The sequence below is a fragment of the Streptomyces sp. NPDC026538 genome (assembly GCF_055567535.1).
The window spans coordinates 171206-227489 of sequence record NZ_JBVHQG010000011.1 but is presented as its reverse complement, the minus strand read 5'-3'; the positions used below and the strand labels follow the sequence as shown (position 1 = coordinate 227489).

General features: G+C 70.4%; 52 protein-coding genes and 5 tRNA genes (2 of these 57 cut by a window edge). 35 read left to right on the top strand and 22 right to left on the bottom strand.

The genetic code is table 11. From position 1 onward, the window contains the following. On the bottom strand, nucleotides 1-1118 hold the 5' portion of the coding sequence (locus ACZ4N4_RS36190; protein ID WP_467596838.1) for a purple acid phosphatase family protein. 475 nt of this gene lie to the left of the window's left edge; only the first 1118 of its 1593 coding nucleotides appear in the window; its start codon is at nucleotides 1116-1118; its stop codon lies beyond the left edge, outside the window. Between the two features lie 132 nt (nucleotides 1119-1250). Here ACZ4N4_RS36190 and ACZ4N4_RS36185 point away from each other — a divergent pair, with 132 nt between their 5' ends. The 4 genes from ACZ4N4_RS36185 to ACZ4N4_RS36170 all read left to right on the top strand — a co-directional run bounded on the left by ACZ4N4_RS36185 (nucleotide 1251) and on the right by ACZ4N4_RS36170 (nucleotide 6144). Continuing rightward, nucleotides 1251-2294 (top strand): 3-isopropylmalate dehydrogenase, encoded by a 1044-nt coding sequence (locus ACZ4N4_RS36185; RefSeq protein WP_467596836.1) that lies wholly within the window; start codon nucleotides 1251-1253, stop codon nucleotides 2292-2294. Between the two features lie 290 nt (nucleotides 2295-2584). Continuing rightward, the gene (locus tag ACZ4N4_RS36180) at nucleotides 2585-3673 is read left to right on the top strand and encodes a branched-chain amino acid aminotransferase (RefSeq protein ID WP_467596833.1); all 1089 of its coding nucleotides are present in this window, start codon (nucleotides 2585-2587) and stop codon (nucleotides 3671-3673) included. A gap of 80 nt (nucleotides 3674-3753) precedes the next feature. After that, a complete protein-coding gene (locus ACZ4N4_RS36175; protein WP_467596831.1) occupies nucleotides 3754-4827 on the top strand; it encodes a hypothetical protein in 1074 nt (357 codons plus the stop codon). A gap of 15 nt (nucleotides 4828-4842) precedes the next feature. Beyond that, the gene (locus ACZ4N4_RS36170) at nucleotides 4843-6144 is read left to right on the top strand and encodes a KamA family radical SAM protein (protein ID WP_467596828.1); all 1302 of its coding nucleotides are present in this window, start codon (nucleotides 4843-4845) and stop codon (nucleotides 6142-6144) included. Here ACZ4N4_RS36170 and ACZ4N4_RS36165 read toward each other — a convergent pair. Beyond that, nucleotides 6092-7534 (bottom strand): cytosine permease, encoded by a 1443-nt coding sequence (locus ACZ4N4_RS36165; RefSeq protein WP_467596826.1) that lies wholly within the window; start codon nucleotides 7532-7534, stop codon nucleotides 6092-6094. The two genes, ACZ4N4_RS36170 and ACZ4N4_RS36165, sit on opposite strands and share 53 nt — an antisense overlap. 156 nt (nucleotides 7535-7690) lie before the next feature. Here ACZ4N4_RS36165 and ureA point away from each other — a divergent pair, with 156 nt between their 5' ends. From ureA to cimA, 5 genes are all read left to right on the top strand, one after another. Beyond that, nucleotides 7691-8389, top strand: a complete 699-nt coding sequence (gene ureA / locus ACZ4N4_RS36160; RefSeq protein WP_467596823.1) for an urease subunit gamma — start codon at nucleotides 7691-7693, stop codon at nucleotides 8387-8389. Continuing rightward, the gene (locus ACZ4N4_RS36155; protein WP_467596820.1) at nucleotides 8386-10098 is read left to right on the top strand and encodes an urease subunit alpha; all 1713 of its coding nucleotides are present in this window, start codon (nucleotides 8386-8388) and stop codon (nucleotides 10096-10098) included. The genes ureA and ACZ4N4_RS36155 overlap by 4 nt, the downstream gene beginning before the upstream one ends. A gap of 51 nt (nucleotides 10099-10149) precedes the next feature. Then, nucleotides 10150-11187 (top strand): agmatine deiminase family protein, encoded by a 1038-nt coding sequence (locus ACZ4N4_RS36150; protein WP_467597063.1) that lies wholly within the window; start codon nucleotides 10150-10152, stop codon nucleotides 11185-11187. Nucleotides 11188-11205: 18 nt separating this feature from the next. Continuing rightward, nucleotides 11206-11805, top strand: a complete 600-nt coding sequence (locus tag ACZ4N4_RS36145) for a TetR/AcrR family transcriptional regulator (RefSeq protein ID WP_453573434.1) — start codon at nucleotides 11206-11208, stop codon at nucleotides 11803-11805. 357 nt (nucleotides 11806-12162) lie between these two features. Further along, nucleotides 12163-13773, top strand: a complete 1611-nt coding sequence (cimA, locus tag ACZ4N4_RS36140; protein ID WP_453573436.1) for a citramalate synthase — start codon at nucleotides 12163-12165, stop codon at nucleotides 13771-13773. A 56-nt stretch (nucleotides 13774-13829) separates the two neighbouring features. On the opposite strand, the gene ACZ4N4_RS36135 is transcribed toward cimA, so the two are convergent. Next, nucleotides 13830-15695: a ricin-type beta-trefoil lectin domain protein gene (locus ACZ4N4_RS36135; RefSeq protein ID WP_467596817.1), complete on the bottom strand. Its 1866-nt coding sequence runs from the start codon at nucleotides 15693-15695 to the stop codon at nucleotides 13830-13832. A 126-nt stretch (nucleotides 15696-15821) separates the two neighbouring features. Between ACZ4N4_RS36135 and ACZ4N4_RS36130 the strand changes: the two genes are divergently transcribed. Both ACZ4N4_RS36130 and ACZ4N4_RS36125 read left to right on the top strand, forming a co-directional pair. After that, nucleotides 15822-18836 (top strand): glycoside hydrolase family 3 protein, encoded by a 3015-nt coding sequence (locus ACZ4N4_RS36130; protein ID WP_467596815.1) that lies wholly within the window; start codon nucleotides 15822-15824, stop codon nucleotides 18834-18836. Nucleotides 18837-18877: 41 nt separating this feature from the next. Then, a complete protein-coding gene (locus ACZ4N4_RS36125) occupies nucleotides 18878-20239 on the top strand; it encodes a hypothetical protein (protein WP_467596813.1) in 1362 nt (453 codons plus the stop codon). A gap of 1 nt (nucleotide 20240) precedes the next feature. Here the strand turns inward: ACZ4N4_RS36125 and ACZ4N4_RS36120 are convergent, their stop codons facing one another. Continuing rightward, on the bottom strand, nucleotides 20241-20663 hold the full coding sequence (locus tag ACZ4N4_RS36120) for a MarR family winged helix-turn-helix transcriptional regulator (protein ID WP_453573447.1): 423 nt from the start codon (nucleotides 20661-20663) through the stop codon (nucleotides 20241-20243). Between the two features lie 62 nt (nucleotides 20664-20725). Between ACZ4N4_RS36120 and ACZ4N4_RS36115 the strand changes: the two genes are divergently transcribed. Next, nucleotides 20726-21787, top strand: a complete 1062-nt coding sequence (locus ACZ4N4_RS36115; protein ID WP_467596811.1) for an FUSC family protein — start codon at nucleotides 20726-20728, stop codon at nucleotides 21785-21787. A gap of 10 nt (nucleotides 21788-21797) precedes the next feature. Here ACZ4N4_RS36115 and ACZ4N4_RS36110 read toward each other — a convergent pair whose 3' ends face one another. After that, a complete protein-coding gene (locus ACZ4N4_RS36110; RefSeq protein WP_467596810.1) occupies nucleotides 21798-21980 on the bottom strand; it encodes a DUF397 domain-containing protein in 183 nt (60 codons plus the stop codon). Between the two features lie 434 nt (nucleotides 21981-22414). Between ACZ4N4_RS36110 and ACZ4N4_RS36105 the strand changes: the two genes are divergently transcribed. Next, a complete protein-coding gene (locus tag ACZ4N4_RS36105) occupies nucleotides 22415-23098 on the top strand; it encodes a DUF899 family protein (RefSeq protein ID WP_467596808.1) in 684 nt (227 codons plus the stop codon). Between the two features lie 104 nt (nucleotides 23099-23202). On the opposite strand, the gene ACZ4N4_RS36100 is transcribed toward ACZ4N4_RS36105, so the two are convergent. Next, entirely contained in the window at nucleotides 23203-23796 is a 594-nt protein-coding gene (locus ACZ4N4_RS36100) for a YceI family protein (RefSeq protein WP_467596806.1), read from the bottom strand. A gap of 481 nt (nucleotides 23797-24277) precedes the next feature. Between ACZ4N4_RS36100 and ACZ4N4_RS36095 the strand changes: the two genes are divergently transcribed. Together ACZ4N4_RS36095 and ACZ4N4_RS36090 are read left to right on the top strand one after the other, a co-directional pair. Then, complete coding sequence (locus ACZ4N4_RS36095; protein WP_467596804.1) at nucleotides 24278-25873, top strand: acyl-CoA carboxylase subunit beta; 1596 nt, start codon at nucleotides 24278-24280, stop codon at nucleotides 25871-25873. A 34-nt stretch (nucleotides 25874-25907) separates the two neighbouring features. Then, nucleotides 25908-26105, top strand: coding sequence for an acyl-CoA carboxylase subunit epsilon (locus ACZ4N4_RS36090; RefSeq protein WP_089098553.1), 198 nt, complete (start codon nucleotides 25908-25910; stop codon nucleotides 26103-26105). A gap of 386 nt (nucleotides 26106-26491) precedes the next feature. On the opposite strand, the gene ACZ4N4_RS36085 is transcribed toward ACZ4N4_RS36090, so the two are convergent. The 8 genes from ACZ4N4_RS36085 to ACZ4N4_RS36050 form a co-directional block, all read right to left on the bottom strand. Further along, entirely contained in the window at nucleotides 26492-27073 is a 582-nt protein-coding gene (locus tag ACZ4N4_RS36085; RefSeq protein WP_046729246.1) for a GTP-binding protein, read from the bottom strand. Next, entirely contained in the window at nucleotides 27054-27623 is a 570-nt protein-coding gene (locus ACZ4N4_RS36080) for a DUF742 domain-containing protein (protein ID WP_384488791.1), read from the bottom strand. Before ACZ4N4_RS36080 ends, ACZ4N4_RS36085 begins: the two co-directional genes overlap by 20 nt. A 96-nt stretch (nucleotides 27624-27719) precedes the next feature. Then, a complete protein-coding gene (locus ACZ4N4_RS36075) occupies nucleotides 27720-28133 on the bottom strand; it encodes a roadblock/LC7 domain-containing protein (RefSeq protein ID WP_005479603.1) in 414 nt (137 codons plus the stop codon). A 10-nt stretch (nucleotides 28134-28143) separates the two neighbouring features. Beyond that, nucleotides 28144-31422, bottom strand: a complete 3279-nt coding sequence (locus ACZ4N4_RS36070; RefSeq protein ID WP_467596799.1) for a nitrate- and nitrite sensing domain-containing protein — start codon at nucleotides 31420-31422, stop codon at nucleotides 28144-28146. Between the two features lie 381 nt (nucleotides 31423-31803). Further along, nucleotides 31804-32379 carry a GTP-binding protein gene (locus tag ACZ4N4_RS36065; RefSeq protein WP_046729249.1) on the bottom strand — a complete coding sequence of 192 codons (576 nt, stop codon included), beginning with the start codon at nucleotides 32377-32379 and terminating at the stop codon, nucleotides 31804-31806. Then, on the bottom strand, nucleotides 32360-32758 hold the full coding sequence (locus ACZ4N4_RS36060; protein WP_019058642.1) for a DUF742 domain-containing protein: 399 nt from the start codon (nucleotides 32756-32758) through the stop codon (nucleotides 32360-32362). Before ACZ4N4_RS36060 ends, ACZ4N4_RS36065 begins: the two co-directional genes overlap by 20 nt. Nucleotides 32759-32868: 110 nt before the next feature. Further along, entirely contained in the window at nucleotides 32869-33282 is a 414-nt protein-coding gene (locus ACZ4N4_RS36055; RefSeq protein WP_005479910.1) for a roadblock/LC7 domain-containing protein, read from the bottom strand. A 9-nt stretch (nucleotides 33283-33291) separates the two neighbouring features. Then, nucleotides 33292-37233 (bottom strand): sensor histidine kinase, encoded by a 3942-nt coding sequence (locus ACZ4N4_RS36050; protein WP_467596796.1) that lies wholly within the window; start codon nucleotides 37231-37233, stop codon nucleotides 33292-33294. Nucleotides 37234-37805: 572 nt separating this feature from the next. On the opposite strand from ACZ4N4_RS36050, the gene ACZ4N4_RS36045 reads away from it, so the two are divergent. The 9 genes from ACZ4N4_RS36045 (at nucleotide 37806) to ACZ4N4_RS36005 (ending at nucleotide 41835) form a co-directional block, all read left to right on the top strand. Next, nucleotides 37806-37994, top strand: a complete 189-nt coding sequence (locus tag ACZ4N4_RS36045) for a hypothetical protein (protein ID WP_453573664.1) — start codon at nucleotides 37806-37808, stop codon at nucleotides 37992-37994. A gap of 132 nt (nucleotides 37995-38126) precedes the next feature. After that, nucleotides 38127-38912, top strand: coding sequence for a fumarylacetoacetate hydrolase family protein (locus ACZ4N4_RS36040; RefSeq protein ID WP_453573469.1), 786 nt, complete (start codon nucleotides 38127-38129; stop codon nucleotides 38910-38912). Beyond that, a complete protein-coding gene (gltX, locus tag ACZ4N4_RS36035) occupies nucleotides 38905-40389 on the top strand; it encodes a glutamate--tRNA ligase (RefSeq protein ID WP_467596793.1) in 1485 nt (494 codons plus the stop codon). The genes ACZ4N4_RS36040 and gltX overlap by 8 nt, the downstream gene beginning before the upstream one ends. A gap of 143 nt (nucleotides 40390-40532) precedes the next feature. Beyond that, on the top strand, nucleotides 40533-41255 hold the full coding sequence (locus ACZ4N4_RS36030) for an HAD family hydrolase (protein ID WP_467596791.1): 723 nt from the start codon (nucleotides 40533-40535) through the stop codon (nucleotides 41253-41255). A gap of 91 nt (nucleotides 41256-41346) precedes the next feature. Then, nucleotides 41347-41418 (top strand) — tRNA-Gln (locus ACZ4N4_RS36025). Between the two features lie 40 nt (nucleotides 41419-41458). Continuing rightward, nucleotides 41459-41531, top strand: a tRNA-Glu gene (locus ACZ4N4_RS36020). A 22-nt stretch (nucleotides 41532-41553) separates the two neighbouring features. Continuing rightward, nucleotides 41554-41626 (top strand) — tRNA-Glu (locus ACZ4N4_RS36015). 21 nt (nucleotides 41627-41647) lie between these two features. Next, nucleotides 41648-41719, top strand: a tRNA-Gln gene (locus tag ACZ4N4_RS36010). 43 nt (nucleotides 41720-41762) lie between these two features. Then, nucleotides 41763-41835 (top strand) — tRNA-Glu (locus ACZ4N4_RS36005). A 68-nt stretch (nucleotides 41836-41903) separates the two neighbouring features. On the opposite strand, the gene ACZ4N4_RS36000 is transcribed toward ACZ4N4_RS36005, so the two are convergent. Then, a complete protein-coding gene (locus ACZ4N4_RS36000; protein WP_453573477.1) occupies nucleotides 41904-42548 on the bottom strand; it encodes a MerR family transcriptional regulator in 645 nt (214 codons plus the stop codon). A 91-nt stretch (nucleotides 42549-42639) separates the two neighbouring features. Between ACZ4N4_RS36000 and ACZ4N4_RS35995 the strand changes: the two genes are divergently transcribed. Beyond that, entirely contained in the window at nucleotides 42640-43140 is a 501-nt protein-coding gene (locus ACZ4N4_RS35995; protein ID WP_467597059.1) for a DUF4188 domain-containing protein, read from the top strand. Between the two features lie 212 nt (nucleotides 43141-43352). Here the strand turns inward: ACZ4N4_RS35995 and ndgR are convergent, their stop codons facing one another. Next, entirely contained in the window at nucleotides 43353-44069 is a 717-nt protein-coding gene (ndgR, locus tag ACZ4N4_RS35990) for an IclR family transcriptional regulator NdgR (protein ID WP_003993203.1), read from the bottom strand. A gap of 205 nt (nucleotides 44070-44274) precedes the next feature. Between ndgR and leuC the strand changes: the two genes are divergently transcribed. From leuC to ACZ4N4_RS35970, 4 genes are all read left to right on the top strand, one after another. After that, nucleotides 44275-45705: a 3-isopropylmalate dehydratase large subunit gene (leuC, locus tag ACZ4N4_RS35985; protein WP_453573480.1), complete on the top strand. Its 1431-nt coding sequence runs from the start codon at nucleotides 44275-44277 to the stop codon at nucleotides 45703-45705. Between the two features lie 6 nt (nucleotides 45706-45711). Continuing rightward, nucleotides 45712-46305, top strand: coding sequence for a 3-isopropylmalate dehydratase small subunit (gene leuD / locus ACZ4N4_RS35980; RefSeq protein WP_450765964.1), 594 nt, complete (start codon nucleotides 45712-45714; stop codon nucleotides 46303-46305). A gap of 288 nt (nucleotides 46306-46593) precedes the next feature. After that, nucleotides 46594-46827 (top strand): SCO5555 family protein, encoded by a 234-nt coding sequence (locus ACZ4N4_RS35975; RefSeq protein ID WP_453573483.1) that lies wholly within the window; start codon nucleotides 46594-46596, stop codon nucleotides 46825-46827. Nucleotides 46828-46963: 136 nt separating this feature from the next. Next, a complete protein-coding gene (locus tag ACZ4N4_RS35970) occupies nucleotides 46964-47581 on the top strand; it encodes an HU family DNA-binding protein (protein ID WP_467596785.1) in 618 nt (205 codons plus the stop codon). A gap of 93 nt (nucleotides 47582-47674) precedes the next feature. Here the strand turns inward: ACZ4N4_RS35970 and ACZ4N4_RS35965 are convergent, their stop codons facing one another. Both ACZ4N4_RS35965 and cofC read right to left on the bottom strand, forming a co-directional pair. Further along, nucleotides 47675-47878 (bottom strand): hypothetical protein, encoded by a 204-nt coding sequence (locus ACZ4N4_RS35965; protein ID WP_450765968.1) that lies wholly within the window; start codon nucleotides 47876-47878, stop codon nucleotides 47675-47677. A gap of 9 nt (nucleotides 47879-47887) precedes the next feature. After that, on the bottom strand, nucleotides 47888-48526 hold the full coding sequence (gene cofC, locus ACZ4N4_RS35960) for a 2-phospho-L-lactate guanylyltransferase (protein WP_453573489.1): 639 nt from the start codon (nucleotides 48524-48526) through the stop codon (nucleotides 47888-47890). A 177-nt stretch (nucleotides 48527-48703) separates the two neighbouring features. On the opposite strand from cofC, the gene ACZ4N4_RS35955 reads away from it, so the two are divergent. Genes ACZ4N4_RS35955 through ACZ4N4_RS35945 form a run of 3 tightly spaced genes read left to right on the top strand, consistent with a single transcriptional unit; the run spans nucleotide 48704 to nucleotide 51692 of the window. Then, complete coding sequence (locus ACZ4N4_RS35955) at nucleotides 48704-49468, top strand: lysophospholipid acyltransferase family protein (RefSeq protein WP_467596782.1); 765 nt, start codon at nucleotides 48704-48706, stop codon at nucleotides 49466-49468. Beyond that, nucleotides 49465-50475 carry an NAD(P)H-dependent glycerol-3-phosphate dehydrogenase gene (locus tag ACZ4N4_RS35950; RefSeq protein ID WP_450765974.1) on the top strand — a complete coding sequence of 337 codons (1011 nt, stop codon included), beginning with the start codon at nucleotides 49465-49467 and terminating at the stop codon, nucleotides 50473-50475. Before ACZ4N4_RS35955 ends, ACZ4N4_RS35950 begins: the two co-directional genes overlap by 4 nt. Before the next feature lie 59 nt (nucleotides 50476-50534). Further along, nucleotides 50535-51692, top strand: a complete 1158-nt coding sequence (locus tag ACZ4N4_RS35945) for a D-alanine--D-alanine ligase family protein (RefSeq protein WP_467596779.1) — start codon at nucleotides 50535-50537, stop codon at nucleotides 51690-51692. Between the two features lie 103 nt (nucleotides 51693-51795). Here the strand turns inward: ACZ4N4_RS35945 and ACZ4N4_RS35940 are convergent, their stop codons facing one another. Both ACZ4N4_RS35940 and ACZ4N4_RS35935 read right to left on the bottom strand, forming a co-directional pair. Next, nucleotides 51796-52281, bottom strand: coding sequence for a DUF3515 domain-containing protein (locus ACZ4N4_RS35940; protein ID WP_467596776.1), 486 nt, complete (start codon nucleotides 52279-52281; stop codon nucleotides 51796-51798). A 20-nt stretch (nucleotides 52282-52301) separates the two neighbouring features. Next, entirely contained in the window at nucleotides 52302-52535 is a 234-nt protein-coding gene (locus tag ACZ4N4_RS35935) for an Lrp/AsnC family transcriptional regulator (protein ID WP_352219363.1), read from the bottom strand. 206 nt (nucleotides 52536-52741) lie between these two features. On the opposite strand from ACZ4N4_RS35935, the gene ACZ4N4_RS35930 reads away from it, so the two are divergent. After that, nucleotides 52742-53707 carry a thiamine-phosphate kinase gene (locus tag ACZ4N4_RS35930; RefSeq protein ID WP_467596773.1) on the top strand — a complete coding sequence of 322 codons (966 nt, stop codon included), beginning with the start codon at nucleotides 52742-52744 and terminating at the stop codon, nucleotides 53705-53707. After that, entirely contained in the window at nucleotides 53704-54501 is a 798-nt protein-coding gene (gene thiD / locus ACZ4N4_RS35925; protein ID WP_453573501.1) for a bifunctional hydroxymethylpyrimidine kinase/phosphomethylpyrimidine kinase, read from the top strand. The genes ACZ4N4_RS35930 and thiD overlap by 4 nt, the downstream gene beginning before the upstream one ends. On the opposite strand, the gene ACZ4N4_RS35920 is transcribed toward thiD, so the two are convergent. Next, complete coding sequence (locus tag ACZ4N4_RS35920; protein ID WP_467596770.1) at nucleotides 54495-54767, bottom strand: hypothetical protein; 273 nt, start codon at nucleotides 54765-54767, stop codon at nucleotides 54495-54497. The genes thiD and ACZ4N4_RS35920 overlap by 7 nt on opposite strands. Before the next feature lie 242 nt (nucleotides 54768-55009). Next, entirely contained in the window at nucleotides 55010-55195 is a 186-nt protein-coding gene (gene rpmB, locus ACZ4N4_RS35915; protein ID WP_003993230.1) for a 50S ribosomal protein L28, read from the bottom strand. Nucleotides 55196-55454: 259 nt separating this feature from the next. Between rpmB and ACZ4N4_RS35910 the strand changes: the two genes are divergently transcribed. After that, nucleotides 55455-56284, top strand: the start of a protein-coding gene (locus ACZ4N4_RS35910; RefSeq protein WP_467596767.1) for a DAK2 domain-containing protein. It continues 844 nt past the right edge of the window; 830 of the gene's 1674 nt are visible here — the first part of the coding sequence; its start codon is at nucleotides 55455-55457; the stop codon falls past the right edge of the window.

The window sequence follows — 56284 nt, the reverse complement described above, 5'->3', positions numbered from 1 at the left end:
GAGTACGCGCAGTGGTGGAAGAAGACGACCACGAAGTCCACGCCCGGCGCGGCCCGCAGCTCCTTCAGCTTCTTCTCCAGCCACTTCGTCTGCCGGCCGCCGCTGTAGCCGAGGTTGGCGGGGATCTCGTACGACACGTCGTTGGCGTCCAGCGCCACGAAGCCGACGTTGCCGTAGGTGAAGGAGTACACGCCCGGCGCCCCGTGCGGGTCGAAGCCGTTGTCGGGGAGGGCGAAGCGGGCGTACTGGCCGCCGTAGCCGTCGGGGGAGTACCAGGCCTCCATGTCGTGGTTGCCGGTCGTCACCATCCAGGGGACCGACCGCGCCACCGGGTCGTTCTGCCGCAGGAACCGGTCCCACTCGCGGGCGTCATAGCCGTCCGAGGTGCGGCCGGAGCCGTTGCCGTCCGCGTAGCAGATGTCGCCCGCGTGCAGGTGGAAGGCCGGGTTCTGCTTCAGCAGCGCGTTGTCGGCCGCCTTTCCGGCCCGGCTGACGCCCTGGTCGCCGAAGGCCGTGAACACGAACTTCTCCGGACTCGCGGGCGCGGTACGGAAGGGGGTGATGGTGGCGCGGTGGTCGGGGGCGGCCGGGTCCCAGCCGTCGTGGCCGACGCCGTAGTAGTACGTCGTACCGGGGGTGAGGCCGTCCAGGGCCGCATGGACGTAGTACTGCTCGACCACCGGGCGCACCCCCTGCACCCCGGGCGTGTGCAGATGCCGGATCTCCGCGGCGACGCGCCGGCCCAGGTCGTCCGGGCGCGTCCCGATCCGCACGAACGGCTTCTGCACCGCGAACGGCACCTGCCAGGAGATCCGCATCGCCGTCCTCGGGTCGGCGCCGAAGGCGAGATGGCGGCCGAACGGCACGACGGCCGCGCCGCGGATCGCCGAGGTGGCCGGCGCCGGGTTCGCCGTCTTCTTCGCGCAGCCCGCCAGCAGGCCGCTGCCCGCCGTCATGCCCGCCACCGCGCCCGCCGTCACCAGCGCCCGGCGGCTCACCAGCCGGCTGCGCAGGTACTCGTACTGCTCGGCCATGCTCATCCGGGCGGCGAGCCGAGGCGGGATGCCGAAGTCGGGGACGGGGGGTCCGGGGGGTGTCCCCCTGGAAGGCACAGTCATACGGGGAAACCTGCCCAGCGCAGGCCAACACCGGTCACACATACGGGTGAACGCAGGGCGACGGAACGACGCGCGGCGTCCGTATGGCAGACAGATCGTGTCATCCCATGGGACGAGGAGTAGGGTGCCGACATGTCTCGCAGCATCGATCTCGCAGTGATCCCCGGTGACGGCATCGGGCAGGAAGTCGTGGCCGAAGGCCTCAAGGTCCTCTCCGCCGTCCTCCCGGAGGACGTGAAGCTGGAGACCAAGGAGTACGACTTCGGTGCCCAGCGTTACCACGCCACCGGTGAGACCCTCACCGACGCCGACCTCGACGCGCTGAAGCAGCACGACGTCATCCTGCTGGGCGCCATCGGCGACCCCAGCGTCCCCTCCGGTGTCCTGGAGCGCGGCTTCCTGCTGAAGCTCCGCTTCGCCTTCGACCACCACGTCAACCTGCGTCCGTCGAAGCTGCTCCCGGGTGTCGCCACCCCGCTGGCGGGCGAGCCGCAGATCGACTTCGTCGTGGTCCGCGAGGGCACCGAGGGCCCGTACACCGGCAACGGCGGCACCATCCGCAAGGGCACCGAGCACGAGGTCGCCACCGAGGTGTCCGTCAACACGGCGTTCGGTGTCGAGCGGGTCGTCCGGGACGCCTTCGCCCGCGCCCAGGCCCGCCCGCGCAAGAAGCTCACGCTGGTCCACAAGAACAACGTGCTGACCTTCGCCGGGCACCTGTGGACGAACATCTTCAACAAGGTGGCCGAGGAGTTCCCCGAGGTCGCCACGGACTACATCCACGTGGACGCGGCCACCATCTTCCTGGTGACCGACCCGGGCCGGTTCGATGTCATCGTCACCGACAACCTCTTCGGCGACATCATCACCGACCTCGCCGCGGCCGTCTCCGGCGGCATCGGCGTCGCCGCGAGCGGGAACATCAACCCGTCCGGCGAGTTCCCCTCGATGTTCGAGCCGGTCCACGGCTCCGCGCCCGACATCGCCGGCCAGGGCAAGGCCGACCCCACCGCCACGGTCCTGTCCGTCGCCCTGCTGCTGCGCCACCTCGGCTACGAGGCGGAGGCCGCCCGGATCGAGGAGGCCGTCACCGCCGACCTCACCGAGCGCCAGGGCAAGCCGGCCCGCTCCACTTCGGAGATCGGCGACGCGCTCGCCGTACGAGTAGCCGGCTGACCCGCCGCGCTGCCGATCGACTTCGAAGCCGCCGGGTCGCCCACGCGCCCGGCGGCTTCCCCATGCCTGCCGCCGGGTGCCACCATCAACCCCGGGTCCGCATTCACCCCGATTCCGTTCATCCCGGCCCCCGCGCGATAATCGAACGCGGAGCCGCGCTATGAGGGAATGCTCGGACGTCCTACGACGGGCCAGCCGTCCTACGGCAGGACAGCTGGTCCTACGACTGGACACCGGCCGTACGGGTGTGAGCGCGGCCCATCACTACAACCGGTGAAGGACTACCACTGATGACGACGCCCACGATCGAGCTCAAGCCGTCCGCGCACCCGCTCGCCGCCGCCGAGCGCGAGGCGATCCTGGCCAGCCCCGGATTCGGCCGCCACTTCACCGACCACATGGTGACGATCAAGTGGACCGAAGGCCGTGGCTGGCACGACGGCCAGCTCGTTCCGTACGCGCCGATCCCCCTCGACCCGGCGACCAACGTCCTGCACTACGCCCAGGAGATCTTCGAGGGCCTGAAGGCCTACCGCCAGCCGGACGGCTCGGTCGCCACCTTCCGCCCCGACCAGAACGCCAAGCGCTTCCAGCGCTCCGCCCGCCGGCTCGCCATGCCCGAGCTGCCGGTGGAGACCTTCATCGAGGCCTGTGACCTGCTCGTCCAGCAGGACAAGGACTGGGTCCCGGCCCACGGCGGCGAGGAATCCCTCTACCTGCGCCCCTTCATGATCGCCACCGAGGTCGGCCTGGGCGTCAAGCCGGCCAACGAGTACCTCTTCCTGGTCATCGCCTCCCCGGCCGGCGCCTACTTCCCCGGCGGGGTCAAGCCGGTCTCCATCTGGGCCTCCGAGGACCGGGTCCGCGCCGTTCCCGGCGGCATGGGGGACGCCAAGACCGGCGGCAACTACGCGGCCTCCCTGCTCGCCCAGGCCGAGGCCGCCGCCCAGGGCTGCGACCAGGTCTGCTACCTCGACGCGGTCGAGCACAAGTGGGTCGAGGAACTCGGCGGCATGAACCTGTACTTCGTCTACGGAGACAAGATCGTCACGCCGACCCTCAGCGGTTCGATCCTGGAAGGCGTCACGCGTGACTCCCTTCTCACCGTCGCCCGTGACCTCGGCTACGAGTCCGAGGAGGCCCGGGTCTCCATCGAGCAGTGGCAGCGCGACTCGGAGAACGGCACCCTCACCGAGGTCTTCGCCTGCGGTACGGCGGCCGTGATCACCCCGGTCGGCACGGTCAAGCGCAGCGGCGCCGAGTGGCGGCAGTCGGACGGCGAGCCGGGCGAGGTGACCATGAAGCTGCGCGAGGCCCTTCTCGACATCCAGCGCGGCAAGACGGCGGACAAGCACGGCTGGATGCACCAGCTCGGCTGACCGGTCTCCGACCGTCCGTTCGACGCGTATCGCCTCCCCCGTACGGGTATCTCCTCAGTCCACACGGGGGAGGAGCACGCGTGAGCGGACGGTCGCCGATGCCACGGCTGCGCTGGCTGATGCGGACCTTACGGACACCGCGCCGTCCGCAGAGCCTCACCGTGCTCGGACTGCTCACCGCCGTCGCGGCCGCGCTGCTGTGGCGGGCCTCGACGATGGACAACTACGGGCAGAACCTCGCCCTCAACCTCGGTACCGACATCGTCGGCGTGGTCGTCACCGTCTTCGTCATCGGCCCGCTGATATCCCGGGCCCAGGAGGGCCGCGTCCGCGAGCACACCCGCCTCGACTACGAGTGGTTCGCCGCCCAGGTGTACGGCTCGACGTCCAACGTGAAGGTGCTCGACACCTTCTCCAACCTGTTCGGCCCGCAGTTCTCCGAGCGTCTCTTCCGCGGCGTCAGATCCGCCACCGCGAGCGGCGCCCGCGTGCAGATCCTGCTGCTCGACCCCGACTCCCTCGCCGTCATCCTGCGCGGCCGCGAACTGGGCGAGCAGAGCGCCGACATCCGCCGCGACATCATGCGCAACCTGCGCACCCTGGACGCCTTCGCACGGCGCCTGGACGAGACCTCCCGGCACCTGCTGGAGGTACGGCTGTGCTCGACCTCCCCCGGCGTCACCCTCTACCGCTGGGACGAGCGCTGCCTGGTCTCCTTCCTCACCGTCGGCCGGCTCTCCGGCGAGGGCGTCCAGCTGGAGGTCGCGGTCCGCTCCCCGCTCGGCACCTTCGTGGAGCAGCGCTTCGACGAGCTGTGGCAGCAGGGCAAGCCGATGGAACGGTTCACCAGGCTCCCCGTCACCCTCGTCGACGCCACCGACGGGAGACGGGAGTTCGTCTGCCGCTTCGTCTTCCTCGACGACCGCCTGTACGTCGCCGCGCCCGACCTCGTCACCTATCTGGCCCGCCGCCGACTGGACCAACTCAGCGCGTACAGCGACGCGCTGACCGGGACCGGGCCGCACGAGGTGATCGTCGTGGACGACGAGAGCGAGCTGCACCGGCGGCTCATCCACCACTTCGGGGAGAAGTACGATGCGCACGCGGCCGCCTTCGTGGAGTTGCGGCCGTCCACGGTCCTGGTCACGGAATAGAGGGCCCCGCCACACATGTGTTCAGCGCACCACCCCCGTTTCCGCGCCTTCACGCCTCGCGACCTGGACGGTCTGCTGCGGCGGGTCTCCCTGACGGACGATCAGCGGCTGGCGCTGCGGGCGGTCTCCTCGGTCCTGCCGTTCCGCACCAACGCCTATGTCGTCGACGAGTTGATCGACTGGTCGGCGGTGCCCGAGGACCCGGTCTTCCGGCTGACCTTCCCGCAGTCCGGGATGCTGCCCGGGCCCGACGTCCGCCGGATGGCCGGCCTGCTGGCCCGGCAGGCACCGCGGGCCGAGGTCCAGCGCGCCGCCCACGAGATCCGGATGCGGCTCAACCCGCACCCCTCGGGCCAGCTCGACGCCAACGTCCCCGTGCACGAGGGCCGCCGCCTCACCGGTCTCCAGCACAAGTACCCGGAGACCGTGCTGGTCTTCCCGCGCCAGGGCCAGACCTGCCACGCCTACTGCACCTACTGCTTCCGCTGGCCCCAGTTCGTCGGCGAGGCCGACCTGCGCATCGCCACCGACGACATCGCGGCCACGACCGCCTATCTGCGCGCGCACCCCGAGGTGAGCAGCGCCCTGATCACGGGCGGTGACCCGCTGGTCATGAGCACGGAGGTACTGCGCCGCTACGTCGAGCCCCTCCTGGAGACCGACACGATCCGTTCGGTCCGCATCGGCACCAAGTCGCTCGCCTTCTGGCCGTACCGCTTCACCACCGACCGCGACGCCGACGACCTGCTCCGCCTCTTCGAGCGGGTGGTGGCGAGCGGCCGGCACCTCGCGCTGATGGCCCACTTCACGCATCCGCAGGAGCTGCGGCCGCCCGTCGTACGGGAGGCCATGCGCCGGGTCCGTGACACCGGTGCCGTGATCCGCTGCCAGGGGCCGCTGGTGGCCGGGATCAACGACAGCGCTCAGGCCTGGGCCGAGCTGTGGGAGGAGACGACCACCCTGGGCGCGGTGCCGTACTACCAGTTCGTGGAGCGCGACACCGGTCCCCAGGGCTACTTCGGCGTCCCCCTGGCCCGCGGCCACGCGGTCTTCCGGGACGCCTACGCCCGCGTCTCCGGTCTCGCCCGCACCGTCCGCGGCCCGGTGATGTCGGCGATGCCCGGCAAGGTCTGCGTGGACGGGGTCGCCGAGGTGGCCGGCGAGAAGGTCTTCGTCCTGCACCTGATCCAGGCCCGCGACCCCGCCCTGGTGGACCGGCCGTTCTTCGCCGCCTACGACGAGGGCGCCACCTGGTTCACCGACCTCAAACCGGCGTTCGGGGCGAGCGAGTTCCTGCCGGGGCTGGCGCCGGGGTGACCGGCACGGCCGGCCGGCGGGGTGCGAGCGCCAGATAGACCGCGCCGCCCACCAGGCCCGACAGCAGGAAGGAACAGTCCACCCCGCCCGTCAGGGACAGCAGCGGTCCCTCGTACGACGGGAGCGAGACCGCCAGCAGACCGACTCCGGCGCCCAGGGTCCAGGAGAGCGTGGCCCGGAGGTTCCAGCCGGCCCGGTACCAGTAGATCCCGCCGTGCGAGCGGCGGTTGAAGACCTGCAGGGCGTCCGCGTCGTAGACCCCGCGGCAGCGGCGGAAGCCGATGAGGGTGATGACCGCCCAGGGGGTGCCGATCGCCGTCAGCAGGAGCACGAAGGACGTCATCGCGGACTGCGCGTTCCAGGCGTAGTGGCCGACGAAGACGCAGGCCGTGGCGACGATCGCGACGGTGTAGGTGGCACGGGCGCGGGACGCGCGGGGCAGGATCGCGTCCAGGTCCAGGCCCATCGAGTACAGCATCAGACCGGCGTTGCCGACCGAGCCCGCGGAGGCGGAGAGCAGGAGCGGGACCAGGTACCAGGCGGGGGAGGCCGACACCAGCGGGCCCGCGTAGTCCGCTGCCGACCGCGCGGCGTACGCGGTGAACGTGCCGAACAGTTGCGGCACCAGCAGGCCCAGGACCAGGCCCAGCCAGGTCGCGTGCAGGACCCCGCGGGAGGAGTGGCGGGCGGGGGAGATGTAGCGCGTGTAGTCACCGAGGAGGGTGATGAAGGCGACCGGCCCGGACAGCCCCGCCGCGACCGCCGCCAGACACCAGGTCGGCCAGAAGCCGCCCAGCAGATAGCCGCCCGCGTCCGGGAGGGGGGAGGTGGTGAAGTGCGGGGCGTACGCGAAGATCCCGAGGAGCAGCAGGGCGGTCATGCCGACGGCGAGCACCCGGGACATGGCGAGCAGGACGCGATAGCCGTAGACCGCGCCCGCCACCGTCGCCGCCGCGAGCACCCCGTAGACCACGGCGTACGACACCCCGTCCGCGGGCAGCCCGAACAGCCGGTTCAGCACGCCCACCATCACGTCGCCGCCGATCCACACGGTCAGCGCGGTGTAGCCGAGGGCCAGCAGCAGGCCCACCACCGAGCCGACCAGCCGCCCGCGCACCCCGAACTGCGCGCCGGAGGAGGTGGAGAGGTTGGTGCCGGTGCGCAGTGAGACCAGGGCCAGCGGGGCGGTGAACACCGTGCCGACCACCGTGCCCGCCACGATCGCGCTCACCGACGCCCACCAGCCCAGCCCGAAGGACGGCGGCAGCCAGCCGAAGATGATCACGCCGAGGCAGAGGTTGGAGCCGAGCAGGATCGAGACCAGGTCCTTGGGCCCGCTGGTGCGTTCCTCGTCCGGGATGGTGTCGACTCCGCGCTGTTCTATCGGCATGGCTGGTCTCCTTCGACGGCCACCTGAAACGTACGGCTGAGAGTTAGAGCGACGTTCAATGTGGGTGACCAGGCTGTTGATGTCAATGGTTCCCTTCTCGTAATGCGGCATTTAGAGTGGTGCTCTAAGTGTGCGAAGTGAAGGAGGTAGCGGGACGTGCGACTGACCCCCACGGAACGTGACCGGCTGCTGCTCTTCGGGGCCGCCGAGCTGGCCCGCGCCCGCCGCGCCCGGGGCCTCAGGCTCAACGTGCCGGAGGCCACCGCGCTGATCGCGGACACCGTCTGCGAGGCGGCCCGGGACGGCAGGCGGCTCGCCGAGGCCGTCGAGGCGGCCCGCGCGGTCCTCGGCCCGGCCGACGTGCTGCCCGGCGTCGCCGACGTCGTCACCGAGGTGCACGTCGAGGCCGTCTTCGACGACGGCTCACGGCTCGCGGTCGTCACCGACCCGATCGGGGGCGGCGGCCTGGGCGAGGAGGGCCCGGGCGCGCTGCTCCCGGGTCCCGAGCACACCGACCCGGCGGCGGTCGTGCGGCTGTCCGTGACCAACACCGCGACCGTCCCCGTCTCCGTCACCTCCCACTTCCACTTCTTCGAGGCCAACCCGCGCCTCGACTTCGACCGCGCCGCCGCCTACGGCCTGCGGCTCGCCGTGCCCGCCGGGTCCTCCGTGCGCTTCGGGCCGGGGGAGTCGCTGGAGGTCGGCCTGGTGCCGATCGGCGGCGCCCGGGTCGCCATCGGCTTCGCCGGGCTGGTCGACGGGCCGCTGGACGCGCCCGGTGCCCGTGCGGAGGCGCTGCGCCGCGCGGCCGCCTGCGGCTACCTGGGCATTCACGACGAGGAGGCGGACCGATGAGCCGTCCCGGAGGCCACCCGGCCGAGGCCCGCCGGCTCACCCCGTACGAGTACGCGGCCACCCACGGCCCCCGGGCCGGCGACCGGGTCCGTCTCGGGGACTCGGGGCTGGTGATCCGCGTCGAGGACGACTCCCAGCGCTACGGCGACGAGTTCCTGGCCGGCTTCGGCAAGACCGCCCGCGACGGACTGCACCTGAAGGCCGCCGCCGTCCGCGACACCTGTGACGTCGTCATCAGCAACGTCGTCGTGATCGACGCCGTGCAGGGCATCCGGAAGGTGTCCATCGGCATCCGCGAGGGGCGGATCTGCGCGATCGGGCGGGCCGGCAACCCCGACACCCTGGACGGCGTCGACGTCGTGGTCGGCACCGGCACCTCGATCGTCTCCGGCGAGGGGCTGATCGCCACCGCCGGGGCCGTCGACACCCACGTCCATCTGCTGTCGCCGCGCATCATGGAGGCCTCGCTGGCCTCCGGCGTCACCACGATCATCGGGCAGGAGTTCGGGCCGGTGTGGGGCGTCGGCGTCAACTCGCCCTGGGCGCTGAAGCACGCGTTCAACGCCTTCGACGCCTGGCCGGTCAACATCGGCTTTCTCGGGCGGGGTTCGTCCTCGCACCGGGCGCCCCTGGTCGAGGCCCTCGCCGAGGGCGGCGCCTCCGGTTTCAAGGTGCACGAGGACATGGGCGCCCACACCCGGGCGCTGGACACCGCCCTGCGGGTCGCCGAGGAGCACGACGTCCAGGTCGCCCTGCACAGCGACGGGCTGAACGAGTGCCTGTCGGTGGAGGACACCCTCAGGGTGCTGGAGGGCCGCACCATCCACGCCTTCCACATCGAGGGCTGCGGCGGCGGACACGTACCGAACGTCCTGAAGATGGCCGGAGTCCCCAACGTCATCGGCTCCTCCACCAACCCCACGCTGCCCTTCGGCCGGGACGCGGTCGCCGAGCACTACGGGATGATCGTCTCGGTCCACGACCTGAAGACCGACCTGCCCGGCGACGCGGCCATGGCCCGGGACCGCATCCGCGCCGGGACCATGGGCGCCGAGGACGTGCTGCACGACCTGGGCGCGATCGGCATCACCTCGTCCGACGCGCAGGGCATGGGCCGGGCCGGGGAGACCGTCCGCCGTACCTTCGCCATGGCCGGCAAGATGAAGGCCGAGCTCGGCGCCCCGGCCGACGGCCACGACAACGAGCGTGTGCTGCGGTACATGGCCAAGCTGACCATCAACCCGGCGATCGCCCACGGGCTCGCGCACGAGGTCGGCTCCATCGAGGTCGGCAAGCTGGCCGACATCGTGCTGTGGTCGCCCGAGTACTTCGGGGCCAAGCCGCAGCTCGTCCTCAAGTCCGGCTTCCCGGCGTACGGCGTGACCGGCGACCCGAACGCGGCCACCGACACCTGCGAACCCCTGGTCCTCGGACCGCAGTTCGGGGCCCACGGGGCGACCCCCGCCGACATCTCGGTGGCCTTCGTCGCCCAGGCCGCGCTCGATCAGGGCAACGACACGATGCCCACCCGGCGCCGCCGGGTCGCGGTCCGCGGCACCCGCGGCATCGGCCCCGCCGACCTGCGCCTCAACTCCCGTACCGGAGCGGTCGACGTGGACCAGCGCACCGGCCTGGTCACCCTCGACGGCGAGCCGCTGCGCTCGGAGCCCGCCGACTCCGTCTCCCTCAACCGCCTCTACTTCCTCTGAATGCCACAGCCTGTGAAGGACCCCCGCATGGAGCCCCGTATGGACCCCCACCTGAGCACTCCCGCCTCCGACGGCTTCCGGATGCCCGCGGAGTGGACCCCGCACGAGCGCACCTGGATGGCGTGGCCGGGCCCCAACCCCACCTTCGACGACCCGGACGACCTCCGCGCCTCCCGGCTGGCCTGGGCCTCGGTGGCCCGCGCGATCCTGCGCTTCGAGCCGGTGACGGTGGTCTGCGGTCCCGGTCGGTCGGCGGACGCCCGGACGCTGCTCGGCCCGGGCGTCGACACCGTCGAGCGCGAGCTGGACGACGCCTGGATGCGGGACATCGGGCCCACCTTCCTCACCGACGGGCGTGAACTGGCCGCAGTGGACTGGACGTTCAACGGCTGGGGCGCCCAGCACTGGGCCCGCTGGGAGCACGACGCGAAGATCGCCGGGCATGTCTCGGACCTCGCGGGTGCGAAGACGTACGCCTCGAAGCTGGTCAACGAGGGCGGTGCGATCCACGTCGACGGCGAGGGGACCGTCCTGCTGACCGAGACCGTGCAGCTCGGGCCCGAGCGCAACCCCGGCTGGAGCCGCGACGAGGTCGAGGCGGAGCTCCACGGGATGCTCGGCACCCGCAAGGCCATCTGGCTGCCCCGCGGCCTCACCGGCGACTACCCGCCCTACGGCTTCGGCACCCTCGGGCACGTCGACATCGTCGCCGCCTTCGCCCGCCCGGGCGTGGTCGTCGCCCACCACCAGCCGGACCCGGCGCACCCCGACCACGAGGTGACCCGGGAGGTCATCGGCCTGCTCAGGTCCCAGACGGATGCGCGCGGCCGGGCGCTGGAGGTCGTCGAGGTCCCGGCCCCGACCGTCCTGGAGGCCGACGGCCACTGGGCCGACTACTCCTACATCAACCACTACCTCTGCAACGGCGGGGTCGTGCTCTGCGGTTTCGACGACCCGCGTGACGAGACGGCCGCCGGGATCTTCCGCCGTCTCTTCCCCGAGCGGACGGTGACCCTGGTGGACGCCCGTACGATCTTCTCCGGCGGTGGCGGCATCCACTGCATCACGCAACAGCAGCCGAAGATCTAGTAGTACGAGGAGCAGCACATGGCCGGTGGGCGCAGACAGGCCCCGCCCCGCGAGGACGTGCTCGCCGCCGCCATGGACATGATCGCCGACCGCGGCCTGGAGAAACTCACCATGGCCGCGCTCGGCCACGAGGTCGGCATGAGCAGCGGCCATCTCCTCTACTACTTCCGCTCCAAGGACGAACTGCTCCTCCAGACCCTGGAGTGGAGCGAGGGCCGGCTGGGCGCCGAGCGCGGCCGGCTGCTCACCCGCCGCGGCACCGCCCGCGAGCGCCTCGACGCCTATGTCGACCTGTACGTCCCCGTCGGCCACCGCGACCCGCACTGGACGCTCTGGCTGGAGGTCTGGAACCGCTCGCAGAACGCCGACGAGGCCGCCCGCGACCGCCAGGCCGCCATCGAGGGTGCCTGGCACCGCGACCTGGTGGCGCTGCTCGCGGAGGGCATCTCGCGGGGCGAGTTCCGGCCCGTCGACCCCGACCGCTTCGCCGCGCGCCTGCGGTCCCTGCTCGACGGCTTCTCCATCCACGTGGCGATCGGCCTGCGCGGCACGGACCGGGCCCAGGTGCTCGGCCATGTGCGCGAGTTCCTGGAAGCGGATCTCCTCACGGACGCGTGACATCCCGTCGGGCCGGGCAGGAACGGGCCCACGGGACGTCTCGTGATCCATCCACCGTGACGACCGCATCCTGAGACGGTCGGTGAGCCGGGGGCGGGTTGTGCCAGAATCCCCCCGTGCTCTCGTTCGCCATGATTATTGGCAGCAGGCGCGCCGGTCCGCAGTGACCACCACGTACGACCAGGTACGGGTGGCCATCGTCGTCCTCGACCCGCGCGCAGACCTCTCGCACCCGCGAGGGGTTTTTTCGTTTTCCGGCCCACCTTCAGCCGGAAGGCCAGCGCGAGGGACCATGGAGGGACGGTGGAGCCGGTCATTCCGGTACGACCGAGATTCGACATCAGGAGCCTAGTGACCATGACCGAGACGGCAACCAACGAGCTGGACGACTCGTTCCACGTCTTCGACACCACGCTGCGCGACGGTGCGCAGCGCGAGGGCATCAACCTCACTGTCGCGGACAAGCTGGCCATCGCACGGCACCTGGACGACTTCGGCGTGGGCTTCATCGAGGGCGGCTGGCCGGGTGCCAACCCCCGGGACACCGAGTTCTTCGCCCGCGCCCGGCAGGAGATCGACTTCAAGCACGCCCAGCTGGTCGCCTTCGGCGCCACCCGCCGGGCCGGTGCCAAGGCGGCGGACGACCCGCAGGTCAAGGCGCTGCTGGAGTCCGGCGCCCCGGTGATCACGCTGGTCGCCAAGTCCCACGACCGCCATGTCGAACTGGCGCTGCGCACCACCCTCGACGAGAACCTGGAGATGGTCCGCGACACGGTGTCCTTCCTGAAGGACCAGGGTCGCCGGGTCTTCGTCGACTGCGAGCACTTCTTCGACGGCTACCGCGCCAACCCCGAGTACGCCAAGGCGGTCGTCCGGGCGGCCTCGGAGGCCGGCGCCGACGTGGTCATCCTCTGCGACACCAACGGCGGCATGCTCCCCGCCCAGGTCAACGCCGTGGTCTCCACCGTCCTCGCCGACACCGGCGCCCGGCTCGGCATCCACGCCCAGGACGACACGGGCTGCGCGGTCGCCAACACCCTGGCCGCCGTCGACGCCGGTGCCACCCACGTCCAGTGCACGGCCAACGGCTACGGCGAGCGCGTCGGCAACGCCAACCTCTTCCCGGTGGTGGCCGCCCTGGAGCTCAAGTACGGCAAGAAGGTGCTGCCGGACGGCCACCTGCGCGAGATGACGAGGATCTCCCACGCCATCGCCGAGGTCGTCAACCTCACCCCCTCCACCCACCAGCCCTACGTCGGTGTCTCGGCCTTCGCCCACAAGGCCGGCCTGCACGCCTCCGCGATCAAGGTCGACCCGGACCTGTACCAGCACATCGACCCGGAGCTGGTCGGCAACACCATGCGCATGCTCGTCTCCGACATGGCGGGCCGCGCCTCCGTCGAACTCAAGGGCAAGGAACTCGGCATCGACCTCGGCGGCGACCGCGAACTGGTCGGCCGGGTGGTGGAGCGGGTGAAGGAGTACGAACTCAAGGGCTACACCTTCGAGGCCGCCGACGCCTCCTTCGAACTCCTCCTGCGCGCCGAGGTGGAGGGCAAACGGCGCAGTTACTTCCGTGTCGAGTCCTGGCGGGCCATCGTCGAGGACCGCCCCGACGGCACCCACGCCAACGAGGCCACGGTCAAGCTCTGGGCCAAGAGCGAGCGGATCGTCGCCACGGCGGAGGGCAACGGCCCGGTCAACGCCCTCGACCGCGCCCTGCGCGTCGCCCTCGAGAAGATCTACCCCCAGCTGGCCAAGCTCGACCTGGTCGACTACAAGGTCCGCATCCTGGAGGGCAAGCACGGCACCGAGTCCATCACCCGCGTGCTGATCTCCACGTCCGACGGCAGCGGCGAATGGTCCACGGTCGGCGTCGGGGAGAACGTGATCGCCGCCTCCTGGCAGGCCCTGGAGGACGCGTACACCTACGGCCTGCTGCGGGCGGGCGTGGAACCGGCGGAGTAGCCGCGGCGAAGCCGGGGGCTGGGCTCACAGCCCCCGGCTCGTTCCGCGGTACCGCCTTACTGCAGGTGCCACTTCTGGTTCGCGGCGCCCGTGCACGTCCAGATCTGGGCCCGTGTCCCGTTCGCCGACGAGTTGCCCGTGACGTCCAGGCACTTGTTCGCCGCCGTGTTCACCACGTCACCCGTCGAGGCGTTGTACGACCACTGCTGTGCCCCGGTGCCGTTGCAGTCGTACAACTGGACCTTCGCCCCGTCCGCCGTGGAGGCCGAGGTGACGTCGAGGCACTTGCCGAGCGCGCGCACCGACCCGTCGGACTGCACGGTCCACTGCTGGGCCGTGCTGCCGTTGCAGTCGTAGAGCTGCACGGCCGTACCGTTCGTGCTCGAGCCGCCCGCCACGTCCAGGCACTTGCTCGCGAGCCCGACGAAGGCGCCGGTCTGGCTGCCGCCGCCCGACTGGGTGCCGGACCAGGTGAAGGTCGCCGAGGTCTTGCCGGGCAGTGAGTAGGTCGCGTGCTGGGAGCCCCAGTTGAGGGTGACGGTCTTCGCCGCGGACGAGTCGTTGTAGGCGATCAGCGCCTTGGAGCCGTCCGGGTTGCGCCAGGCCACGTTCGGCACGGCGGTGGACGCGGTGGAGGCGATCCGCTGCGCACCGGGCCGGACGAACTTCGTCAGGTGCCCCATCGTGTAGTACTCGACCGTGTAGTCGACGGTCCCGCTCGACCCGTCCCCGTTGTGCACGGTGATCAGCCCGGTGCAGGTGCCGCAACCGCCGTTGTGCGGGCCCATGTTCTGGTCCACGGCCAGCGACCACTTGGTCACCGACTTCGCCCAGTTGCGGGTGTAGTCGATGATGTTGTTCATGTCCTCGCGCTGCTGGTTGGCGATCCAGGTGCCGCCGGAGTGCTCGGTGCCGAAGGCGTCCAGCGTGGGGTACTGGTTGTGCACGGTGGTCTGCTTGTTGATGTCACCGCCGTAGCCGTGCCAGGCGATCCCGCCGAAGTTGGGATGGTTGCGGATCGCCGCGTCGTCGACGCTCGCGGCCGCGTAGGAGTCGTATACGTCCCAGTTCCAGTCGTGCGCGAGGACCTTGGTGGACAGCCCGGCGGCCTGGAGCTTCGGCAGCAGTTCGCTCTTGAGGAAGTACTGCAGGCCCGAGGCGTTCCAGCTCATCGAGGGGTAGCCGGAGCAACAGGTCGGCTCGTTCTGCGGGGTGACGTAGGAGACCTTCACGCCCTGCGCCTGGTAGGCCTGGAGGTACTTCACGAAGTACGAGGCGTAGGCCCCGTAGTCCTCCGACTTCAGCCAGCCCCCGTTGAGCGAGCCGCTGTCCTTCATCCAGGCCGGCGCCGTCCATGGCGAGGCCATGACAGTCAGAGAGGGGTTCAGCTGGAGCGCCTGCTTGGTGAGCGGCACGACGTCCGCGAGGTCGTGGGAGATGGAGAAGCTGTTGAGGTTCGGGTCGGTCTGGCCGGCGGGTATGTCGTCGTACGTGTACCCGTACCGAGCCAGGTCCGAGGCGCCCATCGGATTGCGCAGGAACGACAGCCCGATCCCGTCGGTGGGGGAGAACAGCTTCTTCATGGTGGCGTCCCGGGTGGCCTGGGACAGCGCGCCGCTGCTGTTCATCAGCCAGGCCGCGGTGTCGGTGAAGGACGCCCCGCCGCCGGTGAAGGTCTGGTAGCGGGTGTTCTCGTCGACGGTGATGTTCTCGCCGCTGCCGCCGCTCCCGGACTGGAAGGCGAACGGTGTCTGCGCCTGGAGCCCGCGGGTGACATGGCGCCCGCCGGAGTCGTCGGTGGTGGTGAGGTATGCGGTGACCTGCTCACCGGCGGCGTGCGCGGACGGCACGACCGCGCTGAGGCCGGCCACGGTGAGCAGCCCGGCCAAGAACAGCCGGACCGTGTGGGGGGTGGTTCTCATGGACACATCGCCCTTCCTGACGGATGTCTTGACGGGGGTGCGAGCCGTTAGTTAACTCACGTCGTGATCTAAGCCATGAGTGAACTGTGAGAGCCCTGAGTGAACCAGAGAGTCGAGGGAAGGTCCATGCCAAGAACCGCCCTGCTCGTGTCCACCGCCCTACTCGCAGCCCTGATGCCCCTGTCCGCGGCCCGCGCCGCCGACGACCCCGCCCCGACCCCCGTCGACCGCTTCGAGGGCGAGGTCCCCTTCGCCGCCCAGCCCGCCGAGGGCATCTTCACCTGGGGAGGGGACAGCGACGACCCGCCCGCTCTCCAGTTCGCCGACCGGGCGGACGCCCCCGAGGGCGCGAAGGTGCTCTCCGGGACGTACGACATCAGCGGCTACGGCGGCTTCACCCACGACTTCGCCGCCGCCGAGCCCGCCCACGACTGGTCCGCCCACAAGGGCATCCGCTTCTGGTGGGACGGCCAGGACAACGGCAAGAAGATCAACTTCGAGATCAAGGACGGCGGCGCGGGCGGCGAGGCCTCCGAGCTGTGGACGACGTCCTTCACCGACGACTTCTCCGGCTGGAAGCAGATCGAGATCCCCTTCGGCGACTTCGTCTACCGCACGGACTACCAGCCCGTCGGCGGTATCGACCACGTCCTCGGCCTGACCCAGATGTGGGGCTACGCGCTCACCCTCCCCGTCGGGCTCAAGGGCCGGTTCGCCATGGACGACGTGGAGTTGTACGGCAAGGCCGACCAGGCGCTGCGCGCCTCCGTCACCACCGACGCGGCCGTCTACCCGGTGCGGGAGGGCCGCACGGCCGCGGTGAAGGTCTCCGTCGGCGCCACCGGCTCCGCCCCGCTCGACGAGCCCGTGACCGTCGCCTACGAGACGGCCACGACCGGCACCGCCGACTCCGGCAAGGACTACACCCCGGTCTCCGGCACCCTCACCTTCCCGGCCGGTACGGTCTCCGGGGCCACGCAGACCATCAAGGTGCGCACGCTGAAGGACCGGTCCGGCGAATCGGCCGAGACCATCCCGCTGAAGCTCACCGTCACCGGCGCCAAGGCCCCCGCCGAGACCCCGCAGGTCGTCATCGACGCGCACGGACTGCCGTACCTGGACAGCAAGTTGCCCGTGAAGAAGCGGGTCGCCGACCTCCTGTCCCGGATGTCCCTGGCGGAGAAGGCCGGCCAGATGACCCAGGCCGAGCGCGGTGCCGTGGGCAACGGCGGTGACGTCGCCGCCTACGATCTCGGCTCGCTGCTCTCCGGCGGCGGTTCCACTCCCACGCCCAACACCGCCGAGGCCTGGGCGAAGATGATCGACGGCTTCCAGCTCCGGGCGCAGGCGACGCGGTTCCAGATCCCGCTGATCTACGGCGTGGACGCGGTGCACGGCCACAACAACCTGGCCGGCGCCACGATCATGCCGCACAACATCGGCATCGGCGCGACCCGCGACCCCGGGCTCGCCGAGGACGCCGGCGCGGTGACGGCCGCCGAGGTCCGCGCCACCGGCATCCCCTGGGACTTCGCCCCCTGCCTGTGCGTCACCCGTGACGAACGCTGGGGCCGCTCCTACGAGTCCTTCGGCGAGGACCCCGCCCTGGTGAAGTCCATGGAGACCATGATCCAGGGCCTCCAGGGCCGGGCCGACGGACGTGACCTGAAGGATGACGACAAGGTCCTGGCCACCGCCAAGCACTTCGTCGGCGACGGCGGCACCGAGTACGGCTCCTCCACGACCGGGTCGTACACCATCGACCAGGGCGTCACCAAGGTCACCCGGCAGCAGCTGGAGGCGATCCACCTGGCGCCGTACCAGACCGCGGTCGACCGGGGCATCGGCACGGTCATGCCGTCGTACTCCTCGCTCGACATCCTCGGTGACGGCCAGGGCCCGGTGAAGATGCACGCCCGCGCCGACATGATCAACGGCGTACTCAAGGGCCGGATGGGCTTCGACGGCTTCGTGATCAGCGACTGGAACGCCATCGACCAGCTCCCCGGCGACCACGCGGCCCACGTCAGCACGGCGGTCAACGCCGGCGTCGACATGATGATGGTCCCTTACAGCTACCAGGACTTCACCAAGACCCTGACCGACGAGGTGAACGCCGGCCGGGTCAGCGAGCAGCGGATCGACGACGCGGTCTCCCGCATCCTCACCCAGAAGTTCAAGCTGGGTCTGTTCGAGCACCCGTACGCGGACACCAGCGGCGCCTCGAAGATCGGCTCCGCCAAGCACCGGGCGGTGGCCCGCCAGGCGGCTGCCGAGTCGCAGGTGCTGCTGAAGAACGACAGCGGGGTCCTGCCCCTGAAGAAGTCGCAGAAGGTGTACGTCGCCGGGTCCAACGCCGACGACCTCGGCAACCAGACCGGCGGCTGGACCATCACCTGGCAGGGCGCCTCCGGCACCCACACCACGGGCACCACCATCCTCCAGGGCATGAAGAACGCCGGGGGAGACGTCACCTACTCCAAGGACGCCTCGGCGCCGACCGGCGGCTACGACGTGGGTGTGGTCGTCGTCGGCGAGACCCCGTACGCCGAGGGCGTCGGAGACGTCGGCAACGGCAACGACCTGGCGCTGACCCCGGCCGACCAGGCCGCCGTGGACAAGGTGTGCGCGGCCATGAAGTGCGCGGTGCTGATCGTCTCCGGGCGCCCGCAGCTGATCGGGGACCGGCTCGGCGAGATCGACGCCCTGGTGGCGTCCTGGCTGCCGGGCACCGAGGGCGACGGCGTGGCCGACGTGCTCTACGGGAAGAAGGCCTTCACCGGCCGGCTCCCGGTCACCTGGCCGAAGTCCGAGGCCCAGCTGCCGATCAACGTGGGCGACGCTTCGTACGACCCGCAGTACCCGTACGGCTGGGGTCTGACGACGCTGGCCAAGCCGTCGAAGGGCGGCGAGGCCACCCTGCGGGCGCTCGGCGTCGCGGCGAAGGCCGCGGAGCGGACGGGTGCCGCCTCGGCCGGCCGGAAACTGGTCACCAAGGCGCGACTGCTGGTGCAGGCTGAGATCGGACAGTCGATCACGGCAGCCGTCTCGAAGCCCTTCGCCGACGCCGACCACCTGCTGCTGACCGGCAGGTACGCGGCGGCGGTGGAGAAGCTGACGGAGGCGTACAAAGCAGCATAAGAAATGACAGGTTATGGGGGGTTTCGGGTAAATTGCGGAACATGAAGGCCGTGCTGCGGACCCGGACCCGAAGCCTCCCAGGCCTGCTGCTGGCCCTGCTGGTGATCGCCCTCACGGCGTTCGCTCCGCAGGCCACGGCGGCCACCGGTGTCTCGACGATCGCCGACGCTCTGCGCAAGAGCCCGGTGTACGTCGACCCGGCGGCCGCCGCCCAGCTCTCCACGGCCGAGGCCGACACGCTGGCCCGGCAGATCAAGGACGCGAACAAACCCCTGTTCATCGCGGTCCTGCCGGCCGGCTACCCCACCCAGGACCTCTTCACGGACCTGCGCACCGCCACCGGCATCACCGGTCTGTACGCCGTCCGGCTCGGCGATCGCTTCGACGCCCGCGCCGACTCCTCGGTGCTGCCCCGGACGGCCGTGCGGAACCTGGTCACCAGCGTCCAGGGCGAGACCGCGAACACCCAGCTGACCGACTTCACGAACCGCGCCCTGACCAAACTCGGCGGCAAGGCGCCCGCGACCTGGGGCGGCGGCAGCGCGGACGGCTCCGGCGTCTCCAGTACGGCGCTGATCGCGATCGGCGCGGTGATCGTGGCCGGCGGGGCGGGCGCCTACACCCTGGTCCGCCGCAACCGTCGGCGCCACCAGGAGGAGCAGCGGGCCGCCCTGGACCGGCTCCGGGTGGTCGTGGACGAGGACATCACCGCCTTCGGCGAGGAACTGGACCGGCTCGACTTCCACCCGGCCGAGCCCCGGGCCGATGACGCCATGCGCGCGGACTACGAGCGCGCGCTGAACGCCTACGACCAGGCGAAGCAGTACATGGCCGACGCCCGGAGACCGGAGGACGTGCGGTCGGTCACCCAGGCCCTGGAGGACGGCCGTTTCTCGCTGGCACAGCTCGCCGCCCGCCGCGAGGGCCGCCCGCTCCCGGAGCGCCGGCCGCCGTGCTTCTTCGACCCCCGGCACGGCCCCTCGGTCACGGACGCCACCTGGACCCCGGCCGGCGGCTCGCCCCGCGAGGTCCCGGTCTGCGCGGCCGACGCCACCCGGCTGGCCGACGGCCGCGACCCGGCGATCCGCGAGGTCGACACCGACCAAGGCCGCCGCCCCTACTGGGACGCGGGCCCGGCCTACGGCCCCTGGGCGGGCGGCTACTTCGGTGGCGGCCTCCTCCCCGGCCTGCTCATCGGTACGGCCCTGGGCGGCTGGATGTCCGCCCCCGCCTACGCGGCCGACTACGGCACCGGATACGGCGACTTCGGCACCGGCGGCTATCAGGGCGGCGACCTGTCGGGCGCGGACTTCGACCCCGGGGACTTCGGCGACTTCGGTGGCGGCGGCGGGGACTTCGGCGGCGGAGGCGGGGACAGCGGGGACTTCGGCGGCGGTTTCTGACCTACTCCGCGTCCACCAGCCGCTCCAGCACGGCGGCCGCCAGCGACAGCACCCCGCGCTCGGTCTCGCTCAGCGTCCCGAACGCCTCGGCCAGCCAGGCGTCCCGCTGGTCCATGTCGGCCTCCAGCGCGCGCCGCCCCGCTCCGGTCAGGCTCAGCACGGACTGCCGGCGGTCGGACGGGTCCGGCGCCCGCCCGACCAGCCCCTCCGTCTCCAGCTCCGCGAAGACGCGGGTCAGCGACTGCGGCCGCTGCCGCTCGGCGGCCGCGACCTCGCCGGGCGTGGACGGCCCGTGCCGGTACAGATGGCCGAGCACCGACAGCTGATTGGGACTGAGGCTCCCGTCCCCGCGTTCCTGCCGCAGCCGACGGTTGAACCGGAGGACGGCACGACGGATGCGGGCGGCTTCGGCGAGGTGCTCCATGGGTCAGATCGTACGCGATTACTTACTACCTGCTGACCTGCTTGGCCCGTATCCTCAGTCCAGTGACCCCCAAACTCATACGCAACGCGTACGAAGCCGGGCTGACGATGACGGCCGTGCTGCTCTCCTGGGGAGCCGCGCTGGTGCTGGAGGGTGCCGCCGGGCTGCACACCGATGTGCTGGTCCTCGCGGTCGCCCTCACCCTGACCCTCGCCGCCGCCCAGCGCACCGCCGACACCCGCAGGCGGCTGATGGCGCTGGTGCTGCTGCCCGTCACAGCCGCCGCCTCGATCTTCGTCGGTCGGCTGCTCGCCTCGCACTACGCGGCGGGCGCGGCCGTCTACACGGCCGGGATGGCGCTGGCCATCTGGATCCGCCGGTACGGGCCGGCCGGCACCAAGGCGGGCACGCTGATCGCCCTCCCCCTGGTGGCCCTCCTCGTGGTCCCCGGCCCCGCGCTGCCGGCGGCGGCGCAGAGCGGCCTGGTGACCTGGGGCTGGTCGGCGCTGATCGGGGTGCTGGCATGCGGCTCGGTCTGGCTGGTGCAGGCACTCGGCGACCGCTGCAGCCCCTGGCGCGCGGCCCCGACCCCCGACCCGCCCCCACGCCGCTCGCGTCTCCACCCACGCCCCAGCACCCGCATGGCCCTCCAGATGGCGGCGGCCATCGCAACCGCCTTCGTACTGGGCCGTGTCCTCTTCGACGACCACTGGCCGTGGGCCGTCCTGACCGCGTACGTCGCGGCGAGCGGCAACCGAGGCCGGACCGACGTCCTGCGCAAGGGGGTTGAACGGCTGGCCGGGGCCTGCGCGGGCACACTCCTGGCGACGGCGGTGGCGGAGGCGGGCGTCACGGGCCACACCCCGGTGGCCCTGATGTTCGCCGTCCTGGCCGTCGCCCTGTGGCTGCGCCCTCTCAACTACGCGTACTGGGCAGCCGGCATGACCACGGCCCTCTCCCTGCTCCTCGGCTACTTCGGCCAGAACGCGGAATCCCTGCTGCCGACCCGCCTGGCAGCCATCGCGGTGGGCGCGACCCTCTCGGTGGCCTCGGCGTGGTGGCTGCTGCCGGTACCCCGCAGAAGGACGACGGCACGCCCCGAGGTACGGCCGAGCGAGGCCTAGTCAGGAGACGTCACCTGGTCGTATGCCCGAGGAATGCGGTCCAGGTGGCGGGGGAGACGGTGAGGTGGGCGGCGTCGGGGTTCTTGGAGTCGCGAACGTGGACGGCGGTGGGGTGGGTGGCCACCTCTACGCAGTTGCCGCCTTCACTACTGCTGTAGCTGGACTTGGACCATGTCAGTGCTGCGGTCTTCATGACTCTCCAAGCAGTGGGGTCGTCGACCAGGAAGCCGGCACGCCGCGCCTCAAGGTGGACCGGGACTCCAACACCCCCACATCCGCGAGGCGTTCTACCGCCGGCACCGCAGATCCGTCGGCATGGCCCGCGCTCCGCGTCCAAGCGCTGACAACTGACCTCGAACACCGGGCGCGGTACGAGCGGGGTCTCGTACCGGTCCAGCCTGGTGCGGTCAGTCCGCTCACTCGGTCGGCCGCCGCTTGGAGTTCGTCGGCCGGCACGGAGACGGGACGCGGCCTGCTTCGATGGCGCAGGCCGCGGCGATGAGCAGGGCCAGGGCAGGCCCCCGCACGGTGCTGGTCGACCTTGCGCGTCTCTACGAAGGTGAGTGAGCCAGGTCACCGGCCTAGACTTGAGGGTCCGGGCGGGGGACCCCACCCCAGGAGGACGCGATGGTGCGGCAGACGAGGCTGGTCGGGGAGTCCGGGGAGTATGCCGGTGCCCGCGAGGAGCTACGGGCGGCCGAGATCGAGCTGATGCGGCGCCGGGAGGAGGTCGCGGCGCTGCGCCGGGCGCTCCCGCCGGGGCCGGCCGTCGACGACTACGTCTTCCTCGAAGGGCCGTCAGGCCTCGACGCCGGGGACACCCCGGTCCATGAGGTCGCGTTGAGCGAGCTGTTCTCCGGCCCCGAACGCCCGCTGATCGTCTATCACTTCATGTACGGCAAGCTCCAGACCAGCGCCTGTCCGATGTGCACGATGTGGATCGACGGCTTCAACGGCATCGCCCACCACGTGTCCCGGAACGCGGACTTCGTCATCGCCGCGGCGGCCGACCCGCCCGTCCTCCGCCAGTACGCCCGCGACCGCGGCTGGCACCGGCTGCGGCTGCTCAGCTGTGGTGACAGCACGTTCAAGTACGACCTGGGCAGCGAGGACAAGGAGGGCGAGCAGGACTCCACGGTCTCCGTCTTCACCCGCGACGGCGACGGCACGGTCCGGCACGCATACTCCGCCCATCCGCGCATGGCCGACGACATCCAGGAGCGCGGCATCGACCTGCTGACACCCGTCTGGCACCTGCTCGATCTGACCCCGCAAGGGCGCGGCGACTGGTACCCGACCATCGATTACTAGGGCACGCGCGGGACATCCGGACACGGCCGAGCGCCCGCCCTCAGGGGAGTCGAGGGCGGGCGCTCAGCGGGCGTGATCGGGGCCGGCGGTCCGGCGCCGCGGGCTCACGCGTTCTTGATCGCGGAGATGTCGAAGTTCAGCTTGATCTTGTCGGAGACCAGGACGCCGCCGGTCTCCAGCGCCGCGTTCCAGGTCACGCCCCAGTCGGAGCGCTTGATCTCGGCCTTGCCCTCGAAGCCGACGCGCTCGTTGCCGAACGGGTCCTTCGCGGCGCCGTTGAACTCCAGGTCGATGGTGACCGGCCGGGAGACACCGAGGATCGTGAGGTCGCCGGTGATGCGGTAGTCATCGCCGCCGAGGGCCTCCGCCTTGGTGGAGCGGAAGGTCATCGTCGGGAACTCGTCCGTCTTGAAGAAGTCCGCCGACTTCAGGTGACCGTCACGGTCCGGGCTGCCCGTGGTGATGCTCTCCATCGTGATGTCGAGGGTGGCGGTGGACTTCGCCGGGTCCGAGCCGTCCAGGTGCAGCGAGCCCTCGAACTGCTGGAAGCTGCCCTTGACGTTGGTGACCATCGCGTGGCGGGCCACGAAGCCGAGCGTGGTGTGCGCCGGGTCGATCGTGTAGTCGCCGGTCAGCGCGGCCGTGTCGGCGGCGGGGACGGTGGCGGCGGCGTCGTTCTTGCGGCCGAAGATACCCATGACGTGCTCCTTGAGGGGGACGGGTCGCGGCCTAGGAGCGGTGGATGCCGTAGGCGCGGACCGTTGATGTTTAACGTTCAACGAACTCAACGACGCCCACCGTAACCCTATTCCGTACAACCTTCAACATCATCCGTTCGCGTGTGGCGCTCATTACGCACCGTAATGCCGCCCGGGCTGAATCGCGACACGACGGGAGCGGGTGGCGAGGGTGCGGTTAGGCTCGGAAGGGAGTGGAGTCGGAGGGGTGGGGGACCGCCGTCCGGGGGCCCCGTCACCCCTGGGGTGGTATGGCTCGGCCATGAATGTGAGGCGCGTCTCAGGCCCCGCCTTTGTGGCACCCCTACAACGCCACAGCCCCCTGAGCAGTCGGAACGGCTGCATGTCGTTCCGGTTCTGTTCGGTGCTTCCAGGAAAACGGGTCGGAGACTGTACGGAGTCGACGTCTCGTAATCCTTGGTGTCCTTCGTAAGGTCGCTACATGACCGTTTTGGAAGAGACGACGGGTGAGCCCACCGGCGAGCCGACGGACGCGCGCGGGCGGGTCGCCGAGCTGCACGAGATCCGTGCGGCGGCCGTGGCGGGGCCCAGCGAGAAGGCGACCGAGGCGCAGCATGCCAAGGGCAAGCTCACGGCCCGGGAGCGCATCGAGCTGCTCCTGGACCCGGACTCCTTCCAGGAGGTCGAGCAGCTGCGCCGGCATCGCGCGGTCGGTTTCGGCCTGGAGGCCAAGAAGCCCTACACCGACGGCGTCATCACCGGCTGGGGCACGGTCGAGGGTCGTACCGTCTTCGTCTACGCCCATGACTTCCGGATCTTCGGCGGCGCGCTGGGCGAGGCCCACGCCACCAAGATCCACAAGATCATGGACATGGCCATCGCGGCCGGCGCCCCGTTGGTCTCCCTGAACGACGGCGCCGGCGCCCGCATCCAGGAGGGCGTCTCCGCGCTCGCCGGCTACGGCGGCATCTTCCAGCGCAACACCAAGGCGTCCGGTGTCATCCCGCAGATCTCCGTGATGCTCGGCCCGTGCGCGGGCGGCGCGGCCTACAGCCCCGCCCTCACCGACTTCGTCTTCATGGTCCGCGAGACCTCGCAGATGTTCATCACCGGCCCGGACGTCGTCAAGGCGGTCACCGGCGAGGAGATCACCCAGAACGGCCTCGGCGGCGCCGACGTGCACGCCGAGACCTCCGGCGTCTGCCACTTCGCGTACGACGACGAGGAGACCTGCATCGCGGAGGTCCGCTACCTCCTCTCCCTCCTCCCGCAGAACAACCGCGAGAACCCGCCCCGGGTCGACTGCACGGACCCGGTGGACCGTCGCGGCGACGTCCTCCTGGACCTGGTGCCGGCCGACGGCAACCGGCCGTACGACATGGCCAAGGTGATCGAGGAGATCGTCGACGACGGCGACTACCTGGAGGTCCACGAGCGCTGGGCGCGGAACATCATCTGCGCGCTGGCCCGGATCGACGGCCAGGTCGTGGGCATCATCGCCAACCAGCCGCAGGTGCTGGCGGGCGTCCTGGACATCGAGGCGAGCGAAAAAGCTGCGCGCTTTGTCCAGATGTGTGACGCTTTCAATGTTCCGATCGTCACCTTCCTGGACGTACCGGGCTTCCTCCCCGGCGTCGACCAGGAACACGGCGGGATCATCCGCCACGGCGCGAAGCTCCTCTACGCCTACTGCAACGCGACCGTGCCCCGGATCTCACTGATCCTGCGCAAGGCGTACGGAGGTGCCTACATCGTCATGGACTCCCAGTCGATCGGTGCCGACCTGACGTACGCCTGGCCGACGAACGAGATCGCGGTCATGGGCGCCGAGGGTGCCGCCAACGTGATCTTCCGTCGGCAGATCGCCTCCGCCGAGGACCCCGAGGCCATGCGGCAGAAGATGGTCAAGGAGTACAAGGCAGAGCTCATGCACCCCTACTACGCGGCCGAGCGCGGCCTGGTCGACGACGTCATCGACCCGGCCGAGACCCGCGAGGTGCTCGCCAAGTCGCTGGCGATGCTGCACACCAAGCACGCCGACCTGCCGTCCCGTAAGCACGGCAACCCCCCGCAGTAATCCTGCGGAAACCTCTCTCACGGAGACTGAATCCATGAACGTCCCTGACATTCGCGTGGAGAAGGGCAACGCCGACCCGGAGGAAGTCGCCGCCATAACGGCGGTCCTCCTGGCCCGCGCGGCCGCCCGGCCGACCGCCGACACCGAGCAGACCCACCGAGGCCGCGCGAAGGCCGGCTGGCGCCGCCTGGAACGCGAGAACGGCTTCCGCGCCCCGCACAGCTGGCACTGAGCTCTCGCCGCAGCGTCGACCCACGGCCCCGCTCCTCCTTCGGGAGGGCGGGGCCGTGGTCGTGCTCCGTGGCGTCACGGATTCCGGTGCCGGACCCGCCGAGCGACCGGCGCGCCCCTGGGCGCCCTGTGGGCGGCCTGCGACCCCCGGGCCCGGCTTCCCCCTCCCGGAGGCTCTGCCGGGCCGCAGGAGCCGCCCCTACGGCGCTGTGGGCGCGGGCCCGGGGCGCGCGCACACAGCGCTGAGCGCCCGGCGCGCGCCGGGGTACGACGAGCGCACCACGACGAAGAGGGTCCCGAACAGCGGGGTCTGACGAACCGGCACACGACGGGGGTACGACAAAGGGGCCCGTTCCGGGTGGAAGGGGCCCCTCGGAGGGACGACCGCTAGCGCAGGCGGGCCATCAGGGCGTGTTCGACCAGGGTGATCAGGGCCGACTTGGCGTCCGCGCGGTGGCGGGCGTCCGTCGTGATGATCGGGGTGTCGGGGCCGATCTGGAGCGCCTCGCGGACCTCTTCCGGGTTGTACGGCTGGTTGCCGTCGAAGCCGTTGAGGGCGATGACGAAGGGGAGACCCGAGTTCTCGAAGTAGTCGACCGCGGGGAAGCAGTCGGCGAGTCGGCGGGTGTCCACGAGGACGATGGCGCCGATCGCGCCGCGTACCAGGTCGTCCCACATGAACCAGAAGCGGTCCTGGCCCGGCGTGCCGAACAGGTACAGGATCAGGTCCTGGTCCAGGGTGATGCGGCCGAAGTCCATGGCGACCGTGGTGGTCGTCTTGTCCCCGGTGTGGGTGAGGTCGTCGATGCCGGCAGACGCGGACGTCATCACGGCCTCTGTGCGCAGCGGGTTGATCTCCGAGACGGCACCGACGAACGTGGTCTTGCCCACGCCGAAGCCGCCCGCCACCACGATCTTCGCGGAGGTGGTGGAGCGGGAAGGACCGCCGCTAGAGCTTGCGAAGTCCACTGAGCACCCTTTCGAGCAGTGTCACGTCTGGCTGGCCACCGGCGTTCTCGTCGCCGCCGGGCTGATGGATGGCGACCAGGCCCGCCTCCGCCAAGTCGGCGACGAGGATCCTGGCCACGCCGAGAGGGATCGACAGGAGGGCCGAGACTTCGGCCACCGACTTGATCTCCCGGCAGAGGTTGCAGATCCGCTGATGCTCGGGCAGCTGGCCCTGCATCTGGTGCGGCTGCGCGGTGGTGTGCACCAGTGCCTCGATGGCGAGCTGGTACCGCGGGCGGGTCCGGCCACCGGTCATGGCGTACGGACGCACCAAGGGGTTGTGCGACCCCGAGGCCGGCGCCGGCTCGGGACGACGCTGCGGCTGTACCGGCTGGATGCGCGGCGCCGGCGGCTGGTCGTACGGCGACGGGCCGGGGCCCTGCGGTGCGTACGGCTGCCGGTGGCTAGGCGCGGAGGGGAAGTTGTACCGGTTCGCGGAACCGTCGCCCTGGCCCTGCGCAGGACCGTACGACCAGTTGCCGTTATTCGAACCGTTTGGGGGTGTTGCCACTTTCTCTCCTCCTCCGACCGTGCCGGGCACCCATCCCTGTGGAGCCGCGTCCCGAAACCTTACGGCCCCGGGACGCTAAAACGCACCGTCTGACTATTAGTTGAGAAGGCTTCCCTGGAGTTCCGCACGCAGATCCGGGGTAAGAACGGTGCCTGCTCGGTCCACCAAAAGGGCCATCTCGTACCCAATCAGGCCGATGTCGGCCTCCGGGTGGGCCAGAACGGCCAAGGACGACCCATCGGAAACGGACATGATGAACAGGAATCCCCGCTCCATCTCCACAACCGTCTGATTCACGCTGCCGCCCTCGAAAATCCGGGAGGCGCCTGCCGTCAGAGACGTCAGACCGGAGGCGACGGCCGCGAGTTGGTCGGCGCGGTCGCGGGGGAAGCCTTCGGACATCGCCAGAAGGAGTCCGTCGGCGGAGACCACCACCGTGTGGGACACCCCCGGGGTGTTGTCCACGAAGTTGGTGATCAACCAGTTCAGGTTCTGTGCCGCCTGGCTCATCGGGCTCACACTAACGCTCCTGGTTGTAGGTGCTGTCAGGACCGAAGCCCTGGCCGTTCGTTTCACTGCCTGCGTTGCGTCCGCGCTGGACGCCCCTGCGCAGGTTGCTCAGCCTGCCCCGGACGTCCTCCGGGGCGCGGGAGACCTGTGGGCCTCCCTGAGGGGTGTTCTCGGCGGCTCCCTCGACCAGGTTGGCCTTGGGGACCCGCCTCGGCAGGCCGGAGGACGTGACCCCGCCCGCCTTGGGCTTGCGCAGCTGCGAGGCCTGCTGCCAGCGCTCGTCGTTCGCCGAACGCCAGCTGCTGTCGCCGTTGGACTCCGGAGCCGAGGCTCGCGGAGCCGCCGGAGCCGAAGCCGCGGCCGGAGCCTGCTGCACGGGAGCCGGGCCGTTGCCGTTCGGGCCGCCGGATCCCCGGCGGGGCAGCCCGGCGTCGGTCAGCCGGTGCCCCCCGGAAGGGGCCGCTCCCGGACGGTCGAAGCCTACGCGGTTCCGCTCGTCCACGTCACCGGCCTGCGCCGATTCCGCTTCGGGAGCGTACTGGGCCGGGTAGCCGTTCTGGTAGCTGTCCTGATGCTGCCCCTGCTGCGGCCAGTCGTCCTGGTAGGGCTGCTGCTCCCCGAATGCCGGGAACGACTCGGAGGCGGCGGCCTGGGCGGCCGCGGGGTCCTCCTGGGCCGGTTCCGGATACGCGGGCTCCGGGTAGCCGCCACTGGTGGCGAAGGGGTCGGCCGAGAACGTGTCGTTCCGCGGCAGGCCGCCGTTCGGCGCGTAGTACTGCTCGTCGTACGCGCCCTGCGACTGCTCCTGGTACTGCTGCCCGGCGTCGAAGCCCGTGGGCTGTTCCTGGAAGTCCGTACCGTTGCTGTCGTAGCCCTGCCGGCCCCGGTCGAACTCGTCGGCGTACGACGGGATCTCCGCGGTCTCCTGGGGGTTCTGCGCGGCCTGCCCGGGCTGCGCCTGGGCCTCCAGGGCCGCACGGCGCTCCTCGCGCAACAGGGAGCGGCCGACGGGGTCCAGGTCCCGGATGTCGTCGGGGACCTCTACGTAGCGGCTGTCGTCGAAGCCCAGCTCGGCCGCCGTACGCATCGGCTGGAGCTGCGGCTGCTGGCTGAAGTTCTCGGCCTGGAACTGCTGCTCCGGGATGATCTGCGAGACCGTGAACTCCTCGCGGTCCAGAGGCTGTTCGCCGCCGCCACCGTGGGTGATGGCGTCCGGCAGCATGACCAGCGAGGTGGTGCCCGCCTGCTCGCCGGAGGGGCGCAGCTGGACCCGGATGCCGTGCCGGTCGGAGAGCCGGCCGACCACGAAGAGGCCCATGCGCTGGGAGATCGCGGCGTCCACGGTCGGCGGGTTGGCCAGCTTGTGGTTGATGTCCGCGAAGTCCTCGGCGGTGAGGCCGATGCCCTTGTCGTGGATCTCGATCATGATGCGGCCGTCGGGGAGACGGGTCGCGGTGACGCGGACCTTGGTCTGCGGGGAGGAGAACGTCGTCGCGTTCTCCAGCAGCTCGGCCAGCAGGTGCACGAGGTCGGTGACCGCGCGGCCGTGGATCTCGGCCTCCGGGACGCCGGAGAGCTCGATGCGCTCGTACTGCTCCACCTCGGAGGAGGCGGCGCGGAGCACGTCGACCAGCGGGACCGGCTGGTCCCAGCGGCGGCCGGGCTCCTCGCCGGCGAGGACGAGGAGGTTCTCGCCGTTGCGGCGCATACGGGTCGCGAGGTGGTCCAGCCGGAAGAGGTTCTCCAGCTGGTCCGGGTCGGCCTCGTTGTTCTCCAGGTCGGTGATCAGGGTCAGCTGGCCCTCGATCAGCGACTGGTTGCGGCGCGACAGGTTGGTGAAGATCGCGTTGATGTTGCCCCGCAGCAGGGCCTGCTCGGCGGCGAGCCGGACGGCCTCGCGGTGGACCTGGTCGAACGCGCGGGCGACTTCGCCGATCTCGTCGGTCGAGGTGATCGGGATCGGCGCCACCCGGGTGTCGACCCGGCCGGGGTCGGTGCGGGAGAGCTGGTCGACCAGCATCGGCAGCCGCTGCTCGGCGATGCCGAAGGCGGCGTTGCGCAGCTGGCGCATCGAGCGGGACATCTGGCGGGCCACCATGCCGGCCAGGATGAACGCCGCGAGCAGGGCGACCACGACCGCGGCACCGGTGATGAACGCGTCCGTCTTCGCGTTGTCGGCGATGTCGGAGGCCTCGCTCACCGCCTTGTTGGCCATGTCCGACTCGATCGTGCGGTAGGCCTGGTACTTGAGGGTGTTGACCGTCCACCAGTTCTCGGCGGTGACGCCCTGGGAGGCCAGTGCCTGGCGGGTGCTGGTGTCGCTGTCCTGCAGCGTCGCCAGCGCCTGGACCATCGCGTTGTCCTTGGACGGCGGGGCCACGTAGTTCGGGTCCTTGGCCTTGGCCTGCTGGACCAGTGCCGCGCCGTCGGACTTGATCTTCGTCTGGAGGTCGTTCAGCTTCTGCGCGTCCGCCTCGGTGCCACCGCCGATGTACTCCTCGACGGCGATGCCTTCGAGATAGGCGTACGACGAGAGGGCGACCCGCTGGCTGGCCAGGTTGCCGGCGTCCGGGCCGGGCTTGATCAGCAGGTGCATGCCGATCGAGCGCTCCAGCGACAGGGCGGCCTTGGTGAGCGAGATGGCGTAGACGGTACGGCCGTAGGAGGTGATGTTTCCGGTGCCCAGACCGAGCTCGTTGGCGAACTCCATCAGCGGGTGGGCGACCAGGGTGTACCCCTCTTCGGTCTGCACACCGGTGAGCTTGGTGGTGTACGCCGCGGCACGGAGGGCCGTCAGTTTGGGCTCGGCCTCGCGGAACAGCTTCAGCCGGCGCTCCAGGCCGGCCTTCTGCGGCATGTTCTGCGCGGCCGCGTCGAAGGCGTCGGCGGCCTTGTCGGTCTCGGCGCGCGCCGTGGTGACGGTGGCCTTGTCCTTGTTCAGGAGCAGGGGTGCCGCGGTGACGTCACGCTCGTTGTACAGGGCGTCGGCGTAGCTGAGGGAGGCGCGGACCAGGCGCGCGGTGTTCTCCGCGTCCCGGGCCTCGTTCCAGGTGTCGATGGAGCTCTTCACCTGGAAGCCGCCCATGACCAGACCGACGACCACGGGTATGAGCAGAATCGCGTTCAGCCTGGTCGGCACTCGCCAGTTGCGCGGGGAGAAACGGCCGCCGCTCTTCGCGGGCGCGGCCGGTGGTTCCGCGGCTGGCACAGGGGTGGGCGCCGCAGCGCGCGGCGGCGGGGTGAAGTTGCCCCGTGCCGACGGCTCGGGACCGTTCTTGCTTCGCCTCACTCGACCAACAACCTCTCGGCGGCGGGCACCTATCGTCGTGCCGCAGTCTCTCAGAGCCCGGTGTGTCTCAGACCACTACTCAGTACGTCTTTGACTATTGGGCAGTTCAGGCATTCCAGCATGGGGGCCTACGCAGTTCCAAACAGCGGAAAGCGATGGAGTGCGGTCTTGTAAGGCCCAGATAAAACGGTCATAAAGAGCGAGCCCCGCCAAAAGGCGGGGCTGTTGTGAGCGCAGCGGTACCGCGCGACCGCGACGCGTGGCGATACCACTGGATTCCTCTGCCGAAACGTTATGAACACCGGAGCCGACCGTGTCAAAGGCCACAGTCGGCTCCGGTTTCCGTACGACAACTGCCGTACATGACGAACGACTTGGGTGCTACCGCAGCCGTGCCATGAGGGCGTGCTCCACCAGCGTGATCAGCGCACTCTTGGCATCCGCGCGGTGCCGGGCGTCCGTGGTGATGATCGGCGCGTCCGGGCCGATCTGCAGCGCCTCGCGCACCTCTTCGGGCGTGTAGGGCTGGTGTCCGTCGAAGCCGTTGAGCGCTATGACGAACGGCAGACCGCTGTTCTCGAAGTAGTCCACCGCCGGGAAGCAGTCGGCGAGACGGCGGGTGTCCACGAGGACGACGGCACCGATGGCGCCGCGTACCAGGTCGTCCCACATGAACCAGAAGCGGTCCTGGCCCGGCGTGCCGAACAGGTACAGGATCAGGTCCTGGTCGAGCGTGATACGTCCGAAGTCCATGGCCACCGTGGTGGTGGTCTTGTCCCCGGTGTGGGTCAGGTCGTCGATGCCCGCCGAGGCGGACGTCATCACGGCCTCCGTGCGCAGCGGGTTGATCTCGGAGACCGCTCCCACGAACGTGGTCTTGCCGACGCCGAAGCCGCCCGCCACCACGATCTTCGCGGAGGTGGTGGCCCGACCTCCGTCAGAGCTTGCGAAGTCCACTGAGCACCCTTTCGAGCAGCGTCACGTCAGGTGCGCCACCGTTGTTCTCGTCGCCGCCCGGCTGGTGGATGGCGACCAGGCCGGCCTCGGCGAGGTCGGCCACCAGGATCCGGGCCACACCGAGCGGCATGGCGAGCAGCGCCGAGACCTCGGCGACCGACTTCACCTCACGGCACAGGTGGCAGATGCGCTGGTGCTCCGGGAGCAGCCCCATGAGCGCTGCCGGGTCGGCCGTCGTGCTGATCAGTGCCTCGATGGCGAGCTGATAGCGCGGCCGGGTCCGGCCGCCGGTCATCGCGTAAGGACGTACCAGCGGCTGGTCGCCCTCGTCCCCGTACGGCTCCGCGTACGGATCATGAGAGGCGGTGGGCGGGGTCATCGTTCCTCCGGGCGGGACAGCAAGTCGGTCAGTCGTGCCGTCGGACGTGGCCGGTGGGGGGATTGTGGCGGCCGGACGGTGATTTGGTGAGGCGGGTTGGATCCGGGTTGTCAGTGGAGCAGACTGCCTTGCAGTTCGGCGCGCAGGTCGGGCGTGAGCACCGCGCCCGCGCGGTCGACCAGGAGCGCCATCTCGTAGCCGACGAGGCCGATGTCGCACTCGGGGTGGGCCAGGACCGCGAGGGACGACCCGTCCGAGACGGACATCAGGAAAAGAAAGCCGCGCTCCATCTCGACGACCGTCTGTGCGACGTCGCCGCCCTCGAAGATCCGGGACGCCCCGGCCGTCAGCGAGGTGAGTCCGGACGCGACGGCCGCCAGCTGGTCGGCACGGTCACGGGGGAAGCCTTCGGACATCGCCAGAAGGAGACCGTCGGCGGACACGACGACGGTGTGGGACACACCTGGGGTGTTGTCCACGAAGTTGGTGATCAACCAGTTCAGGTTCTGTGCCGCCTGGCTCATCGGACTCAACTAACGCTCCTGCTGGTGAGTGGGGCTCGGGAAGCTGCCGGTCTGCGGGCCGGTGCCGGCCTGCCGTCCCTGCGCGATACCCCGACGGAGATTGGTCAGCCGGCCGCGGACGTCATCAGGCGCACGCGAGACCTGCGGACCGGTGTGGTGCTGTTGCTGCTGAGCCGTGCCCGGGACGAGGTTCGCCCTGGGCACCCGGCGCGGCAGACCGGAGGTGGTGACACCGCCCGCCGCCGGCTGCCGTACACGCTCCGCCTGCCGAACGAGGTCGTCGTTCGGGGAGGTGCGCCAGGCTGCCTGCGCGGGACGCTGGGGGGCCGCGGCGGCCGGGGCCGGCGGCTGGGCAGGAACGGGCGGGACCGGCGCCGAGCCGTTTCCGTGACCGTTGCCCTGCGAGTGCTGCTGTTCCTGCTGACCGCCGTGGAACCAGTTGGTCTCCAGCGTGTCGTACAGCGGGGTACGACCGTCACCGGGACCGCTGGCCGGCGGCAGTGCCTCGGGCTCCTGACGGGCCGGCGGGACCGGCGGACGCTGTGCCGCGCCGAAGTCCATACCGCGGCCGTTGGTCCCCGGACGCTCGAACTGGCCCGTGTTGTGCTGGCCGTTGCCGTTCTGACCGTTGCCCGCGTAGCCGTTCTGGTGGCCGGGCAGGGCGTGCTGGCCGGTCGAGCCGTTGTCGTAGGACGGGGCGGCGAACTGGCCGGTGGAGCCGTTGTCGTAGCCCTGCGGGGCGGCGAACTGGCCGGTGTTCTGGGAGCCGCCCTGCGGCCCGGCCTGCCTGCCGAAGACGTCGGAGCGGACGAACTGCCCGGAGTCCTGCTGGCCGTTCACGTTGGGACGGGGGAACGATCCGGTGTCCTGTGGTCCGTTCGCGCCGGGACGGGGGTACGAGCCGGTGTCCTGCTGGCCGTTCACGTTCGGGCGGGGGAAGGATCCGGTGTCCTGCGGTCCGTTCGCGCCGGGGCGGGGGAAGGAGCCCGTGTCCTGCGGTCCGTTCATGCCCGGGCGGGGGTACGAGCCGGTGGCCGACGGCCCCTGCGGGATCGCCGGCATCTGCGAGGTGGCGCCCAGGTCCTGCCGGTCGTCGATGCGGGGCATCGGCGCGGTGTGGGCCGGGTCCTGCTCGTCGTGGCCGCGCGGGGTGTCCAGCGAGGCACGGGAGAGCGGCGGCTGGGCGTTGTCGTCGCTCCAGCTGGGCCTGCCCTGCTGCGGGTTGCCGCCGGGCAGCTCGGCCCGCGGGCCACCGCGCGGCGGCAGTTGGGGCTGACGGCCCTGGTCGGAGGGGGAGGCGGAGCGCTGCGGCGGGACCGGGCCCCGGTTTCCGAAGGCGTCCTGACCGCCGAAGGGGTCCTGCCGGTTGCCGAACCCGTCCTGGTCGCCGAAGGTACCGCCGCCGTTGGGCCGGCCCTGCGGGGGAGCCGCCGGACCCTGCTGGCCGCGGGTACCGCCCGGCGCGCCGGGACGGCCGCCGTTCGGGCCCGCGCCGGGCAGCGCGGCCCGGGGACCCTGGCCCGCGCCGACCTGGCCGCGCGGAGCCGCACCGGCGCCGAGCAGTCCGCCGCCGGAAGGGCCGCCGGAACCGAGGGCCCCGCCGCGGGCACCGTGGGCACCGCCGCCGAGGGCCGGAGCGGGGGCACCCGCACCGAGCGAACCGCCGGCACCGCCCTGGCCGCCGCGGCGAGCCGCGGCCGCACCGGCGGCCGCCTGCGCGGCGGCCGGACCGCCGGACGACGCCGGGGCGCCGGGCTTGCCGCCGGGAGCGGGCTTCTTGCCGCCCTGGGCGACGTCGACGGGAAGCATGACGAGCGCGGTCGTACCACCGGAGTCGGAGGGACGCAGCTGGATGCGGATGCCGTGGCGCTGGGACAGCCGGCCGACCACGAACAGACCCATGCGGCGGGAGACCGAGACGTCCACGGTGGGCGGCGAGGCGAGCCGCTCGTTGATCGCCGCGAGGTCCTCGGGGGAGAGGCCGATACCGGTGTCGTGGATCTCGATCAGGACGCGGCCGTCGGGCAGCGCGTGACCGGTGACCTTGACCTTGGTCTGCGGCGAGGAGAACGAGGTGGCGTTCTCGAGGAGCTCGGCGAGCAGGTGCACGAGGTCGTTGACCACACGGCCGGCCACTTCGGTGGTCGGTACGGCGGCCAGCTCGATGCGCTCGTACTGCTCCACCTCGGACGCGGCGGCGCGGAGCACGTCGACCAGCGGGACCGGGCGGGTCCAGCGGCGGCCGGGCTCTTCACCGGCGAGGACGAGGAGGTTCTCACCGTTACGGCGCATACGCGTCGCGAGGTGGTCGAGCTTGAAGAGGGAGGACAGCTGGTCCGGGTCGGCCTCGCGGGACTCCAGTTCGGAGATGAGCGAGAGCTGGCGCTGGATGAGGCCCTGGGAGCGGCGCGAGAGGTTGGTGAACATCGCGTTGACGTTGCCCCGCAGCAGGGCCTGCTCGGCGGCGAGGCGGACCGCCTCGCGGTGCACGTCGTCGAAGGCCGCGGCCACCTGGCCGATCTCGTCCCGGGAGTGCACACCGACCGACTCCACGGACGTGTCGACGTCCTGCGGGTCGGACTCGGACAGCTGCTTGACCAGCTCGGGCAGCCGGTCCTGGGCGACCTTGGTGGCGGTCTCCTGGAGGCGGCGCAGCGAGCGGATCATGGAGCGGGCCACGATGAAGGCGCCGACCAGCGACACGCCGAGGACCAGCAGGATCAGCGCACCGGAGATGATCGCTTCCTGCTCGGAGGAGGACCGCAGCTCGCGGGCCTTCTGCTCCATGTCCTCGAGCAGCGTGTGCTCGATCTTCTTCATCTGGTCGATCTTGGTCGAGCTGTCGTCCACCCAGTCGAGGTACGACCGCTTGGACAGCTCGTTCAGACCGTTCTGGGCGCCCAGCGCGCGCTTGGCGTAGGTGTTGGCGGACTCGATCGTCGGGTTGTTCTCGTCGACCGGCTTGAGCAGCTCGGCCGCGTTGCCCGCGTAGATCTTCCGGAAGATCGTCAGTTCGGAGGTCTCGCTCTCCTGGGCCGACTCGCCGTACAGGCGGTCGTTCTCGGAGAGGTTGCCGAAGGTCGTGTCGCCGGCGGGCAGGGCCGCGGCGATGACCGCTCGCTGCACCGACGCGTACTCCTTGGCGGTGGAGAACGCCGCCAGGGCGCGGGTGCGCTGGATCATCTCCGGGTTGCTGGAGGCCTGCGCCATGTCCTGCGAGAGGTCGATCAGCTGGGTGATCAGCCGGTGGTAGGCCTCGACCGTCTGGGTCGAGTTCTCCTTCTGCTGATAGGCGTCCTTGCGGATCTTCGCCAGGTCGTCCAGCTGGCCGGCCAGACCGACGAGGCTGTCCCGGACGCCCTGGAGCTGACCGTTCTTGCTCGCGGTGTCGATCTGCTCGGAGGCGTTGAGGAAGTTGTCGCGGGCGCGGTCGGTCTTGTCCTCGTAGCCCTTGACCGCCGGGCTGGTGGGCGACTGACCGTGCGCCAGCGGACCGGCCGACTGGTCGCGCTCCTCCTGGAGCGCGGCGGCCAGCTCGGTGGCCTGCTTGGTCATGGCGGTCAGCAGCTTGATGTTGTCGAGCTGCTGGATGCTGTCGAGCGACTGGTTGATGCGCACCGCGCCCAGCGAGGTCGCCGCCACCACGGGGAGCGCGAGCAGCGACACCAGGCGCGTGGAGATCCGCCAGTTGCGCAGGGCTATCCGCGAGCCGGCGTCGGACGGGCCCTTGGCGGGCTTGACCACGGGCGTCGGTGTGGCGGTCGGCTGGGGACCCGAGGATCCCGAGGATGCCGACACGGCGGGGCGCCCGGGGCGCTCGCCACCGTCACCACCGCCGGCCGGGGCCGGGCCCGGGTTCTGGGCGTGCTGGGGCGAGGAACCGCGGTCGGTCCCGCCGTGCGCCCCCGGCTCTGCCGGAGCGCTGCCATCCCTCTTGAAACGTCCCTGCACTAGCGTCGCAACCTCTGGACCAGGCGCCCCTCCGCTGAACGGAGAGACACGGTGTCGGCGTTGATAGGGGGAGCGCCCTGAATGCGCGCCCCTTGTTGGTCGTGAGTGTGACCGGCGCTGGCTCCCCCTGTCTCGCCGCCACCCGGCGCTGCGTTGCGCCCCCTGCGCGCCGGCTGGATCCCGCGGCGGTCCGTGGAATTCCAGCACAGTGCCGGATCTCCAACAAGGGCCGTGGACCGAGCTGTGACCTCCGTGACAGCGCGTGAGTGACACGTTACGAGATGTCGAAGTCGATCGCGTACATAACGGACGTATCCCTGCCAGTCGCAGGCGCGTCACACGTGTCCCAGTCGCCATGATCAGGAGCGGAATGACAGCTTCAGTTCGTCAATGTCCGTTTCGTTGCGGTGACTTGCCGGCCTGGAATGACCGTTTTGCCCGCGACTTCGTGAGCAAACTCACACGCGGATCACAGCTACTTGGCGGCTTCCGCCGGGAATTCGATGTTTAGCCTGGCGCTTTACAAGAGGGAAGTCTCTGCCAACCGACACATGACGGGGTCCACGACAACCGTGAAGACGACGATGATGTTCCGCAACATAGCCAACCCCCGGCGTACCACCCTGGCCCACCTCAAGGACGCCGAGGAACTGCAGACCCCCGAACTGCCCGAGCACTCCCTCGACCTCCCCGCCCAGACCGCCAACCCGCGGCGCACCATCCTCATGGAGGTCCCGGCCTCGGCCTCGGCAGCCGAGTAGTCGCCAGTACGGGTCACGGCCGCCGTTCACTCACTCACCCGGTCACGGGGCTGTTTTCGCGGCGGCCACCCCTTACCGCGTTAGCCTGGGGTGTCAGACTCCAGCCGGCTCAGTGAGGGGCGCAAGGATCCCGTGCGCATCGCCAGGTTCTCCATCGACGGGAACGTCGCCTTCGGCGCCGTCGAGGGCGACAAGCAGGACGAACTCGTCCTCGACATCATCAAGGGCATTCCGTTCACGGACTTCGAGCTCTCCGGCACGAAGGTTCCGCTGAACAAGGTACGGCTGCTGCCGCCGGTGCTCCCCAACAAGGTCGTCGCCTTCGGCCGCAACTACGCGGAGCACGCGAAGGAGCTGGGCAACGAGATCCCGGACGCCCCCTTCGCCTTCTTCAAGCCGTCCACCTCGGTGATCGGCCCCGGCGACGAGATCCAGTACCCCCCGTTCTCCCAGGACCTCCACCACGAGGCCGAACTGGCCGTGGTCATCGGCCGTATGTGCCGCGAGGTCCCGCGCGAGCGCGTCCAGGACGTGATCTTCGGCTACACCTGCGCCAACGACGTCACCGCCCGCGACGTCCAGAAGCGCGAGAAGCAGTGGGCCCGGGCCAAGGGCTTCGACACCGCCTGCCCGCTCGGCCCCTGGGTGGAGACGGACCTGGACCTCTCCACCGCGTCCGACCTGACGATCCAGCTCACCGTCGACGGCGAACAGCGCCAGCTCGGCAGTACGAGCGAGATGATCCACCCCATCGCGGACCTGATCGTCAACATCACCGAGGCCATGACGCTGCTCCCCGGCGACGTGATCCTCACCGGCACCCCGGCAGGGGTCGGCCCCCTCAACGTCGGCGACGAGGTCGCCGTCACCATCGAAGGCATCGGCACTCTCACCAACAAGGTTGTCAAGCGTGGCTAGCGCACCCGACCCCGCCGTCCGAGTACGGTTCTGCCCGTCGCCCACCGGTAACCCCCATGTGGGCCTGGTCCGCACCGCCCTGTTCAACTGGGCGTTCGCCCGGCACCACCAGGGCACGCTCGTCTTCCGCATCGAGGACACCGACGCGGCCCGCGACTCCGAGGAGTCGTACGGCCAGCTGCTCGACGCGATGCGCTGGCTGGGCTTCGACTGGGACGAGGGCCCCGAGGTCGGCGGCCCGCACGCGCCGTACCGCCAGTCGCAGCGCATGGACATCTACGCCGATGTCGCCCAGAAGCTGCTCGACGCCGGCCACGCCTACCGCTGCTACTGCTCCCAGGAGGAGCTGGACACCCGCCGCGAGGCCGCCCGCGCCGCCGGCAGGCCGTCCGGGTACGACGGCCACTGCCGCGACCTCACCGAGGAGCAGGTGGCGGAGTACAAGGCCCAGGGCCGTACCCCGATCGTCCGCTTCCGGATGCCCGACGAGACGATCACCTTCACGGACCTGGTCCGCGGCGAGCTGACCTTCACCCCGGAGAACGTCCCGGACTACGGCATCGTCCGCGCGAACGGCGCCCCGCTCTACACGCTCGTCAACCCGGTCGACGACGCCCTGATGGAGATCACCCACGTCCTGCGCGGCGAGGACCTGCTCTCCTCCACCCCGCGCCAGATCGCCCTCTACAAGGCGCTGACCGAGCTCGGCATCGCCCAGCGGGTCCCGGCCTTCGGTCACCTCCCCTATGTCATGGGCGAGGGCAACAAGAAGCTCTCCAAGCGCGACCCGGAGTCCTCGCTCAACCTCTACCGCGAGCGCGGCTTCCTCCCCGAGGGCCTGCTGAACTACCTCTCGCTGCTCGGCTGGTCGTTCTCCGCGGACCAGGACATCTTCTCGATCGAGGAGATGGTGGCCGCCTTCGAGATCTCCGACGTGAACCCCAACCCGGCCCGCTTCGACCTGAAGAAGTGCGAGGCGATCAACGCCGACCACATCCGTCTGCTGGACGTGAAGGACTTCACGGAGCGCTGCGCGCCCTGGCTGAAGGCCCCCGTCGCCCCCTGGGCCCCGGAGGACTTCGACGAGTCCAAGTGGCACGCGATCGCCCCGCACGCCCAGACCCGTCTGAAGGTCCTGTCGGAGATCACCGACAACGTCGACTTCCTGTTCCTCCCCGAGCCGGTCTTCGACGAGGCGAGCTGGACGAAGGCGATGAAGGAGGGCAGCGACGCCCTGCTGGTCACGGCCCGCGAGAAGCTGGAGTCGGCCGACTGGACCTCTCCGGAGTCCCTGAAGGAGGCCGTCCTGGCCGCCGGCGAGGCCCACGGCCTCAAGCTCGGCAAGGCCCAGGCCCCGGTCCGGGTGGCGGTCACCGGCCGCACGGTCGGCCTGCCGCTCTTCGAGTCCCTGGAGATCCTGGGCAAGGAGAAGACGCTGGCCCGGATCGACGCGGCCCTGGCGAAGCTGACCGCGTAACACGCAGGCGTACGTGAGGGGCGTTACCCGGAGTCTCCGGGTAACGCCCCTCACGCGCACCCGAGTCCGCCCCTGCCTGTGGGCGCACCCCGACCGGCACGACGACTCCGGGCGGGCGGCGCCCGCGGGGTACCGTCGGTGCCATGACGATCAGGGCCGTGGTGTGGGACGTCGACGACACCCTCTTCGACTACACGAGTGCCGACCGCGAGGGCATGCGGGCGCATCTGGCGGCGGAGGGGCTGCTCACCGGCCGGGAGAGCGCGGAAGCGGCACTCGTGCGGTGGCGGGAGATCACCGACGAGCAGTGGGCGCGCTTCGCGGCGGGCGAGGTCAGCTTCGAGGGACAGCGGCTGGACCGGGTACGGGTGTTCCTGGACAGGGAGCTGACCGACGACGAGGCCGGCGCCTGGTTCCGCCGGTACCGGACCCACTACGAGGCCGCCTGGACCCTCTTCCCGGACGTCCTGCCCGCCCTGGACGCGCTCGCGTCCAGCCACCGACACGCCGTGCTGTCCAACTCCAGCTTCCACGTCCAGGACCACAAACTGCGCACGCTCGGTGTCCACGACCGCTTCGAGGCCATCCTCTGCGCCGCCGAACTGGGCGTCTCCAAGCCCGAGGCCGGTGCCTTCCTCGCCGCCTGCGAGGCGCTGGAACTCGCTCCGCACCAGGTCGCGTACGTCGGCGACCACCCGGAGATCGACGGACGCGGTGCCGCGGACGCCGGACTGCTGTCCGTCTGGCTGGACCGGCACGGGGCCGGGAGCGCGCCGGCCGGCGGCCACCGGATCGGCTCCCTCGCCGAACTGCCCGCGATCCTCCGCGCCGATACCCGTTTTGGAGCCCCGTCCACCTTCAGGTAATGTTCTTCCTGCGCCGCCGGGGAGCGGGCCGAAAGGCCGGAACCGGAGGCGCGAAGCTAGAACAAGATCCCCGCAGGGGCTTGCGTTCCAGTGGCCTATGGTGTAATTGGCAGCACGACTGATTCTGGTTCAGTTAGTCTTGGTTCGAGTCCAGGTAGGCCAGCTCGCAGAGCTCATCTGCACGCGCGGATTCAGATCCGCAAGCCCCCGTTGTGTAGCGGCCTAGCACGCTGCCCTCTCAAGGCAGTAGCGCCGGTTCGAATCCGGTCGGGGGTACGGTGATCGAAGGATCGCTAGGGCCCCCGTTGTGTAGCGGCCTAGCACGCCGCCCTCTCAAGGCGGTAGCGCCGGTTCGAATCCGGTCGGGGGTACGAACTGGTCTAAACCATCATTGGTCTATGGTGTAATTGGCAGCACGACTGATTCTGGTTCAGTTAGTCTTGGTTCGAGTCCAGGTAGACCAGCTCGGATCTGCGGCGTTGTACATTAAACGCTTGTAAGATCCACGCCCCCGTTGTGTAGCGGCCTAGCACGCCGCCCTCTCAAGGCGGTAGCGCCGGTTCGAATCCGGTCGGGGGTACAGGAGAAAAGCACGAGGCCCCTCACTTCGGTGAGGGGCCTTCGTCGTATCGCCGTATGCCGTCCCGCTCACTCGAAGCCGTAGCGGCGGGCCGTCTCCTCCTCCTGGGCCAGCCGGTGCAGCGCCTGGAGCATCGGCTCCACCAGGACCGCGCTGGCCACCGCGGCCTCCACCTTCTCCTCCTCCGACGGACGCGTCTCCAGGAAGTCCAGGTCGGTGATGGCCGCCTGGTGCATCAACTTCGCGTGCGACACGAGGAGTTCGGCGTCCCAGTCGTAACCGAGCCGGCGGAACGCGGCCACCGCGACCACCAGCTGGCGATACGCGGGGGAGATGGTCGTGAGCTGCTTGGCGTTCTCCCAGCCGAGGACGTCCAGCAGAGTCCCGACCTCCCGGTGCGCGCTCTGGACGAACTCGTCCTCCGCGTCCGGCTCGGGCACCTGCGGCAGCGCCCACAGCGCGGCGCCCACCCTGATCGTGCGGCCCAGCGAGCCGTCGTCGACATGTCCGAGCACCTCGCGGACCGTGGCGACGGGGATCCGCCCCACCTGGATCATCGCCCGCACCAGCCGCAGCCGTCGCAGATGCTCCTCGTCGTACTCGGCGGTGGTGGCGTTGACCTGGCGGCCCGGCGGCAACAGCCCTTCGCGCAGGTAGTACTTGATCGTCGCGGCGGACACACCGCTGCGCTCGCTCAGCTGGGCAAGCCGCATGTCTTGCGCCCCTTCTTGGTAAGTGCCACTATCCAAGCACCGACAAGAAGGATAGTGCTGCTATCCGATGAGGATCCGGGGGGTCGTCGCCATGTTCGCGAAACCGATTCCGGGCCGGATGACCGCGGCGCGTGAGGGCGACGCGGTGGTCCTGCTGATCGGCATGCGCATCAACCACTTCTGGGCGGTCCACCAGTGGCTCCCGGTCGCGCTGTCGATGTTCCGCATGCTGCGGGAGCTCGAACGGGACCCCGGCCGGGGGCTGCTGGGGCGCATCCTGCTGACGGCTTCGCCGCGGACGTACTACGTCGTCCAGTACTGGGAGTCCAAGGAGAAGCTGTACGCGTACGCCAGCTCGCCCGACCTGTTCCACCACAAGGTGTGGGGCGTCGTGAACCGCAAGGAGCGCGCGGGGAAGCTGCACGGGCACGTGGGGCTGTGGCACGAGGCGTACGTGGCACCGGAAGGCTCGTACGAGTCGATCTACTTCGACATGCCCCGCTTCGGGCTGGGCGCGGCGAGCGGGGTGGTGCCGGTGGAGAAGCGGGGGCGGTACGCGAAGGACCGGTTCGCCCACCGGAGCGCCCCATAGAGGGCGCGGGGGAACTGCGCGACAAGCCACGACGGCGCGGCGGTCGGCCGACGGCCGGTGGTGGCAGACGCTGCGCCGTGGGGGCTCCGGTCACAGGGGGAGTGCGGGCAGCGTGGGGCTGGTCGCGCAGTTCCCCCGCGCCCCTGGGTTTCTCCGCTTCCGTCGGAAGAGACCTGCCGCGGCGTTGAGGCCGGCCTCTTCCCACGGGAGGGTCAGCCCGTGCGGCGCAATGCCTCGGAGAGGCGGCCCGCCGCGTCGATGACCGCCTGGGCGTGCATCCGGCCGGGGTGGCGGGTCAGCCGCTCGATCGGTCCGGAAACGGAGACCGCCGCCACCACACGGTTGGAAGGCCCCCGCACCGGTGCCGACACCGAGGCGACGCCCGGTTCACGCTCGCCGATGGACTGGGCCCAGCCGCGGCGGCGGACACCCGACAGGGCCGTCGCCGTGAAACGGGCGCCCTGGAGGCCGCGGTGCAGCCGCTCCGGCTCCTCCCAGGCCATCAGGATCTGCGCGGAGGACCCGGCCTTCATCGTGAGCGTCGAGCCGACCGGGACCGTGTCCCGAAGACCGGACAGGCGTTCCGCCGCGGCCACGCAGATCCGCATGTCCCCCTGGCGTCGATAGAGCTGCGCGCTTTCGCCGGTGATGTCCCGGAGGTGCGTGAGCACCGGGCCCGCCGTCGCGAGCAGGCGGTCCTCGCCGGCCGCCGCGGCCAGTTCCGCGAGTCGGGGGCCGAGAATGAAACGGCCCTGCATGTCGCGTGCCACCATGCGGTGGTGTTCCAGGGCCACGGCCAGCCGGTGGGCCGTGGGCCGTGCCAGTCCGGTTGCCCCGACCAGACCCGCGAGGGTGGCCGGACCGGACTCCAGAGCGCTCAGGACAAGGGCCGCCTTGTCCAGAACGCCGACGCCGCTACTGTTGTCCATGCAACGATACTCACGTCTCACTCTGTGAAACGCAAGTTCAATTTCCCGTGGAACGCGCCACCCTGGAATCAGACAGCGGCCCGCAGACCAACGGGCCCGGCGGCGGACGCCCGGAACCACGACTTCAGGGGCCCGGAGAACGGGCAGCCGCTACCTCAAGATCTCTAGTTGGGCCGGTGCACGTCTGCCGGCCGGAGGGAAAGCGATGGGTAGGACACTCGCGGAGAAGGTCTGGGACGACCACGTCGTCCGGCGCGCCGAGGGCGAGCCCGACCTCCTCTTCATCGATCTGCACCTGCTGCACGAGGTGACCAGCCCGCAGGCCTTCGACGGCCTGCGTCAGAACGGCCGGCAGGTGCGCCGCCTCGACCTCACCATCGCGACCGAGGACCACAACACCCCCACCCTCGACATCGACAAGCCCATCGCGGACCCGGTCTCCCGGGCCCAGCTGGAGACGCTGCGCAAGAACTGCGCCGAGTTCGGCGTCCGGCTGCACCCGCTGGGCGACATCGAGCAGGGAGTCGTGCACGTGGTCGGCCCGCAGCTGGGTCTGACCCAGCCCGGCACGACCGTCGTCTGTGGCGACTCCCACACCTCCACGCACGGCGCCTTCGGCGCGCTCGCGTTCGGTATCGGCACCTCCCAGGTGGAGCACGTGCTGGCCACCCAGACGCTGCCGCTGGCCCGCCCGAAGACCATGGCCATCACGGTCGACGGCGAGCTGCCCGAGGGCGTCACCGCCAAGGACCTGATCCTGGCGATCATCGCCAAGATCGGTACCGGCGGCGGCCAGGGCTACATCCTGGAGTACCGCGGCTCCGCCATCGAGAAGCTCTCGATGGAGGCCCGCATGACCATCTGCAACATGTCGATCGAGGCCGGTGCCCGCGCGGGCATGATCGCCCCGGACGAGACCACCTTCGCGTACATCAAGGGCCGCGCCCACGCCCCCGAGGGCGCCGACTGGGACGCGGCGGTCGAGTACTGGAAGACGCTGAAGACGGACGACGACGCGGAATTCGACGCCGAGGTGCACATCGACGCCGCCGCCCTCTCGCCGTTCGTCACCTGGGGCACCAACCCCGGCCAGGGTGCGCCGCTTTCGGCACAGGTCCCCGACCCGGCTTCGTACGAAGACGCTTCGGAGCGCCTCGCCGCCGAAAAGGCCCTGGAGTACATGGGGTTGGAGGCCGGCCAGCTGCTGCGCTCCATCAAGGTGGACACCGTCTTCGTAGGCTCGTGCACCAACGGCCGTATCGAGGACCTGCGCGCCGCGGCCGCCATCGTCGAGGGCCGCAAAGTCGCCGACGGCGTACGGATGCTGGTCGTCCCCGGCTCCGCGCGGGTCGGTCTGCAGGCCGTCTCCGAGGGCCTGGACGTCGTCTTCAAGGAGGCCGGTGCCGAATGGCGGCACGCGGGCTGCTCGATGTGCCTGGGCATGAACCCCGACCAGCTGGCACCGGGGGAGCGCTCCGCGTCCACCTCCAACCGCAACTTCGAGGGCCGGCAGGGCAAGGGCGGCCGTACCCACCTGGTGTCGCCGCAGGTCGCGGCCGCCACGGCCGTCCTGGGCCACCTGGCCTCGCCCGCCGACCTGTCCGACGCCGACGTTCGTACGCCCGCTGGAGTCTGATCAGCCATGGAAGCATTCACCACGCACACCGGCCGGGCCGTCCCGCTGCGCCGTTCCAACGTCGACACCGACCAGATCATCCCTGCTCACTGGCTCAAGAAGGTCACCAGGGACGGTTTCGAGGACGGGCTGTTCGAGGCCTGGCGGAAAGATCCCGAGTTCGTGCTCAACCGGCCCGAGCGGCAGGGTGCGACCGTCCTGGTCGCCGGCCCCGACTTCGGCACCGGCTCCTCCCGTGAGCACGCCGTCTGGGCGCTGCAGAACTACGGCTTCAAGACCGTCATCTCGTCCCGCTTCGCGGACATCTTCCGGGGCAACTCGCTGAAGAACGGGCTGCTCACGGTGGTTCTGGAGCAGAAGATCGTGGACGCGCTCCAGGAGCTCACGGAGAACGACCCGCAGGCCGAGATCACCGTCGACCTCCAGGCCCGCGAGGTGCGCGCCGAGGGCATCACCGCCTCCTTCGAGCTGGACGAGAACTCCCGCTGGCGGCTGCTGAACGGGCTGGACGACATCTCCATCACCCTCCGGAACGAGGCCGACATCGCCGAGTACGAGGCCAAGCGGCCCTCGTACAAGCCGCGGACGCTCCAGGCCTGATCCGGAGCCCGCTTCCGGCCTGATCGACCACATCTGAATACGGCTGGTTTCAGCCACCGCCCCACCCCGTCTGTACCCCCGATCGCCACGATTGGGGGTACAGCCATGTCTGCACCCGAACGGACGCTCGCGTTGTCGCAGGTCTTGCCAACTTCCCACGTTAGGACGGATGTTGTGGGGGTAAGTGAGTGCTGTGTCCGCGGCTTCCGCAAGTGCCCGGAAGGCCATTTGAGGCGGCAGTTGCCCCCTGCGCAGGCGACAACTCGCCCCAGATGGCACAATCTGTGCATGGAACACGACGGCCAACTCCAGCTCTATACGGCGGTCGCGGACCAACTGAAGGAAGCGCACACAACAGTGCGCGCACTGCAAGTCCCGGAGGGCGTACGGATGGCGCTGACCCGGAAGCTGCTGGTCATTACGGCCGCGGCCAAGCACGACATCGCCGACGCGGCAAGGCGGCTGGAACGGTTCAATGCGGACCTCGACGAGGGTCGATTCCCTGACGAGAAGGCTGACTGAACCGTCCTGGACGACCGAGTCCGTTGCGGCACAAGGGTGATAAGCCCGTTTCGTGTTTGATTTGCGGTATATATCTGCCTAACGTGCGAAAAAGCTTGAACACTTTCGTTCTGGCGATGTCTCCGAAGGGGAAGACGTGAACAAGGCGCAGCTCGTAGAAGCGATTGCCGACAAGATGGGCGGACGCCAGCAGGCGGCCGAGGCTGTCGACGCGGTCCTGGACGCCATCGTCCGCGCGACCGTCGCGGGTGACCGGGTCTCGGTCACGGGCTTCGGGTCCTTCGAGAAGGTGGACCGCCCGGCGCGTTACGCCCGCAACCCCCAGACGGGCGAGCGGGTTCGGGTCAAGAAGACCTCGGTGCCGCGCTTCCGTGCCGGTCAGGGCTTCAAGGACCTGGTGAGCGGCTCGAAGAAGCTTCCGCGCGGCGGCGAGGTCGCGGTCAAGAAGGCGCCCAAGGGCAGCCTGACCGGCGGCGCTTCCGCGACGGTCAAGAAGGCGGCGGCGAAGAAGGTCACCGCCAAGAAGGCGACCGCGGCGGCCAAGAAGACCACCGCGAAGAAGACGACGGCGAAGAAGACCACGGCCGCCGCCGCGAAGAAGACCGCGGCCAAGACCACCGCCAAGAAGACCACCGCCACGGCGAAGAAGACGACCGCGAAGAAGGCTCCGGCCAAGAAGGTCACCGCCAAGAAGGCCCCGGCCAAGAAGTCGACGGCGCGGAAGGCCACCGCCAAGAAGACGGCTGCGCGCTAGGCAGCGGGGCCTCGGGGTACTCACGCGACGGGCCGGACTCCTGGGGGAGTCCGGCCCGCGGTGTGTTCAGCGTCTGCGCCCAGGTCGCCTGCCTCAGAGAGTCTGCAAGGTCACCAGGGTGATCCGGAGGCCCTCGCCGGAGCCCTCCGTCTCGATGCGCACCCGCTGACCCGGCCTGAGCAGGCGCAATCCACCCGCATCGAAAGCCGCCCCGTCGAAGGGCACCGGGGTCCCGTCGTCCAGGAGCACCTGGCCGCCGCGGGTCTCGGGGTCGTACGTGTACGCGGTCGCCTGCATGACGGCAGCCTACTGGTCCGGGATCAGCAGCCGCGCCGCCGCTGCCGCCGTGCGCGGGCCCACGCCCAGGGCCAGTGCCGTGCGCAGGTCCGCGCCGGTGTCCACGTCCTGCCGTACCGACTCCACACCGGCCAGTAGCAGTTCCGCGGCGCCCGAGGCGGTGTGCCGGGCGCGGGAATCCGGGCCGAATGCGGGCGCCAATTCATTGCCGGGAGTCGCGGCCAGCAGGGTGGTGCCGATTGCCGCCGCGTCCGGGAGAAAAGCGCGCGGGAATTCCGCGGCCGCGTCGAGCACCCGGGACAATTCCAGCGGACGGAGCGCCGGCAGATCGGCGTTCAGCGCGGCCACCGCGCTTTCCGGGCGCGACGCGCGCACGACCGCCGCGCCGTGCCGCAGAGCGGCGTTGAGACCGCTTCCCGGCGTGTCCGGGACGATGCGCGCGCCCAGCGCCGAGAGTTCGCGCCCGGCCAGCGTGTCGTCCGTGACGACCGCCACATCCTTCACCGCCTGGCAGGCCAGCGCCGCGGCCACCGTGTCCTGGGCGAAAGCGAGGGCCAGTCCCGGACGCAAACCGTCCGTCGCGGTGTCCGCGAGCCTGCTCTTGGCTCGCGCCAGGGGCTTCAGGGGTATCACCAAGGTCCACTGCACCGACGTACCGTCCCTCCCTCGTTGCCTCATTGTCACCCGGGCCCCGAGGCAGGCGCGGCAGCGAGGCGTACGGTGTTCCTCGACAGACCGGCGGACCGGGGCGACACTTCTCCCGGCCCCCGGTCCGGGAGAAGAAGTCCCGGAGACCGGGAAGAAGTCCTAGAGGAAGGTGTGCGCGTGCCCCGCCGGAGAATCGGCTTCTGGTACCGCTTCGCTGCGGTGCTCTGCAAACCGCCGCTGGTGGTCCTGATCAAGCGGGACTGGCGCGGAATGGAGAACATTCCGGCCGAGGGCGGATTTATCACCGCGGTGAACCACAATTCCCACATCGACCCCTTCGCCTACGCGCACTATCAGTACAACACGGGGCGCGTTCCGCGATTCCTGGCGAAGAGCGGGCTTTTCAAGAAGGGATTCGTCGGCGCCGCCATGCGGGGCACCGGCCAGATCCCCGTCTACCGCGAGTCCACCGACGCTCTCAGTGCCTTCCGGGCCGCGATCGACGCCGTGCAGCGCGGCGAGTGCGTGGCTTTCTACCCTGAGGGAACGATCACCCGCGACCCGGACCAGTGGCCCATGACGGCCAAGACCGGTGCCGCCAGGGTGGCCCTGCAGACCAAGTGCCCGGTGATCCCGGTCGCCCAGTGGGGCGCCAACGAACTGCTGCCGCCGTACGCGAAGAAGCCCAAGCTGCTGCCCCGCAAGACCCACCACGTCCTCGCCGGTCCGCCGGTCGACCTCTCGCGCTTCTACGACAAGGACATGACCCAGGACCTCCTCAAGGAGGCGACCGAGGTCATCATGGCCGCCATCACCCGCCAGCTGGAGGAGATCCGCGGCGAGAAGGCCCCCGAGACCCCCTACGATCCACGCCAGGTGCGGATCGAGCAGCGGCGCCGGACGCGTGCGCAGAGCGGTCTGGAAGAGGAGAGCGGCAAGTGAGCAAGCCTGCCAAGGCGGCGGTCTTCAGCGCGGGTTCATGGGGTACGGCCTTCGGGATGGTGCTCGCCGACGCCGGGTGCGACGTCACCCTGTGGGCGCGGCGGGCGGAGGTGGCCGAGGCCGTCAACTCCGGCCGTACCAACCCCGACTACCTGCCCGGCGTGGAACTCCCCGAGAACCTGCGGGCCACGACCGACCCCGCCGAGGCCGCGGACGACGCCGACTTCACCGTCCTGTCGGTGCCGTCCCAGACCATGCGCGCCAACCTCGCCGACTGGGCGCCGCTGCTCGCGCCCGGCACCGTCCTGGTGTCCCTCATGAAGGGCATCGAACTCGGCACCACCATGCGGATGAGCGAGGTCATCGCGGACGTCGCCAAGGTCGGCCAGGACCGTATCGCGGTCGTCACCGGCCCCAACCTGGCCCGGGAGATCGCGGCCCGGATGCCGGCCGCCGCCGTGGTCGCCTGCACCGACGACACCGTCGCCCAGCGCCTCCAGGCCGCCTGTCACACGCCGTACTTCCGGCCGTACACCAACACCGACGTCATCGGCTGCGAACTCGGCGGCGCGGTCAAGAACGTCATCGGGCTCGCGGTCGGCATCGCCGACGGCATGGGGCTCGGCGACAACGCCAAGGGCTCGCTGATCACCCGCGGCCTCGCCGAGACCACCCGCCTCGGTGTCGCGCTCGGCGCCGACCCGCTGACCTTCGCCGGCCTCGCCGGCCTCGGCGACCTGGTGGCGACCTGTTCCTCGCCGCTGTCCCGCAACCACACCTTCGGCACCAACCTCGGCAAGGGCATGACCCTGGAGGAGACCATCGCGGTCACCCGGCAGACCGCCGAGGGCGTCAAGTCCTGCGAGTCCGTGGCGGATCTGGCCCGCCGGCACGGCGTGGAGATGCCGATCACCGAGACGGTGGTCGACATCGTGCACGAGGGCAAGCCGCCGGTGGTCGCCCTCAAGGAGCTCATGTCGCGCAGCGCGAAGCCCGAGCGACGCTGAGCGAACGCACCCCGCCGACGCTGTATCGGGCCTCTACCACCGGGTACTCTCATCGCGATATGAGCACCGAGAACCTCCCCCAGAGCCCTGAGCAGCCCGCTCGCAAGCCGCGTGTGGCCGTCGTGTTCGGCGGTCGCAGCTCCGAGCACGGGATCTCCATGGTCACCGCCGGAGCCGTCCTGAGCGCCATCGACCGGACGAAGTACGACGTCCTGCCGATCGGCATCACGAGGGAAGGCCGCTGGGTGCTCACGGCCGACGAGCCCGAACGCATGGCGATCAGCGACCGCCGTACGCCCGAGGTCGGCGACCTGGCCGAGTCCACCGAGGGCGGCGTGCTGCTCCCCGTCGACCCGGCCAACCGCGAGGTCGTCTACAGCGAGCCCGGCTCCGTGCCCAAGGCGCTCGGTGAGGTCGACGTCGTCTTCCCGATGCTGCACGGCCCCTACGGCGAGGACGGCACCCTGCAGGGCCTCCTGGAGCTCTCCGGCGTTCCCTATGTCGGCTCCGGCGTGCTCGCCTCGGCCGTCGGCCAGGACAAGGAGTACATGAAGCGGGTGTTCACCTCCTTCGGGCTCAAGGTCGGCCCGTACCTGGTGATCCGTCCCCGCGAGTGGAAGCAGGACGAGTCCGCCGCCCGCAAGCGGATCGTCGACTTCGCCGGCGAGCACGGCTGGCCGTTGTTCGTGAAGCCCGCGCGGGCCGGCTCGTCGATCGGCATCACCAAGGTCGACGACCTCTCCGGTCTGGACGAGGCGATCGCCACCGCCCAGGCCCACGACCCGAAGATCCTGGTCGAGGCGGCGCTGCGCGGCCGTGAGATCGAGGTCGGCGTCCTGGAGTTCGAGGACGGCCCGCGCGCCTCGGTCCCGGCCGAGATCCCGCCGGCCGACACGCACGCGTACTACGACTTCGAGGCCAAGTACATCGACTCCACCCCCGGCATCGTCCCGGCCCCGCTGACGCCCGAGGAGACCGCCGGGATCCAGGCGCTCGCGGTGGACGCCTTCGAGGCCGCGTCCTGCGAGGGCCTGGTCCGCGCGGACTTCTTCCTCACCGAGGACGGCGAGTTCGTGATCAACGAGATCAACACGATGCCCGGCTTCACCCCGATCTCGATGTACCCACAGATGTGGCAGGCGACGGGCGTCAGCTACCCGGACCTGATCGACCGCCTGATCCAGGCGGCGCTTCGCAGGTCGACGGGACTGCGGTAGGCCTCAGGGGCGCGGGGCCGTATCCGACATGCGGCTCCGCCACGTGGGCGCGACCAGCCACGACGCACCGGCACTCGACACGCGACGGCTCCACGCACGGCGCCTAGTCGGCAACCCCCTCCGGAACCGCCTTCTTGATGGCAGGCGCCAGGCTCACCAACGGCGCCATGCCGTCCCCGGTCCGCCCCGCGGGGATCGTCACCTCGACGTACGCCTTCCGCAACGTCGTGGTGAACCGGAACGATTTGCCGGCCTCCTGCTCCAGCAGCCATCCGACCCCGTCGACCTCGACCCCGTCGGCCTCCGGGTCGGCCATCTTCGCAGGCCGCTCCACACCACAGCGCAGTATGATCGCGGGGTCCCCCCAGCCCGCCGTCAGCGTGGAGGCGGGCTCGGGGTCACGCCGGGCGAGCTTGTCCACCTTCTTCGGCAACTCCTCGTCGAGGTTCCGGCACAGCTTCGCAACCGCCGCGCCCGGACTGGGAACCGCCGCCGACGGGGCATCGTCTGCTGATGAGCAGCCCGCCGCCGCGATCATCACAAGAGCGAGCGCGGGCAGACCGAATGGCCGGTGACGGAAAATGTTCACCGGCCAAGCCTAGACGGGGGCTACAGATGGACGACCGGGCAGGTCAGAGTACGCGTGATGCCCTCCACTTGCTGGACTCTGGCGACCACGAGCCGACCGAGTTCGTCGACCGTCTCCGCTTGTGCGCGCACGATGACGTCGTACGGTCCTGTCACATCCTCGGCCTGGATGACTCCAGGGATCTTGCTGATGATCTCGGCGACGGTCGACGCTTTGCCGACCTCCGTCTGGATCAGGATGTACGCCTGTACCACGGAACCTCCAGGGCGGCCACGAGGATCATGTGGGGAAAAGGAACGCCACGGTATCGCGTCGCCGCTCACCGCGGGGAGACCTGCGCGGACAGGGGCTTGCGCGCCAGGGTGCAGCCACGACAGAAGTTGACGGTCACCTCGACCGTAACCAGGACGACGATGACGCGCGAGCGGGCACGGCAAGGCAGAGAAGGGGCGTAAGGGCAATGAAGGGCACTGTTGGTGAGCTGGGGGAGTTCGGGCTCATCAGGGAGCTCACCTCCCGTCTCACCACCACTCCGGCGGTCCGGATCGGTCCCGGCGACGACGCCGCGGTGGTCGCCGCGCCCGACCGCAGGGTCGTGGCGAGCACCGACATCCTGCTGGAGGGCCGGCACTTCCGCCGCGACTGGTCCACGGCCTACGACGTGGGCCGCAAGGCGGCCGCGCAGAACCTCGCGGACATCGCCGCCATGGGCGCCGTGCCGACCGCGCTGCTGCTCGGCCTGGTCGTCCCCGCCGAACTCCCGGTGACCTGGCCCAGCGAGCTGATGGACGGCATCCGGGACGAGTGCCAGGTGGCCGGCGCCTCGGTGGTCGGCGGCGACGTGGTCCGCGGCGACACGATCATGGTCTCCATCACCGCGCTCGGCGATCTGCGCAACCAGGAGCCGGTCACCCGGGGCGGCGCCCAGCCCGGCGACCTGGTGGCCGTCACCGGCTGGCTGGGCTGGTCCGCGGCCGGCTACGCGGTGCTCTCCCGCGGCTTCCGCTCGCCGCGGGCCTTCGTGGAGGCGCACCGCCGCCCCGAGCCGCCGTACCACGCGGGCCCGGCCGCCGCGGGCCTCGGCGCCACCGCGATGTGCGACGTCAGCGACGGGCTGATCGCCGACCTCGGACACATCGCCGAGGCCAGCAAGGTGCGGATCGACATCCGCTCCGGCGCGATCGACGTCCCCTCCCAGATGAACGACATCGGACAGGCCGTCGGCGTCGACCCCATCCAGTGGGTGCTGACCGGCGGCGAGGACCACGCCATCGTGGCGACCTTCCCGCCGGACGTGAAGCTGCCCGCCCGCTGGAAGGTGATCGGCGAGGTCCTCAACCCGTCCGCGCTGCCCCAGGTGACCGTCGACGGGGCGCCCTGGACCAGCAAGGGCGGCTGGGACCACTTCGGGGACATCGAGTCATGAGCCTCCCGCGGGTGCTGACGGTCGCGGGCTCCGACTCCGGTGGCGGGGCAGGGATCCAGGCCGACCTGAAGACGATGCTGGCGCTGGGCGTGCACGGCATGAGCGTGATCACGGCGGTCACCGCGCAGAACTCCGTGGGCGTGCAGGGCGCTTGGGAGCTGCCGGTGGCGGCGGTGCGGGCCCAGTACCGCAGCGTGGTCGAGGACATCGGCGTGGACGCGGTGAAGACCGGGATGCTCGCCTCGGCCGAACTCGTCGAGACGGTCGCGGAGTTGATCGCCGGCACCGAGGCGCCCGTGGTCGTCGACCCGGTGGGCGTCTCCAAGCACGGCGACTCCCTGCTCGCCGCCTCCGCCCTGGACTCGGTCCGCACCAAGCTCCTCCCGCTGGCCACCGTCGCCACCCCCAACCTCGATGAAGTGGCCCAACTCACCGGCGTACAGGTCGGGTCGGAGACGGATCTGCGCCGGGCCGCGGCGGCCGTGCTGTCGTACGGGCCGAAGTGGGTGCTGATCAAGGGCGGGCATCTGCCGGGTGAGGCCGTGGACCTGCTCACGGACGGCACCGACGAGTTCCGGCTGCGCGCCCCCCGCCACGACAACCGGCACACGCACGGCACGGGCTGCACCCTCGCGTCCGCGATCGCGTCGCAGCTCGCGAAGGGGCAGTCCGTTCCGGAGGCGGTGGCGGCGGCCAAGGAGTACGTCACGGGGGCGATCGCGGCCGGGTTCGCGCTCGGCGCCGGGATCGGGCCGGTGGACCACGGCTGGGCCCTGGGCCGGGGCCCTCAGTAGGGGTACTCCCGGAGCTTGATGCCGGTGGCCGCCTTCTCCGTCATCTTCTTGAAGAAGCGGGCCAGCGGGCGGGAGCCGAGCACCCGGTACATGTGGTCCCGGCCGGTGCGGTCCAGGCCGAGGTGGTTGGGGATGTCGAAGCCGGCCACGTAGTGGTCGAAGAAGCGCAGGTAGCGGGACTCGTCGCCGAAGGCGTACTCGACGTCCGCGACGGTCTGGCGGCCCATGTGGGTCCGGCGGGCGTGGACCTCGTCCCAGATGCCCATGGAGGTCAGGTGCGCAGCCGGGTGAGCAGCGCGCGGGGGCGGGGGCCGCCGGGGTCGACGGGGGTGCCGTCGTCGGTGCGTATGTCCAGGGGGCCGAGGATGCCGAAACGCAGGCGCCCAGCTTGGCGGGGCCCGGTTTGCCGGGGTTGCGATTTTCGGGCACGGCAAAAAGCCGGTCCACCCTCGGGTGGACCGGCTCAGTGCGGCGAAACCGGTTGTGGCCGCGCGCTAGCAGCAGTGCGTCAGCGCGAGACCTTGCCGGCCTTGATGCACGAGGTGCAGGCGTTCACGCGCTTCGGCGTCCCGCCGACCACGGTACGCACACGCTGGATGTTCGGGTTCCAGCGACGGGACGTACGGCGGTGCGAGTGCGAGATGTTGTTGCCGAAGCCCGGCCCCTTGCCGCAGACGTCGCAGTTGGCAGCCACGGGTCACTCCAAAGACTTCAGATGCACTTACGGTTGGATCCCGGCGTGCCGGAATCGAGATTCAGGGATCTGAGATCTTGAGTGGCGTTGCCAGGGGTGATGGCCCGATCAGATCGGGCAACCGGAGCAGCATACAACGGCCGCGTCGGTTAGACGAAACTAGCATGGCAGCTCAGGGGTCGGCTCCCGGCCCTCTTCCGGTGGACAGCCTTCCGGGGTCTACGCTGCGACCACGTCGGGCCAGCTCAAGGAGGCGCAGGTGGCGCAGGTGCCGCAGACATTCTTCGATGCTCTCGCGGTACGCACCTGGTGCGGTCTCGCGCTCGGGGCGATCGGCCGGGCGCGCGAGGAGATCGACGCGATCAACGTCTACCCGGTGGCCGACGGTGACACGGGCACGAACCTCTATCTGACGGTGGAGTCGGCCGCCGGCGCCGTGGAGGCCGTCTTCGCCGGCTACGAGCTGGGCGAAGAGGTCCCCACCCTGGCCGACGCCGTCCGCGCGATGGCGCACGGCGCCCTGATAGGCGCGCGCGGCAACTCCGGCACGATCCTGGCGCAGCTGCTGCGCGGCATGGCCCATGTCGTCACCGAGGGTGAGACGACTCACATCGACGGGGAGAGGCTGCGGCTCGCCCTGCGGCACGCCGCCGACGCCGCCCGCGAGGCCGTGGCCCACCCCGTCGAGGGCACCGTGCTGTCGGTCGCGGCGGCAGCGGCCGACGCCGCCGACGTGGCCGAGGGTGACTGCGGGGTGATCGCCCGGGCCGCCTACGAGGGCGCGTGCAAGGCACTCGCGGAGACCCCGGGACAGCTGGCCGCGCTGGAGCGGGCCGGAGTCGTCGACGCCGGCGGACGGGGTCTGGTCGAGGTGCTCGGGGCGCTGGTGGAGGCGTTCACGGGGGAGACGCCGACGGCTTTCGACGTGCGGGCGTACGGAGCGCTCCCGGTCGTCCACGCGCGCGTGGACGCCGTTTCCGACGCCCGCGCCGAGGCGTGCGCCGAGTCGGCCGGGGGTCCCGCCTTCGAGGTCATCTATCTCCTGGAGGCCGAGAACGCCGCCGTGGACCGGCTGCGGGCGCGGCTCGA

Excerpts from the sequence above, each read along its gene's own strand:
- ACZ4N4_RS36185 (WP_467596836.1), top strand. The coding sequence starts at position 1,251 with ATGTCTCGCAGCATCGATCTCGCAGTGATCCCCGGTGACGGCATCGGG.
- ACZ4N4_RS36180 (WP_467596833.1), top strand. The coding sequence starts at position 2,585 with ATGACGACGCCCACGATCGAGCTCAAGCCGTCCGCGCACCCGCTCGCC.
- ACZ4N4_RS36170 (WP_467596828.1), top strand. The coding sequence starts at position 4,843 with ATGTGTTCAGCGCACCACCCCCGTTTCCGCGCCTTCACGCCTCGCGAC.
- ACZ4N4_RS36165 (WP_467596826.1), bottom strand. The coding sequence starts at position 7,534 with ATGCCGATAGAACAGCGCGGAGTCGACACCATCCCGGACGAGGAACGC.
- ACZ4N4_RS36155 (WP_467596820.1), top strand. The coding sequence starts at position 8,386 with ATGAGCCGTCCCGGAGGCCACCCGGCCGAGGCCCGCCGGCTCACCCCG.
- ACZ4N4_RS36145 (WP_453573434.1), top strand. The coding sequence starts at position 11,206 with ATGGCCGGTGGGCGCAGACAGGCCCCGCCCCGCGAGGACGTGCTCGCC.
- cimA (WP_453573436.1), top strand. The coding sequence starts at position 12,163 with ATGACCGAGACGGCAACCAACGAGCTGGACGACTCGTTCCACGTCTTC.
- ACZ4N4_RS36135 (WP_467596817.1), bottom strand. The coding sequence starts at position 15,695 with ATGAGAACCACCCCCCACACGGTCCGGCTGTTCTTGGCCGGGCTGCTC.
- ACZ4N4_RS36130 (WP_467596815.1), top strand. The coding sequence starts at position 15,822 with ATGCCAAGAACCGCCCTGCTCGTGTCCACCGCCCTACTCGCAGCCCTG.
- ACZ4N4_RS36125 (WP_467596813.1), top strand. The coding sequence starts at position 18,878 with ATGAAGGCCGTGCTGCGGACCCGGACCCGAAGCCTCCCAGGCCTGCTG.
- ACZ4N4_RS36120 (WP_453573447.1), bottom strand. The coding sequence starts at position 20,663 with ATGGAGCACCTCGCCGAAGCCGCCCGCATCCGTCGTGCCGTCCTCCGG.
- ACZ4N4_RS36110 (WP_467596810.1), bottom strand. The coding sequence starts at position 21,980 with ATGAAGACCGCAGCACTGACATGGTCCAAGTCCAGCTACAGCAGTAGT.
- ACZ4N4_RS36105 (WP_467596808.1), top strand. The coding sequence starts at position 22,415 with ATGGTGCGGCAGACGAGGCTGGTCGGGGAGTCCGGGGAGTATGCCGGT.
- ACZ4N4_RS36100 (WP_467596806.1), bottom strand. The coding sequence starts at position 23,796 with ATGGGTATCTTCGGCCGCAAGAACGACGCCGCCGCCACCGTCCCCGCC.
- ACZ4N4_RS36095 (WP_467596804.1), top strand. The coding sequence starts at position 24,278 with ATGACCGTTTTGGAAGAGACGACGGGTGAGCCCACCGGCGAGCCGACG.
- ACZ4N4_RS36090 (WP_089098553.1), top strand. The coding sequence starts at position 25,908 with ATGAACGTCCCTGACATTCGCGTGGAGAAGGGCAACGCCGACCCGGAG.
- ACZ4N4_RS36075 (WP_005479603.1), bottom strand. The coding sequence starts at position 28,133 with ATGAGCCAGGCGGCACAGAACCTGAACTGGTTGATCACCAACTTCGTG.
- ACZ4N4_RS36060 (WP_019058642.1), bottom strand. The coding sequence starts at position 32,758 with ATGACCCCGCCCACCGCCTCTCATGATCCGTACGCGGAGCCGTACGGG.
- ACZ4N4_RS36055 (WP_005479910.1), bottom strand. The coding sequence starts at position 33,282 with ATGAGCCAGGCGGCACAGAACCTGAACTGGTTGATCACCAACTTCGTG.
- ACZ4N4_RS36030 (WP_467596791.1), top strand. The coding sequence starts at position 40,533 with ATGACGATCAGGGCCGTGGTGTGGGACGTCGACGACACCCTCTTCGAC.
- ACZ4N4_RS36000 (WP_453573477.1), bottom strand. The coding sequence starts at position 42,548 with ATGCGGCTTGCCCAGCTGAGCGAGCGCAGCGGTGTGTCCGCCGCGACG.
- ACZ4N4_RS35995 (WP_467597059.1), top strand. The coding sequence starts at position 42,640 with ATGTTCGCGAAACCGATTCCGGGCCGGATGACCGCGGCGCGTGAGGGC.
- ndgR (WP_003993203.1), bottom strand. The coding sequence starts at position 44,069 with ATGGACAACAGTAGCGGCGTCGGCGTTCTGGACAAGGCGGCCCTTGTC.
- leuC (WP_453573480.1), top strand. The coding sequence starts at position 44,275 with ATGGGTAGGACACTCGCGGAGAAGGTCTGGGACGACCACGTCGTCCGG.
- leuD (WP_450765964.1), top strand. The coding sequence starts at position 45,712 with ATGGAAGCATTCACCACGCACACCGGCCGGGCCGTCCCGCTGCGCCGT.
- ACZ4N4_RS35975 (WP_453573483.1), top strand. The coding sequence starts at position 46,594 with ATGGAACACGACGGCCAACTCCAGCTCTATACGGCGGTCGCGGACCAA.
- ACZ4N4_RS35965 (WP_450765968.1), bottom strand. The coding sequence starts at position 47,878 with ATGCAGGCGACCGCGTACACGTACGACCCCGAGACCCGCGGCGGCCAG.
- ACZ4N4_RS35945 (WP_467596779.1), top strand. The coding sequence starts at position 50,535 with ATGAGCACCGAGAACCTCCCCCAGAGCCCTGAGCAGCCCGCTCGCAAG.
- ACZ4N4_RS35930 (WP_467596773.1), top strand. The coding sequence starts at position 52,742 with ATGAAGGGCACTGTTGGTGAGCTGGGGGAGTTCGGGCTCATCAGGGAG.
- thiD (WP_453573501.1), top strand. The coding sequence starts at position 53,704 with ATGAGCCTCCCGCGGGTGCTGACGGTCGCGGGCTCCGACTCCGGTGGC.
- ACZ4N4_RS35920 (WP_467596770.1), bottom strand. The coding sequence starts at position 54,767 with ATGGGCATCTGGGACGAGGTCCACGCCCGCCGGACCCACATGGGCCGC.